Source organism: Cellulomonas sp. APG4 (assembly GCF_009996735.1).
In the GTDB taxonomy this organism is placed as follows: Bacteria; Actinomycetota; Actinomycetes; order Actinomycetales; family Cellulomonadaceae; genus Actinotalea.
In genome coordinates this window covers 164,961-220,354 of the sequence record NZ_JAACYI010000003.1, presented here as the reverse complement: position 1 = coordinate 220,354, position 55,394 = coordinate 164,961, and the positions used below count along the sequence as shown (strand labels likewise).

The window sequence follows — 55,394 nt, the reverse complement described above, 5'->3', positions numbered from 1 at the left end:
CCGCGGGTCCGGTCGCTCTCGGCCTCCTCGCGGAGCGCTCGGGCCGGTGGGCCTAGGGGCCGGGGCCCCTGGCACCTGCGTCAGGAGACGGTGAAGGTCACGGCGACGAGGTTCAGCCTGTCCTCGTCGGACCCCTCGCCCTCGCCCGCCATGTTCGGCTCCCACACCTCGACGCGGTACGTGCCGGGCTCGAGGTCCAGGTCGATGCTCCACGGTCCGACCTCGCCGTTGGCGCCCGCGGTCGTGTAGTCCACCGGCACGACAACGTCGCCGGTCGCCGCGTCCAGGACGTGGTAGTTGAGCGTGCCCTCGAAGGCCGTGGCTTCGCCGCTCACGGTGACGGCAGGCCCGTCGACGGTCGCACCCGACGCCGGCGCGGTGAGCGTCGTCGTCCCGTTCGACAGGACGTCGTCGGCGACCGTGCCGTCCTGCGACGCGTCGTCCTCGGCGCCGTCGGTGGCGTCGTCGTCACCGGCGTCCTCACCCGTGCCGGAGTCGTCCGGCGTCTGCGTCGCCTGCGTGGCGGGCTCGGGGGTCGGCTCCTCGTCGCTGCCCGTCTGGCACGCGGACAGGCCGACGACGAGGGCGAGCACGAGCAGGCCCCGCGGGGCGACGCGGTCGAGCGACATCTGACTCTCCGTCCGGTAGCTGGGTCGTCATCCTCCCAGGCCCGGGCGCGACCGGCGGTCTACGCTGACGGCATGTCGTCGTCGACCACTCCCACGGCCTCGCCCGACTGCCTGTTCTGCCGCATCGTCGCCGGCGAGGTGCCGGCGGAGGTCGTCGCGACCTCGGAGCGCGCGGTCGCGTTCCGCGACATCGCACCGCAGGCCCCCGTGCACGTGCTGGTGGTCCCACGGGACCACCACCCCGACGTCGCCGAGCTCGCCGCGGTGGACCCGGCCCTCCTGGCCGACGTCGTGGCACTCGCGCACGAGGTCGCGCAGGCGGAGTGCGACGGTGCGTTCCGCACGATCTTCAACACGGGCGCCTCGGCAGGCCAGTCGGTCTTCCACGTGCACGCCCACGTGCTCGGCGGTGCCGCGCTCGGCTGGACCCCGGCCTGACGGACGCCCTCGGTAGGATGGCGGGGGTGCCTGCGCGCGCGGGCACGACCGGCGGGAGCCGTCACCGACGGCACCAGCCGTAGCTGATCGCACGAGCGAGGAGATCCGCGGCCCGGCCGCACCCATGTCCCAGACACCTGACCGCACCGCATCCGACCACGAGCCGCGCGACACGGCGTCGCGACCGGGCGCGGACGTCGAGCACCGCATCGTCGTCCCCTCGCACCTGCCCGCCGTCGCGCTGCTGGGCCCGGGCGACGAGGTGCTCCGCGCCGTCGAGGCCGGCTTCCCGCGCGTCCGGATCCACGCCCGCGGGGACGAGATCACCCTCCTGGGTCCCCCTGCCGACGTCGCGCTCGTGTCACGCCTGCTCGACGAGCTGCTCGAGGTCGCGGCGAGCGGGACACCGCTCAACGCCGACGTCGTCTCACGCTCGGTCGCGATGCTGACGGCGGCCACGGCCAGCCGGCCGGCCGAGGTGCTGACCCAGAACATCCTCTCGAGCCGTGGCCGCACGATCCGGCCCAAGACCGTGGGGCAGAAGACGTACGTCGACGCGATCGACAGGCACACGATCACGTTCGGCATCGGGCCCGCCGGTACGGGCAAGACGTACCTCGCGATGGCCAAGGCGGTGCAGGCGCTGCAGGCCAAGCAGGTCAACCGGATCGTGCTGACCCGCCCCGCGGTCGAGGCGGGCGAGCGGCTCGGGTTCCTGCCCGGGAGCCTGAGCGAGAAGATCGACCCGTACCTGCGCCCGCTCTACGACGCGCTGCACGACATGGTCGACCCGGACTCGATCCCCCGGCTCATGGAGTCCGGCACCGTCGAGGTCGCACCGCTCGCGTACATGCGCGGCCGCACGCTCAACGACGCGTTCATCATCCTCGACGAGGCGCAGAACACCTCGACCGAGCAGATGAAGATGTTCCTGACCCGGCTCGGCTTCGGCGCCAAGATGGTCGTCACCGGCGACGTCACGCAGGTGGACCTCCCGGGTGGGACGACGTCGGGCCTGCGGGTGGTCGAGCAGATCCTGGGCGGTGTCGACGACGTCGAGTTCTGCCGCCTGACCTCGGCGGACGTGGTGCGGCACCGGCTGGTCGGGGACATCATCGACGCGTACGCGACGTGGGACCAGCGCGCGCCGGGCGGGTCCCGGACGGGAGGCCCGCGATGAGCGTGGAGGTCAACAACGAGTCCGGGCACGTGGTCGACGAGGCCGAGTTCGCCGCCCTCGCGCGTCACGTGCTCGACGCGATGCACGTGCACCCCCAGACCGAGCTCTCGATCCTCCTCGTCGGAACCGACGTGATGAGCGAGCTCCACGTGCAGTGGATGGACGAGCCCGGGCCCACGGACGTCCTGTCGTTCCCGATGGACGAGCTCCGACCGGGGACGGAAGGTGAGCCGACGCCGCCGGGGCTGCTGGGCGACGTCGTCCTGTGCCCCGAGGTGGCGGCGACCCAGGCACGGGCCGCGGGGCACTCGACCACGGAGGAGCTGTTGCTCCTGACGACGCACGGCATCCTGCACCTGCTGGGCTACGACCACGCCGAGCCGGAGGAGGAGAAGGAGATGTTCGCGCTCCAGCGGCGTCTGCTGCTCACCTTCCTCGCGGGCCGATGAGCGAGGCCCCCGTCGCCGCGCTCGCCGCGGCGGCCTCGGCCGCCGTGCTGCTCGCCGCGCTGCTGAGCGTGGGCGAGACCGCGGTGCTCAGGCTCGGGCGGTCCCATCTCGCCGAGCTCGGCGGGTCCCCGCGCCCCGCCGCACGCCGTGTCCGTGACCTGGCACGCGATCCCGCGACGACCTCGTCGGCGGCGGCCGGGCTGCGGGTCGCGCTCGAGTCCCTCGCCGCGGTGTCGGTGACGCTCGCCGTCGTCGCGAGCGGCCTGCGGTGGTGGCAGGCGCTGCTCGTCGCGTCCGCCGTGAGCGCGGCCGGTGCCCTCGTCGTGGTGCGCCTCGTGCCGCGCAGGCTCGGACGCCGCCACCCCCTCGGCGCCGCGATGCTCACGTCACCGGTGCTCGTGGTCGCGCATGCCGCGCTGGCCCCGTCACGGCTGCTGAGCCGCGCGACGAGCGGCGAGCACGACCTCACCGACGACGAGATCCGCGACATGGTCGACCGTGTCAGCGAGTCCGAGCACATCGAGGACGACGAGCGCGAGATGTTCCGTTCGGTCCTGGGTCTCGGGGACACCATCACCCGTGCGGTGATGGTCCCGCGCACCGAGATGATCACGCTCCCGAGCGGCACGCCCGAGCGCAAGGCCCTGTCGTTGTTCCTGCGCTCGGGGTTCTCCCGCGTGCCCGTGGTGGGCGAGTCGGTCGACGACCTGCTGGGCGTGCTCTACCTCAAGGACGTGGTGCGGCACCGTTTCGCCTCGGGCGGTGCGGACGACGCGCCGGTCGACGAGCTCGTCCGGCCGCCGGTGTTCGTCCCAGAGTCGAAGCCGGTGGACGACCTGCTGCGCGAGATGCAGCAGGGCGCGTTCCACATGGCCCTCGTCGTGGACGAGTTCGGCGGCATCGCCGGTTTGGTGACGATCGAGGACGCCCTCGAGGAGATCGTGGGCGAGCTGACGGACGAGCACGACCGGGCGGCCCCCGAGGTCGAGGAGCTGGGACCGGAGCTGTTCCGCGTACCCGCGCGGCTGCCGATCGACGAGCTGGGCGAGCTGTTCGACCTCGAGGTCGAGGACGACGAGGTCGACACCGCGGGTGGTCTGCTCGCCAAGGCCCTCGGGAAGGTCCCGCTCCCGGGCTCGAGCGCCGACGTCGCAGGTCTGCGACTGACGGCCGACCGCGCGGAGGGCCGCCGCCGTCAGCTCTCGACCATCCTCGTCGAGCGCTCGCCCGAGCCCGACGGCGTCGACGACGCACCCACCGCACGCGAAGGAGCACGACGATGACCACCCCTCACGCGACGTCCGAGGGGCGTACGGGGGACGAGTTCCGCTCGGGCTTCGTGTGCGTCGTGGGCCGCCCCAACGCGGGCAAGTCGACGCTGACGAACGCCGTCGTCGGGCAGAAGGTCGCGATCACGTCGGGCCGTCCCCAGACGACGCGCCACGTGGTGCGGGGGATCGTCCACCGTCCCGACGCCCAGCTCGTGCTCGTCGACACCCCGGGTCTGCACCGGCCGCGCACCCTGCTCGGCGAGCGCCTCAACGACCTCGTGCGGGACACGCTGAGCGAGGTCGACGTGGTGGTCTTCTGCCTCCCGGCGGACCAGCGGGTGGGCCCGGGCGACCGGTTCATCGCCCAGCAGCTCGCGGCCCTCGCGGAGGGGCCGGGGGCGACGCCCGTCGTCGCGGTCGCGACGAAGGCCGACCTGGTGCCCCGTGGTCGGCTCGCCGAGCACCTGCTCGCGATCGCCGAGCTCGGCGACTGGGCGGACGTGGTGCCGGTCAGCGCCGTGGACGGCTACCAGGTGGACACGCTCGTCGACGTGCTCGTGGGCCACCTGCCCCCCGGCCCGGCGCTCTACCCGGACGGCGAGCTCACGGACGAGCCCGAGGCCGTGATGGTCGCCGAGCTCGTGCGTGAGGCCGCGCTCGAGGGCGTCCGCGACGAGCTCCCGCACTCGCTCGCCGTGGTGGTCGACGAGATCGTCCCCCGTGAGGGGCGCGAGGGCCCCGACGGGAACCCCGGTCTGCTGGACGTGCGCGTGCACCTCTTCGTCGAGCGGGACAGCCAGAAGGCGATCGTGATCGGCCGTGGCGGATCGCGGCTGCGCGACGTGGGCAGCCGCGCGCGGCGGGGGATCGAGGCACTCCTCGGTACCAAGGTCTACCTCGACCTGCACGTGAAGGTCGCCAAGGACTGGCAGCGCGACCCCAAGCAGCTGCACCGCCTCGGGTTCTGAGCGTGCCCGGCGTCGTCGGGCCCGTCGTCGGCACTGACTAGACTCCCCGGGTGCGGTACCGGATCGCCCTCACCAGCGCCGTAGCCGCGCTGGCCCTCGGCGTGCTCGGTGTCGTCGCAGGTCCGGGCTGGGACCCGGTGCCGATGACCGAGACGATCGAGGTCGCGAGCCCCGACACGCGCGTGGGGGGTGCAGAGGGCACCGACCCGGTCGGGACGTACGAGGTGGTGCGATCGGTCGTGACGGTCGACCTGATCGGGCACGAGGTCGAGGCCCAGCTGTCCGAGCCCGTGGGGGCCGAGGGGCTGCGCCCGGCGGTGGTCTTCGTCCACGGCGCCGGCACCGGCCGGTTCGAGGAGGCCTTCCGCGCCCAGGCGGAGGCGCTCGCGTCGGCCGGTGTCGTCACGATGGTGCCGAACAAGCGTCTCGACACGTACTCGACACGGGACCGCGACTACACCGCGATGGCGAACGACTACCTGCGCAGCCTCGCGGTGCTGCGGGGGTTGCCGGGTGTCGACCCCGAGCGCGTGGGTGTCTACGGCGAGAGCGAGGGTTCGTGGATCGTCCCGGTGATGGCTGCGGACAACCCCGCCGTGGACTTCGTCGTGCTCGTGGCCGCGCCGGTGGTGCCACCGCGTCAGCAGGCGGCGTTCGCGGTGGACTCCTACCTGCGCAACACGGGGGTGCCCGAGGACCTGCTCCCGCTCATCCCACGCGTCGTCGGCATGGACTTCCCGGGCGGCGGGTTCGCGTACGCGAGCTTCGACGTCCAGGCGTTCCAGCAGCGCATGCGGCAGCCGACGTTCCTCGCGTACGGAACGGGAGACGCCGCGATGCCCACCGTCCAGGGCGCTCTGCAGCTCATGCGGGACCTCGAGGTCGCGGGCAACCCCGCGCTGACGGTCCGCTACTACGAGGGTGCCGACCACGGGATCAAGGTGGACCGCACGCTGGTCCCCGAGTTCGCGCGCGACCTCGCGGCGTGGATCCAGGGCCTGCCGGCGACCGCGACGGCTGATCCCCAGGTGGCCGGTGCGGAGCCGTACCAGCGCTTCTCGGCGGACCCGGTCGACCGTCCCCGGTGGTACGCCGAGGGGGACCTGCTGGTCGCCGGTCTCGCCGCCGCCCTGCTCGCGCTCCTCGTCGGGCCCGTCCTGTGGGTCGTCCGGCGCGCCCGCCACCGTCACGTACCGAGCCTCGCGGACGGCGTGCGCGCGCCGCTCGTGACGATGGCGGCGGGATGCGTCGCGACGCTCGTGCTGCTCGTGGTCTACCTGCTGGTCGTCGCGAACATGGCGCAGAACTATCGGACCAACGCCGTCGTGGTCCAGGGGGGTTGGTTCGCCGTGCGGCTGCTCGGGCTCGCGAGCGTGGTCGCCGGCGTGGTGCTGGTCTACCGGATGGTCGACGGCCGTCGCCGGGGAGTCCCGGCCGCCGCCCGGACGGTCGCGGGGGAGTGGACCCTCGCGTCGGCCGTGGGCGGCTCGAGCCTCCTGCTCCTGCTGCTCGCGTACTTCGGGGTCTTCCCCACCCTGTGGTGACCCGGTGTCGTGAGACGCCGCCGTGGCCTCCCTGGCACCACGCGCTACAGTGGCCGGGTGCGCGTGACCGTGCAGCACTCGCTGCTCCTTCGTCGCCGCGGCGGGGCCTGACGGACCGGTCCCTCGTCGCGGTGGTCGGTGTGCCGGTCGAGATCCCCGACGTCCCGCCCCGAAGGAACCCACGATGACCACGAGCCAGCACCCCGACGGCCCCACGTTCGCGAGCACGACGACGGCCGCGCAGGCGCCGCAGCGCGATCCGCGTCCCTACGACGAGCGCAACGCCCAGCAGCCGTCGCCCATGCCGGTGCACCGCTACCGGCCCTTCCACGAGCAGATCCGGGTCGAGCTCCCGGACCGCACGTGGCCCGACCGTCGGATCACCGCGGCCCCGCGCTGGTGCGCGGTCGACCTGCGCGACGGCAACCAGGCCCTGATCGAGCCCATGAACCCCGAGCGCAAGCTGCGGATGTTCGAGCTGCTCGTCGAGATGGGCTACAAGGAGATCGAGGTCGGCTTCCCGTCGGCGTCGCAGACCGACTTCGACTTCGTCCGGATGCTCATCGACGAGGAGCGCATCCCCGACGACGTCGTCATCCAGGTGCTCACGCAGTCCCGTGAGCACCTGATCGAGCGCACCTACGAGGCGATCGCAGGGGCCAAGCAGGCCATCGTCCACCTCTACAACTCGACCTCCGTGCTGCAGCGCGAGGTCGTGTTCCGCACGGACGTCGACGGGGTCGCGGACATCGCGACCACCGGTGCGCGGCTGTGCAAGAAGTACGAGGAGACGATCCCGGGCACCGAGGTGTTCTACGAGTACAGCCCGGAGTCGTTCACGGGCACCGAGCTCGAGGCGGCGCTGCGCGTGTGCAACGCGGTCATCGACGTGTTCGCACCCACGCCCGAGCGCAAGGTGATCATCAACCTGCCGGCGACCGTGGAGATGGCGACGCCCAACGTGTACGCCGACTCGATCGAGTGGATGAGCCGGCGTCTGCACCAGCGCGAGAACGTGGTGCTCTCGCTGCACCCGCACAACGACCGCGGCACGGGTGTGGCGGCGGCCGAGCTCGGCTACCTCGCGGGGGCCGACCGGATCGAGGGCTGCCTGTTCGGCAACGGCGAGCGGACCGGCAACGTGTGCCTGGTGACGCTCGGCATGAACCTGCTCTCGCAGGGCGTCGACCCGCAGATCGACTTCTCGGACATCGACCGCGTGCGCCGCACGGTCGAGTACTGCAACCAGCTCCCCGTGCCCGAGCGGCACCCCTACGGGGGCGACCTGGTCTTCACCGCGTTCTCGGGCTCGCACCAGGACGCGATCAAGAAGGGCTTCGACGCGATGGCCGCGCGGGCCGCGGCGCAGGGCACGGCCGTCGAGGACCTCGAGTGGGCGGTGCCCTACCTGCCGATCGACCCACGCGACGTAGGCCGCTCCTACGAGGCCGTGATCCGGGTCAACTCGCAGTCCGGCAAGGGCGGCATGGCCTACCTGATGAAGACCGAGCGGCACCTGGACCTGCCGCGTCGGCTGCAGATCGAGTTCTCGCGCGCGGTGCAGCGCTTCACCGACACGCAGGGCAGCGAGGTCACGGCAGACGACCTGTGGCGGATCTTCACCGACGAGTACCTTCCCGTGGAGCCCGGCAGCGACCTCGAGCCCTGGGGCCGGTTCTCGCTGCGGGGCAGTCGCTCCGACAGCAACGAGGGTGGCCGGGACTCGCTCGAGGTCGACCTCGTGGTGGACGGCGTCCCGCGCACCGTCGAGGGCCAGGGCAACGGTCCGATCGACGCCTTCGTCGTCGCGCTGCGCGGCCTGGGCGTCGAGGTGGAGGTGCTCGACTACGCCGAGCACGCGCTGTCGACCGGCGGCGACGCGACGGCGGCCGCGTACGTCGAGTGCCTCGTGGGCGACGACGTGCTGTGGGGCGTGGGGATCGACCCGTCGATCACGACGGCGTCGTTCAAGGCGATCATCTCCGCGGTCAACCGCGCGCACCGCGGCTGAGGGTCACCGGCGCTTGGGGCTGCGGCGCTGCTGCTGCGCGACGGCCTTCCACCGCGCGCGGTGCTCGGCGGCGAGCCGACGGTCGGTGCGCATCGCCTGGTAGGCCTGCTCGCGCCCGAGCTTGCGCCAGCTCTCGAGCCGACGCCCGGGCAGGTCGCCCGCCTCGACCGCTGCGAGCACCGCGCACCCGGGTTCCGTGCGGTGCTCGCAGTCGCCGAATCGGCAGCGGCGCGCGAGCTCGTCCACCTCGGGGAACACCGCTTCCAGACGTGTGCCGGCGTCGAGACCGATCGTGCGCAGGCCGGGGGTGTCGAGCACGGCACCCCCGGCCGGCCCGGGGTGCAGCTCGCGGGTCACGGTGGTGTGCCGGCCCTTGTTCTCCGCTCCCAGGGCTCGGGTGGCCATGGGCCCCCCGCCCCCGGGCGCGACGAGCGCGTTGAGCAGGGTCGACTTGCCCACCCCCGAGGCTCCGAGCAGCGCGATCGTGGCGCCGTCCGCGAGGTGCCCGCGCAGCGGGCCGAGGCCCTCGTCGCGCGTCGTCGCCACCGCGAGCACCTCGACGCCCGGGGCGAGGCCGCGGACCTCGCGGACGAGGGCCTCCGGGTGCGGTGCGAGGTCGGCCTTGGTGAGCACGACCACGGGCTGCGCGCCGCTCGACCAGGCGAGCGCGAGCAGGCGCTCGACGCGCGCCGGGTCGAGGTCGGGCACCATGCCCTCGACCACGGCCGCGACGTCGGCGTTGGCCGCGAGCACCTGCCCGTGGGACGTGCCACCCACCTGCGCCCGCACCACGGTGGTGCGTCGCGGCAGCACGACGTCGAGCTGGTGCTCGGTGCGTGCGCGCGTGCGTGCGCTCACCACGACCCAGTCGCCCGCCGCCGGCAGGGCCGTCGGGTCGTGCGTCGCCGCGGCGCGCAGCGAGGGCGCCCACTCGGTGCTGACGACCTCGAGGCCGTGGGCCGTCGGGAGCAGCACGTCGCTCGCGCGCAGGTCGGCGCGGCACACGCGGCCGACGGCAGGGCCACGGGCGAGGTGGGCGTCGTCGAGCGCGGCGAGGTGCCGGGCGAAGGCCGCGGACCAGGCGTCGTCCCAGCCGAGCCCGAGGAGAGCCTGGTGGGGTCCGCGGGCGCCGGCGGGCGAGGGTGCGGGGGAGACGTCGTGCATGTCGCGGGACCGTACGCCGCACGTCCCGCCGGGGCACGGGATTTGCGCCGCGTGCGGCGACGCCCCGCGTCACGCATCCCACCGGTCTGTCGGCGCGGCGTGCCGGGCCGGGTGGGGGATGATGGGCCGGTGAGCCTGTACCGCGACGAGGCGATCGTCCTGCGCACCCAGAAGCTGGGGGAGGCCGACCGCATCCTGACCCTCCTGACCCGGCACCACGGCAAGGTGCGCGCGGTCGGCAAGGGTGTGCGGCGCACGTCGTCGAGGTTCGGCTCGCGGCTCGAGCCCTTCATGGTGATCGACGTCCAGCTGTACACCGGTCGCAGCCTCGACGTGGTGACGCAGGTCGAGACGATCGCACCGTACGGGCGGCAGCTGGGCGCCGACTACGGCCTGTACACCACGGGGACGGCGATGCTCGAGACCGCCGACCGGCTGGTCGCGGACGAGCGCGAGCCCGCGACGCAGCAGTTCCTGCTGCTCGTGGGTGCGGTGCGGGCACTCGCCGAGCGCGCCCACGCTCCGGGCCTGGTGCTCGACTCGTACCTGCTCCGCGCGCTCGCGGTGGCCGGCTGGGCACCGTCGTTCACCGAGTGCGCCCGCTGCGGCACCGAGGGCCCGCACAGTGCGTTCGCCGTCGCGTCGGGTGGCGCGGTGTGCGCCCCGTGCCGGCCCCCGGGCGCCGCGTCGCCCGCCCCGGAGACCTTCGCACTGCTCGCGGCGCTGCTCACGGGCGACTGGCCCGTGGCCGACGCGAGCGCCGAGCGTCACCGCCGCGAGGCCAACGGGCTGGTCGCGGCATTCCTCCAGTTCCACCTCGAGCGCAGCCTGCGCTCCCTCCCGATGGTCGAGCGCGTCTGATGGCGCGCAGCCCGCGCGAGCGGTCCGGCGCACCGACGCGCGGGCCCGTCGTCCCGCCACCACCGCACCCCTCGGGCGCGCGGGCCCCCCAGATCCCGCGGGAGCTGGTCCCGAACCACGTCGCGATCGTCATGGACGGCAACGGCAGGTGGGCCAACGCGCGCGGCCTGCCGCGCACGGCCGGGCACCAGGCGGGCGAGGCCGCGCTGCTCGACGTCGTCGCAGGGGCGATCGAGGTGGGCGTGCGCCACGTGTCGGCCTACGCGTTCTCGACGGAGAACTGGAAGCGCTCACCCGAGGAGGTGCGCTTCCTCATGGGCTTCAACCGTGACGTGCTGCGACGCAGACGCGACGTCATGCACGACTGGGGCGTCCGGGTGCGCTGGGCGGGGCGCCGGCCGCGGCTGTGGCGGTCCGTGATCACCGAGCTCGAGACGGCCGAGGAGCTGACCCGCGAGAACGACGTCTGCACGCTCACGATGTGCGTGAACTACGGCGGACGGGCCGAGGTCGCCGACGCGGCACGCGCGATCGCCCTCGAGGCCGCAGCGGGGCGCCTCGACCCCTCGCGCGTCGACGAGCGGACGGTCGCGCGCCACCTCGACGAGCCCGACCTGCCCGACGTCGACCTCTTCCTGCGTACCTCGGGCGAGCAGCGCATCTCGAACTTCATGATCTGGCAGGCCGCGTACGCCGAGCTCGTGTTCCTCGACGAGTACTGGCCGGACGTCGACCGTCGTCACCTGTGGCGTGCGGTCGAGACGTTCGCGCGCCGCGACCGGCGCTACGGCGGTGCCGTCGACACGCCGACGGCCTGAGTCGCGGGTAACGTCGCGGCATGACGATGCGCGCTGCGATGGTGACCTTCGACTGCCGTGACGCCCGCTCGCTCGCCGACTGGTGGGCGCGGCAGACGGGCGGCGAGATCCAGGCCGATCACGACGGCTGGTTCGTCATGGTCGCGCCCGGGCCGGACGGCGGCCCGACGCTCGCGTTCCAGCAGGTCGCCGAGCCCACGCCCGGCAAGAACCGGGTGCACCTGGACCTGATCGCCCCGGACCGCGACCTCGAGGTGGACCGCCTGCTGGGCGAGGGCGCGCTCGAGGTCGCGCGGCACGAGACACCCGGCTTCACCTGGGTCGTGCTGAGCGACCCCGAGGGCAACCAGTTCTGCGTGTCGCAGGCCGGGTAGGGCTAGGGCTGGTCGACGGGCTCCTGACCGGCGTGCGCGAGCCTGTCGGCACCCGCGCGCTCCTCGCGTCGCCGTCGGGCGCGCAGCACCACCAGCACGACAAGTGCGGCGAGCGCGAGGCCGACGGTGCCCGCGAGCCACGGGTTCGTCGCGGCGAGGGCGAGCCCGCCGGCGACGGCGGCCAGTCCGCCCCCGCCCCAGATCGCCGCCCAGACGAGCGCGCCGGGCACCGACCAGAGGGTGAACCGCAGCCAGTGCACGCGCACCAGGCCCGCCGCGCTGAAGACGGCGGACTGGAAGCCGACGGTCAGGAAGGCGAGCGGCACCACGGGCATGCCCCAGCGCTCGATCGTCGCGACCGCGCGGTGGACCTGGGGCGCGTCGAGGCGGTCACCCCAGCGGGTGCGCAGCACGCCGGCCGCGACGCCGCGGCCGAGCCAGTAGAGCGCCTGCGAGCGCATGAAGGCGCCTGCGAGGAAGAAGAGGTAGACGGCGAGCCAGGGCCAGCCGTCCATCCACGAGGGCATCAGGGGTGGGCCGCGCGGGCCGCGCACCGCGCGCACGTGCCCCAGAGCTCGACCACGTGCTCGATGTCCTCGAAGCCGTGCGCCGCGCCCACCTGTGCCGCCCAGGCCTCGACGCCCGGGCCCTCGATCTCGACGGTCGCGCCGCATCCGCGGCAGATGAGGTGGTGGTGGTGCTCGCGTCGCGCGCAGCGGCGGTACACGGCCTCACCGTCCGTGGTGCGCAGCACGTCGACCTCGCCGCCGTCGGCGAGCGACTGCAGCGTGCGGTAGACGGTTGCCAGGCCGATCCCGTGGCCCCTCGAGCGCAGCGTCTCGTGGAGCTGCTGGGCGCTGCGGAAGTCGTCGGTGTCGGCGAGCACCTCCGTCACGGCGGAGCGCTGCCTCGTCATGCGCTGCATCAGGTCAGCCTACGGGCCAGCTCGACGTCGTCGGGCACCTGCGGGTGGGGGTCACGGTGCTCACGCCGCAGCCGGGTGCGCACGGCCGCTCCGAGCGAGACCACCGCGTAGAGCCCGATGGCGAGCACGACGATGGTCGCGCCGGGCGGGACGTCCTGCCAGTACGTGACGGACAGCCCGACGGTGCACACGACCACGCCGATCACCATCGCGGTGGCCATGGTGCGGCGGAAGGACGACGTGGTGAGCTGCGCGATCGCGACCGGCACGATCATCAGTGCGCTCACGAGCAGCAGCCCGACCACGCGCATCGCGACCGTCACCGTGAGCGCGGCGATCACCGCGATCGCGATGTTGAGCGCCCGCACGGGAAGGCCCGCGGCGCGCGCGAACTCCTCGTCGTGCGAGACCGCGAAGAGCGCCGTGCGCAGGCCCACGCCCACCACGAGCACGAGCACGGACAGCACCACGGTGAGCCCGAGGTCGGTCGAGGTCACGGTCGAGATCGAGCCGAAGAGGTAGCCCATGAGGTTGGCGTTGGTGCCGCCGGCGACGGAGATGAGCAGGACGCCACCCGCGATGCCGCCGTAGAAGAGCAGGGCGAGCGCGACGTCCCCGCTGGTGCGGCCGCGCTCGCGCACCAGCTCGATCGCCACAGCGCCCGCGAGGGCCGCGACCACGGCACCGGGGATCGCGAGGGCGTCGTCGGGCACCAGGCCCATGACGTTGCCGACGAGCCAGCCCAGCGCGACGCCCGTGAGGGCGACGTGGCCGATGCCGTCGCCGAGCAGCGACAGCTTGCGCTGCACCAGGTAGGTGCCGATGACCGGCGCCGCGAGGCCCACGAGCAGCGCCGCGACCAGCGCGCGCTGCATCAGCGGGTCCGTGAGCATGCCCAGCAGCTCCTCCCACGCACTCATCGCTCCCACCCCAGGGTGGTCGAGAGGCCGGGCGCCTCGGCCGGCCCGGCCTCGTCGCCGTCGTGCGGGTGCAGGTGCACGTGGTCGGGGCCGGCGTGCTCGGGTGCGGGGGCCGGGGGCGCGCCGTCGTGCACCACGCTGCCGTGGCGCAGGACGACGGCACGCTGGACGAGGGGAGCGAGCGCACCCAGCTCGTGCAGCACGACGAGCACCGTGGTGCCGTGGTCCACGAGGTCGGTCAGGACGTCCGCGAACGTGCGCTGCGAGGCCACGTCGACGCCCGCGACCGGCTCGTCGAGGAGCAGCAGGTCCGGGCGGCGCACGAGCGCGCGCGCGATCAGCACGCGCTGCTGCTGCCCGCCGGACATCTCGCGGACCGGCTGGTCGACGCGGTCGCCCAGACCGACCTGCTCGAGGGCCGCGCGGGCACGGGCCCGGGCACCGCGTGGCGGCAGCACACGCCTGCCGTGCAGCGTGCCGGACACGACGACCTCGCACGCGGTCGCAGGCACCCCGCCGCCCGCGCTCACGCGCTGCGGCACGTAGCCCACCCGCTCCCAGGGCACCTGCGGGCCCAGCGGCGAGCCGAACAGCTCGACGCGCCCCCGGTCGAGCGGGACGGCGCCGACGACGGCGCGCACGAGGGTCGACTTGCCCGAGCCGTTCGCGCCGAGGAGCGCGACCACCTCGCTCTGGCCGACCGTGAGGTCGACGTCCCAGAGGATGGTCGAGCCGCCGAGCGTCACCCGGACGCCCGACGCCGCGATCACCGGCGTCAGCGGCACCCGAGGCCCTCGCGCAGCGCCGCCAGGTTGTTCAGCATGGCTCCACGGTAGTCCGTGTCCTCGTCCACCTGGGTCTCGACCGGGTCGAGCAGCGCCGTGGTGATCCCGAGGTCCGCCGCGAGCGTCTCGGCCACCTTCGGGTCGACGAGGGTCTCGGTGAAGATGGTCGTCACGCCGTTGCTCTCGACGACCTCGCGGATCTCGCGGAGGCGCGCGGGGGAGGGCTCGGCCTCGGGGTCGAGCCCCGAGATCCCGACCTGCTCGAGGCCGTACCGCTCGGCGAGGAACCCGTAGGCCTCGTGGGCCGCGACGATCGTGGGGCGCTCGCAGTCGGCGAGACCCGCCTCGAGCTCGGCGTCGAGTTCGTCCATCTGGGCCGCGAACTCCTCGGCCCGCGTCAGGTAGTCCGCGGCGTGGTCGGGATCGGCCTCGCCCAGCTCGGCGGCGAGGTCGAGGCCCACGGCCGCGAGCAGCGTCGGGTCGAGCCAGAAGTGCGGGTCGCCGCCGTGGTCGTGGGCGTGCTCGTCGCCCTCCTCGGCGTGCGCGTCCTCGGCGTGCTCCTCCTCACCGGCGTGCTCGTCGCCGTCCGCGGCGTGCTCCTCCTCACCCGCGTGCTCGTCCTCGTCCGCGGGCTCGTCGCCCGCCATGTGCGCCGCGACGGCCTCGGTCTGCGCGGCGTCCACGACGTGCGCGGGTGAGCGGGCCTCGACGGCGTCGTCGACCGCGGGCTGGAAGCCCCCGAGCACGAGCACGAGATCCGCCTCGCCCACCTCGCGCACCTGGCGAGGTGAGAGCTCGACGTCGTGCGGTTCGCCGCCCGCGGGCGTGAGGGACGCGACCGTGACCGCGTCGCCGCCCACCTGCTCGGCGAGGTGGACGAGGGGGTAGAACGAGGCGAGCACCTCGACGGTGCCGTCGGCGCCGTCGTCCCCGCCCGAGCCCGTGCCCGCGCAACCGGCGAGCAGCAGGACGGACGTGACGGCGAGAGCGAGGGGGCGACGCTTCATGAGCATCATTCTCAAGTCGAGTGAGAACGGTTGTCAAACTGCAGGCCGGGGCGCGACGACGACGGCCCCGGGTAGCCTGGGCGGACCTGCGCGCCCACAGCGCCCGTCCCGTCCGCACGAGCCACGTGCGGACCCGCACCCACCCCAGGAGCACACCCGTGGCCCAGCCCTCCCGTCTCGACTCGGTCATCAACCTCGCCAAGCGCCGGGGGTTCGTCTTCCCGTCGGGTGAGATCTACGGTGGCACGCGGTCGGCCTGGGACTACGGGCCCCTGGGCGTCGAGCTCAAGGAGAACATCAAGCGCCAGTGGTGGCGCTCGACGGTCACGAGCCGCGACGACGTCGTCGGGCTGGACTCGTCGGTGATCCTGCCCCGGCAGGTGTGGGTCGCCTCGGGCCACGTGGGCGTGTTCACCGACCCCCTGACGGAGTGCCTCAGCTGCCACAAGCGGTTCCGCGAGGACCAGCTGGTCGAGGAGTACGAGGAGAAGAAGGGCCGCACGGCCGAGAACGGCCTGGGCGACGTGCCGTGCCCCAACTGCGGCACCCGGGGTCAGTGGACCGAGCCGCGCGACTTCAACATGATGCTCAAGACGTACCTCGGTCCGGTCGAGGACGAGTCCGGGCTGCACTACCTGCGCCCCGAGACCGCGCAGGGCATCTTCGTGAACTTCGCGCAGGTGATGACGACGGCGCGCAAGAAGCCCCCTTTCGGCATCGGGCAGATCGGCAAGTCGTTCCGCAACGAGATCACGCCCGGCAACTTCATCTTCCGCACGCGCGAGTTCGAGCAGATGGAGATGGAGTTCTTCGTCGAGCCCGGCACCGACGCCGAGTGGCACCAGTACTGGATCGACGCGCGGACCGACTGGTACGTGGACCTGGGCATCTCGCGCGAGAACCTGCGGCACTACGAGCACCCGGCCGAGAAGCTCTCGCACTACTCGACCCGCACCGTGGACATCGAGTACCGCTTCGGTTTCCAGGGCAGCGAGTGGGGCGAGCTCGAGGGCATCGCGAACCGCACGGACTTCGACCTCACGACGCACACCGAGCACTCGGGCCAGGACCTGTCGTACTTCGACCAGACGAAGAACGAGCGCTGGGTGCCGTACGTGATCGAGCCGGCCGCCGGCCTCACGCGCTCGCTCATGGCGTTCCTGGTCGAGGCGTACGCCGAGGACGAGGCGCCGAACGCCAAGGGCGGGGTCGACAAGCGCACCGTGCTGCGGCTCGACCCGCGCCTCGCCCCGGTCAAGGCCGCGGTGCTCCCGCTCTCGCGTCACGAGGACCTCTCACCGGTGGCCCGCGACCTCGCGGCCGAGCTGCGCCGCGCGTGGAACGTCGACTTCGACGACGCCGGCGCGATCGGCCGTCGCTACCGGCGTCAGGACGAGATCGGGACGCCGTTCTGCATCACCGTCGACTTCGACTCGCTCGAGGACCAGGCCGTGACCATCCGCTCACGCGACACCATGACGCAGGAGCGCGTCGCGCTCGACAAGGTCTCGGCGTACCTCGCCGCGGGGCTCGTCGGGGCCTGACGACAGGTGGGTCCTCGCACGGCCGGCGCCGTGCGGGGGCTCACACGCGCCGGTGGCGCAGCAGGCCGCCGAGCGTGACCTGGTGGTCGGCGCCGAGGGTCGCGACCTGCGCGAGGTACAGCTCGGCGCATGCGAGCGCGTCCGTGAGGGCCTCGTGCGAGCGGTACCGGGGCAGGCCGTGGCGTGCGCGCAGCACCTGGAGCCGCAGGCTGCCCTCCGGGGTCTCGTCGCCCCAGCCACGGCCCGCGAGGCGGTGGCCGAGGTCGAGCGTGTCGACCACGACCAGCGGGAGCGCGGCGCCGAGCACCGGGCGCACCGCGGCCTGCAGGAACCGCTGCTCGACGCGCGCGTGGTGGGCGAGCAGCACCCTGCCCGTGAGCGCGGTGAGCAGGGGGTCGAGCGCCTGCGACAGGGGCAGGCCCTGTGCCACCTCGTCGTCGGTCAGGCCGTGGACCACGGCGCTGTGGCCCACCGGCGTCCCGCGGACGACGGCGCGGAGCGCACCCGACAGGTCGATCCGGAGCCCGTCCACCGGTACGGCACCGATGCTGAGGATCGCGTCGCGTGCAGGGTCCAGCCCCGTCGTCTCGAGGTCCACGGCGAGCAGCGGGAGGTCCTCGAGACGCGTCGTGGGTGCCGGAGGTGGCGTGGCCAGGTAGGTCCGCAGAGGCCCCGCGGGTACGCGCTCGGCCAACCGCGCACGTGCGCGAGCCCGCGCGCCGGCACGCCACCCCGTCACGACATGTAGCGCAGCAGGTGCCGCCGCGCGAGGCCGGCCTGGGCGTGCTTGACGATGCCGAACGCATCGCGCAGGTTGCGCTGGTCGAACGAGCTCAGCTCGTCCGGCGCCACGTAGTTGTCGGGCTCCCGGTCGCTGCGGACCTGGCGCGCCTGGTGCTCGAGCCGCACGTGGCCGATGACGTCCATCGCCCCCGCGAGGTCGTCGGCGTCGTCGGCGCTGAGGCGCCCGGCGGCCACCACCGCACGCAGCCGTGCCCGAGTGCCCACCTCGGGCACCCCTGCCGCGAGGGCGTGCGCACGCGCGACGGCGACGATCGCACCGAGGCCGCGGTGCTTGAGGTCGAGCGTCGCGACGTGCTCACCCTCGCGCTCGAGCACGAACCCGCGGAAGAAGCCGAGCGGCGGGGGAGTGCCGACGGCGTTCTGCGCGAGGTAGCCCAGGAAGATCTGCTGGTGCGGGCTGCGGTGCAGCACCCACGCCTGGAGCCGGTCGAACAGCCCGGCGTCACCGTGCAGCGGGCGCATGTCGAAGAAGATCGTGCCCTGCATCACCGCCATCGGCTCCGGGGCGTCGAGCCACCGGCCGAACGTCTGCTGCCACGCGGCCACGGCCTGGCGCCACCGGGGGTTGGTCGCCATCACGTCGCCCCGGCACCGCGGCCACCCGCACGCCTCGAGGCCCGCGGTCACGCGCTCGGCGAGGGTCGCGAACCACGCGTCGTGCTCCGGGCCGGCCTCGTCGCCGAGGAGCAGCGCGTGGTCCTGGTCCCCGCCCAGGGCCTGCTCGCCGCGCGCGCGCGACCCGAGCACCACCCAGCACCACGGCACGGGTGCGGGCCCCAGCTCGGCGAGCGCGAGGTCGATCAGGCGGCGCTCGACGGCGTCGCCCACCGCGGTGGTCACCCGGCCGACGTCCTCGTCCGACGTGCCCGAGGTGACCAGGCGCTGCACGGTCTCGGGGATGCGTCGCGCGGCGGCCACCACCTCCTCGACCGTGCGCGCCTTGCGCACGTCGCCCACCAGGTACACCGGGTCGGCGTGCTCGAGGCGCATGAGGTCGGTGCTCGTGACCACGCCCACCACCCGCCCCTGCTCGACGAGGGGCAGGTGGTGGATGTTGCGCGCGACCATCTCCATCAGCAGCTCGAACGCGAGGGCGTCGGCCGACCCGGTCACGGGCTGGTCGCTCATCACGGTCGACACGGGGTGGTCGGGGTCGAGGCCCGGCGCGAGCACACGGTTGCGCAGGTCACGGTCCGTCACGATGCCCGCAAGCTGGTCTCCCGCCATGAGCAGCAGCGACGAGACACCGGCGTCCCGCATGCGCGTCGCCGCCTCGCGGATGGTGACCGTGGACGGCGCCGTCTGCGGGGGCCTGCGCACGAGGTCGCGTGCCCGGGTGCGCAGGCCCGCCTCGGACCGGTCACCGACCTGCACGGTCACGGCGCGGCCGAGCCGGCGGCGGTGCTCGCGTTCCAGGTGGTCGGCGACGCGGGGCTCGACGCCGCACAGCTCGACGACCACGGGCTGCGGGACCTCGAGCACCAGCGAGTCCTCGATCGCGGTGAAGGCGTACGCAGAGCCCGTGCCCTCGAGCAGCGTGGACATGCCGAAGAGCCCGCCCGCCTCGATCCGGTCGACCAGCTCGCCGGAGCCGTCGCGCGCCTCGACGGCGCCCGAGCGCAGCACCCGCACCACGTCGGTCACCTCGTCGAGAGCGAGCACCATCGTGCCGCGGCGGAAGTACCGCACCCCGAGGCGGGCGGGCAGCCGGTCGAGCACCTCGGCACGCAGCACGTCGAACGGCGCGTGCTGCGCCAGGAAGTCGCGCACCTCGGCGAGCTCGGCGTCCATGGTGCCCGCATCATCGCAGGCGCGGCGTGCCTGGGTCAGGGGGTCGGGTGCGGTTCCCCAGCGGCAGGATCCCGGAGCACCGCGGCGTCGCGATCGCCGTCGGCCACGTGCGCCCCCGCGTGGCCGTGGCCCGCACCCTCGCGTGCGACGGCCGCGGTGGTCACGACGAGTGCCGCGATCGCCGTGGTCAGCGGGATCGCGAGGACCAGCCCGATCGAGCCGACGAGCGTGCGGGCGACCTCCTCGGCGAACTCGCCGCTCGCGAACGTCTGGCCCAGCGGGATCCGGTACACCTGCAGCAGCAGGAGCACGGGCAGGGCGGCCCCGGTGTACGCGAACGCGATCGTGTAGACGGTCGAGGCGATGTGGTCGCGTCCGATCCGCATGCCGCGACGGAACAGGTCACCGCGCGAGGCGTGCGGGTCTGCCGCGCGCAGCTCCCAGACCGACGAGGCCTGGGTGATGGTCACGTCGTTGAGCACACCCAGCCCCGCGAGCACCACGCCGCACAGGAACACGCCACGCAGAGCCGTGCCCTCGAGCTGTCCCGTGAGCATCGCCAGGCGGTAGCCCTCCTCGGTCGAGATACCCGTGAGGTGGGTCGCGCGCGCCGCGACCAGGCCCAGCACCGCGGTGACGCCGAGGCCCGCGAGGGTCCCGAGCAGGGCCGTCGTCGTGCGCAGGCTGAAGCCGTGCGCGAGGTAGAGGACCACGAACATGATCGCCGTGGAGCCCACGAGGCCCACGGTCAGCGGGTCGCGACCCTCGAGCAGGGCGGGCAGCACGAACGCACCGATCACGGCGAACGCGACCCCCAGACCCACGAGCGCGCGCAACCCGCGCATGCCCGCGACCGCCACGACCACGACGGCGAACGCCGCGGCGAGCACCCCGAGCGGCGCCGAGCGTGCGAAGTCGTACCACGCGAACACGTCGGGCTCGCCGTCGGTGCCCACGTACTTGGTCAGGACCACCTCGGTGCCCGTCGGCAGCGCCGGGGCGCGTACCGTCGCCGGCGCCCAGACCTCGACGCGCTCACCCTCGTCGGGCCCCGAGGTGACCTCGACCGTCGCGACGGTGCACGGGACGGACTCGGGGATCGTGCCGTCCTGGCGACGGTCCTCGTTGGTGCCGGCGCAGCTCTCCTCGACGGCCGAGACCACGCGCCCGTGCGGGTACTCGGCCTCGAGCGCGACGATGCCGGTGCGGGGCGGCTCGCCCTCGGGCCACAGCGCGGCGAGGCCCACGAGGGTCAGCAGCGCGACCGGCACGAGCAGTGCGACCAGGGTCGCCGTGGTGCGGTTCACGCGCCGATGATCCCCGTGCGGGCCCGACGGCGTCCAGGCGGCACGGGTGCGGGCGGGTGCGACCCCTGCGGGCCGGATGGGAGAATCGCCCGATGACCACGACGACCTCGGCGACGGGCACCCCGCGCGGCGCAGCCGCCGGTGCAGTGCCCGAGCGCACGTCGGTGCTGCCCCCGCTGCGCATCGGACCGCTGACGATCGACACGCCCGTGGTGCTCGCGCCGATGGCGGGGGTCACGAACCGTGCGTTCCGGCGTCTGTGCCGCGAGCACGGTGCAGGGCTCTACGTCGCGGAGATGGTGACCTCGCGAGCGCTCGTCGAGCGCACCCCCGAGTCGCTGCGCATCATCCGGCACGACGAGGACGAGCGACCCAGGTCCGTCCAGGTCTACGGCGTCGACCCGGCGACCGTGGGCGCCGCCGTCCGGATGCTCGCCGAGGAGGACCGCGCCGACCACGTCGACCTGAACTTCGGCTGCCCCGTGCCCAAGGTCACGCGCAAGGGCGGGGGAGCGGTGCTGCCGTGGAAGCGGGACCTGTTCACCGCCATCGTCCGCGCGGCCGTCGCCGCGGCCGCGCCGCACGGGGTGCCCGTGACCGTGAAGATGCGCAAGGGCATCGACGAGGACCACCTGACGTACCTCGAGGCCGGCCTCATCGCGCAGGACGCCGGGGTGGCGAGCGTCGCGCTGCACGCGCGCACCGCGGCCGACCACTACTCGGGAACGGCCGACTGGGAGGCGATCGCGCGCCTCAAGCAGACCGTGACGGACGTGCCCGTGCTGGGCAACGGCGACATCTGGTCGGCCGAGGACGCGCTCGCGATGGTCGCGCAGACGGGCTGCGACGGCGTGGTGGTGGGCCGTGGGTGCCAGGGAAGGCCATGGCTCTTCGCTGACCTCGCGGCGGCCTTCCACGGCTCGGACGTGCGGATCCGGCCGGGCCTGGGTGAGGTCGCGTCCGTGGTGCGCCGGCACGCCGAGCTGATGGTCGAGGAGTTCGGGGAGGAGGGGCGGGCGCTGCGCGAGATGCGCAAGCACATGGCCTGGTACTTCAAGGGCTACGCCGTCGGCGGCGAGCTGCGGGCCCAGCTGGCCCTCGTGGGTTCGCTCGACGAGCTCGACGACCTGCTGGGCAGGCTCGACCACGAGCAGCCGTACCCGGGCGAGGCAGCTGAGGGGCAGCGCGGGCGTGCGGGATCGCCCAAGCGACCGCACCTGCCCGAGGGCTGGCTCGACTCGCGCGAGCTCGACGACGCGTTCCGTCAGGCGTTGCGCGAGGCCGAGCTGAGCGTCTCGGGCGGCTGACACGCGCGGACGAGCACCGGACGGGTGACGCCGCGGCCCCATCATCGCCATCAACGGGCCTACCCTCGACCCGTGCGACGCCACCGCGATGCGGACGAGCTGGTCGAGGTCGAGCTGCTCGACGCCGAACCGTCTGCGCCCTCGATGTCGACGACGCCTCCTGCGGGTGGCGCGCCCGGCACGCCCCTGCCGCATGCGGACGGGGCCGAGCCGGACGAGCGGGCCGGACGTCCGGGGCCGTCCCGTGCCCGGCGCGTCGCGTGGGGTGTGGGCGCGGCCGCGCTCGCGTGCGTGGTGGTGGTCAACGTGGTCGAGCACCGAGCCGCGGTCGCGGAGGACGCGCGCCTGGCGCAGGTGGACGGGATCGTCCCGAGCCTGGCCGAGCCCGTGACCGAGGTGTGGCGGCACCCCGGGTGGTACCCGGTGACCGTGACCGACGGCGTCGTGGTGGCCGAGGGCGACGGTTCCGCGCTCGAGGGCCTCGACTCCCGCACGGGCGAGGTGGTCTGGAGAGTCGAGCGCCCGACCGGCGGCCACGGCTGGTGCAGCCCGGCGGGGACGGAGGCGTTCGCCTTCCGCGAGATCCCCCCGGCGGAGCGACTCATCTGCACCGTCACCACCGATGCGTTCCCGGGGGCCCAGCACCGCATCGAGGTCGTCGACCCACGGACGGGCGAGGTGCTCGGCGGGACCGAGCTCACGGGCACCCTCGTGAGCACGTCGCCCGTGGGCGAGACGGACCTGCTCGTGGCGGTCGTGGACGGCTCGCGTCGGCTCGTGCTGGCGAGGATCGACGGGCTGACGGGCGCCCGGGTGTGGCAGGTCACCGGACCGGCGCTCCCGGAGGACGTGGACCAGAACTCGCTGTCCGTGTGGGAGCACGGCGGCGTGGTCGTCGCCGAGGTGCCCGGGTGGACGCTTCCCGGCGGGGACATGGACGACGACGCGCTGCCCCTGTTCTCGGTGTCGACCGAGACCGGGGAGCCGGCGGACGCCACCACGGACGGGCCCTCTGGGCAGGTGTGGTTCGAGCGGTCGCTCCGCGACGGCCGCACCATGCGGGTCGCGTCGTCGGACGAGGGCGTGATGACCACGCAGCTCGAGGACGCAGCGGGTCAGGTCGTGCTCGAGCGCGAGGGCTGGCCCTGGATGCCGGGGATGGATGACGGCTCGCTCGACGACACGCTGCTGCTGTACCGGAGCGACGGCGATCTCGAGCTCGTCGACCTGCGCTCGGGCGAGACGCGTTGGACGATCACGAAGGCGCCCGACGCCTCTCCGGCACTGGCGGTGGGCGGGCGACTCCTGGTCTTCGAGCACAACTGGGCTCGGGCCCTCGACCTCGACACGGGTGAGGTCATCTGGGAGCTGCAGGGCGTGACCGGCTACAGCGCGGTCACCGACGGTCGGCGCGTGCTCTTCGTGCGGTCGGACGCCGAGGGTGGTCTGAGCGCGCACGACCTGCGCGACGGCACCGAGCTCTGGCGCACCGAGCAGCCGGGGGTCCAGCGCCTGCTGGCCGTGCCCGGCGCGACGATCGCACTCACCGAGAGCGCCCTCGTCGCCCTCGGCTGAGACGCGCGTCAGCGGCCGACGCGGGCCCAGACGGTCGTATCCGTGGGCACGAGCACCGCACCGTCGTCGGCCACCGGGAGGTCCTGCGAGGCGTGCACCAGCTCGAGGTCCGCCGGGAGTCGCAGGGCCGCCGCGCCGATGTTCGTCAGCACGAGGATCTCGCGGTTGACGAAGGCCACCACCGTGTCGGCCGCGCAGTTCGGCAGGCCGTCGACCCACGCGAGCGAGCCCGAGCCCAGGCGGAACTCGCGGCGCAGGCGCAGGGCCGAGCGGTAGACCTCGTACGTGGACCCGGCGACCCCACGCTGCGCGTCCAGCGCGTAGCGGCCGAAGGCCTCGGGCTGGCTGAGCCAGGACTCGCCCGTGGGGGAGAAGCCGTAGGCGGGCGCCTGCGCCTCCCACGGCAGCGGCACGCGGCAGCCGTCGCGGCCGCGCTCGGTGTGCTCCGAACGCCACCACGTCGGGTCCTGCCGCTCGTCGTCGGGCAAGCTCGTGTGCTCGGGGAGCCCGAGCTCCTCGCCCTGGTACAGGTAGGCCGAGCCGGGCAGCGCGAGCATCATGAGCGACGCCGCACGCGCGCGACGCAGGCCCACCTCCTCGTCGGGCTGGGGGTCGCCCGCGCCGATGCCGTTGGGCTTGGAGCCGGGGACCTCGAGCCCGAGGCGGGACGCGTGCCGCACGACGTCGTGGTTGGACAGCACCCACGTGGTGGGTGCACCCACCACGTCGTTGGCGACCAGCGACTCGGTCACGACGGTGCGCAGCTCGTCGGCGCGCCACAGCGTCGTCAGGAAGGAGAAGTTGAAGGCCTGGTGCATCTCGTCGGGACGCACGTAGCGGGCGAGCCGCGAGAGCGGCTCGACCCACGCCTCGGCGACCAGGCAGCGGTCGCCGTCGTACTCGGCGAGCACGCGGTGCCACGAGCGGTAGATCTCGTGCACGCCGTCCTGGTCCCACATGGGGCCGCGGTTGCCCGCACCGGTCGAGCCGTCCTCGGAGCCCAGCTCGCCCTCGTGGGCGCCGTCGATCATGGCCGACGTGCCGGACCAGTCGGGCAGGCCCTCGGCCTTGACCATGCCGTGCGCGACGTCCACACGGAAGCCGTCGACCCCGCGGTCGAGCCAGAACCGCAGCACCTGCTCGAACTCGTCGCGCACCTCGGGGTTGGTCCAGTCGAGGTCCGGCTGCGTGGTGTCGAACAGGTGCAGGTACCACTGGCCGGGCGTGCCGTCGGGCTCGGTGACCCGCGTCCACGCGGCGCCGCCGAACACCGAGGTCCAGTTGTTGGGGGGCTCCTCGCCGCCCGGGCCGCGCCCGTCGCGGAAGACGTAGCGCGCACGCTCGGGGCTGCCGGGGGCGGCCGCGAGCGCGGCACGGAACCACGCGTGCTCGCTCGAGGTGTGGTTGGGGACCAGGTCGACGATCACGCGGATCCGCAGGCGGTGCGCGCGCTCGAGCATCGCGTCGAAGTCGTCGAGCGTGCCGAACAGCGGGTCGACGTCGCGGTAGTCGGCCACGTCGTAGCCCGCGTCGTTCTGCGGGGAGCGGTAGAACGGCGAGAGCCAGACGGCGTCGACGCCGAGCCGCGCGAGGTGGCCCAGCCGTGCGGTGATCCCGGGAAGGTCCCCGATGCCGTCGCCCGAGCCGTCGGCGAACGAGCGCGGGTAGATCTGGTAGATCACCGCGTCACGCCACCACTCGCCGGCGCCGCCGCCGGGGCGGTGGACGAGGGTCGTGGTGGTCGAGGGCTCGCCGACGGGCGTGGCGGTGGTCATGGCCTCGGGTGCGGACGTGGGGGTCGAGGGCGTCACAGTGGTCCCGTCTGTGGGTCGGACGGCGGTCGGGTGGTCACGGGCGGGCGCGCGGACGGCGCCGCCTCGTCAGGTTACGGCGGGTGTGGGGGCGGTCGCCGCCGGGGAGGGCACGGGGCCGGTCGAGCCGCGCACGATCAGCTCCGGGTGGAACAGCAGCTCGGTCCTGGGCACCTTGGCCCCCGAGATCTCCTGGACCAGCGCGCTCACGGCCGCGCGCCCCATCGGCGCGACCGGCTGGCGCACCGTGGTCAGGGGCGGGTCGGTGAAGGCGATGAGGGGTGAGTCGTCGAAGCCCACGACCGAGACGTCCTCGGGCACCCGCAGGCCGCGCGAGCGTGCCGCCCGGATCGCCCCGAGGGCCATGAGGTCGGAGCCCGCGATGATGGCGGTGTGGCCCGAGTCGAGCAGCTCGTTCGCGGCCGCCTGGCCTCCCTCGACGGTGAACAGCGTCGAGACCACGTGCTCGTCCACGGCGACACCCGGGTGGGTCGCCTCGAGCAGGCGGGTGAAGGTCGCGAGCTTGCGCCGCGCGGGGATGTAGCGGTCCGGCCCGATCGCCAGACCGATGCGCGTGTGGCCGAGCGAGACGAGGTGGCGGTAGGCGAGATCGGTCGCGACGGCGTCGTCGGTCGACACGCTGGGCGCGTCGACGCCGTCGGCGTGACCGTTCACGAGCACGATCGGGACGTCCTGGCTGCGCAGGCGGTGGTACCGGTCGTGGCTCGCCGTGGTGTCGGCGTGCCGGCCGGAGACGAAGACGATGCCGTCGACGCCGTGCTCGATCAGCATCTCGACGTACTCGTCCTCCGTGGTGCCGCCGGGGGACTGCGTGCACAGCAGGGGCGTGTAGCCGCGCTCGGAGAGCGTGCTCTCGATCGCCTGGGCGAGGGCGGGGAACACGGGGTTGTCGAGCTCGGGGACCACGAGGCCCACGAGGCCCTCGGACCGGGTGCGCAGCTTCTCGGGCCGGTCGTAGCCCAGGACGTCCAGCGCGGCCAGCACCGCGGTGCGCGTGTGCGACGCCACGCCGGGCTTGCCGTTGAGCACGCGCGAGACGGTCGCGGTGCTGACCCCGGCCTGCTCGGCGAGGTCCTTCAGACGGGTGCGCACCTGCGGCAGCGTAGAGGACATCACACCTCCTCGTGTGGCACGTCGCGCACGACGCGCACGTGGTCGGTCACGTCTGACGCAACCGTTGCCTGAAAGTTACCGCAACGAGTTGCATGCGCACGAATCGGCGGGTTACCTTGCCGATATCAGGGCCACGGTCGGTCCTGGAGGACGCCTCCGGACGACTGCGGCCGCTCGCCCCATCTCGTTTGGAGACACCCCGATGCGACGAAGCATCCCGTTCGTTGCGGTCGCCCTCGGCGCCGCACTGACCCTCACCGCGTGCGCCGGCGACGCCGAGCCCGAGGAGCCGGCCGAGCCGACGACCGAGGAGTCGGCCGAGCCCGCCGCGGGCGGCGACCTCACGATCTGGGTCGACGAGACCCGCCAGGCCGCGGTCGAGGAGGCCGCCGCGACGTACGAGGCCGAGACCGGCGGCACCGTCGAGACGGTGCTCAAGAACTTCGACGACATCCGGGCCGACTTCAACGCCCAGGTCCCGACCGGCGAGGGCCCCGACATCACCGTCGGCGCCCACGACTGGCTCGGCGAGCTGACGGCCAACGGCGTCGTCGCGCCGATCGAGCTCGGTGACAAGGCGAGCGAGTTCGAGCAGGTCGCGGTCGAGGCGTTCACCTACGACGGCGCCGTCTACGGCCTGCCGTACGCGATCGAGAACATCGGCCTCATCCGCAACACGGCGCTCGCCCCCGAGGCGCCGGCCACCTGGGACGACGCCGTCGCCGCGGGCCAGGCCGCCGGCACCGACTACCCGATCCTCGTCCAGATGGGCGAGACGGGCGACCCGTACACGATGTACCCGCTGCAGACGTCGTTCGGCGCCCCCGTGTTCGAGCAGAACGAGGACGGCTCCTACGCGGCCGAGCTCGCGCTGGGTGGCGAGGGCGGCCTCGCGTTCGCCGACTGGCTGGCCGCGCAGGGTGAGGCGGGCGTGCTCGACACGGCCATCACCTACGACATCGCGGTCGAGGCGTTCGCCGCGGGGCAGTCGCCGTTCATCATCGGCGGCCCGTGGATGCTGGGCTCGTTCGAGGGCCTCGAGCTCGCGATCGACCCGATCCCGGCCGCGGGCGACCAGCCGGCGCAGCCGTTCGTGGGCGTCGCGGGCTTCTACGTCAACGGCCAGAGCGAGAACACCATCGCCGCCGTCGACTTCCTCGTGAACTACATGGCGACCGAGGAGGCCCAGCTCGCGCTCTACGAGGCCGGGCAGCGCCCGCCGGCCCTGACCGCCGCCGCCGACACCGCGTCGTCCGACCCGATCACCGCGGGCTTCCGTGAGGTCGGTGCCGAGGCCGTCCCGATGCCGTCGATCCCCGAGATGGGCTCCGTGTGGGAGTTCTGGGGCGTGACCGAGGCCGGCATCGTGTCCGGCTCCCTCGAGCCCACCGCGGGCTGGGAGAAGATGGTCGCGGACATCCAGGGCGCGCTCGACGCCGCCTGATCGACACCCCCGCGCGTGGCGCACCGCCCTGCACCGGGCGGTGCGCCACGCGCACCGATCGCACGAGGCCGCGACGACGCCGCCTCGACCAGCGGAGGTTCCCTTGAGCTCGCCCCAGGCGCCCGTCGCGCACGCCGACGCCCCCACCGCACCACCCTCGGAGCCCACCGGGCGCCGCGGCCGTCGGCTCTCCGGCGACTCCCACGCGCGCAACGTGACGCGCGGCTTCGTCCTCAAGCTCGCGCTCATGGCGCTCGTCAACGCCCTGGGCGTCTACGTGGTGCTCGCGGCCTGGGCCGAGGACTCCTACGGGATCCTCTGGGCCATGGTGGCCCTGCTCTTCGCCGCCAACTACGTGTACTTCTCGCGGCGCGCGATCGCCATGAAATACATCCTCCCGGGCCTCGCGTTCCTGCTGGTCTTCCAGATCTTCGTCGTCGGCTACACCGCGTGGGTCGCCTTCACCAACTACGGCGACGGCCACAACTCGACCAAGCAGGACGCGATCGAGGCCCTGCTGGTCCAGAACGAGCGGCGGGTCGAGGGCTCGGACGCCTACCCCCTGACCGTGGTCCAGCAGGGTGACGCGCTCGGCTTCGCGGTGCTCGACGGCGACGTGGTGCGGGCGGGGACCGCCGAGGAGCCGCTCGCCCCCGTGGACGACGCCGTCGTCGAGGGCAGCCAGATCCTCGAGGTCCCGGGCTTCGAGGTGCTCGGCCGCGACGCCGTGCTGGCGCAGCAGGCCGAGGTGACGGCCCTGCGCGTGCCCGTCTCGGACGACCCCGAGGACGGCTCGATCCGCACCCAGGACGCGCGCAACGGCTTCGCCTACACGTCGGTGCTCGAGTACGACGAGGCCGCCGACACGATGGTCGACACGACCGACGGCACCGTCTACCGCTCGACGTCGGACGGCACGTTCCGCTCGGACGACGGCCGCACGCTCAACGTCGGCTGGCGCGTCGTCGTCGGCGCCGAGAACTTCGTCACGGCCTTCAGCGACGCGCGCTACGCGCTGCCGTTCGTGAAGATCCTCGCCTGGACCATCGCGTTCGCGGCGCTGTCGGTCGTCACGACGTTCCTGCTCGGGCTGTTCCTCGCGATGGTCTTCAACGACCCGCGCGTGCGCGGTCGCAAGATCTACCGCTCGCTGCTCATCCTCCCGTACGCGATCCCGGGGTTCCTGAGCGCGCTGCTGTGGTCGGGCCTGCTCAACCGGCGCTTCGGGTTCATCAACGACGTGCTGCTGGGTGGGGCGGAGATCGGCTGGCTCACCGACCCGTGGCTCGCGAAGCTCTCGCTGCTGGGCGTGAACCTCTGGCTCGGGTTCCCGTACATGTTCCTCATCGCGACGGGAGCGCTCCAGGCGATCCCGGGAGACCTGCTCGAGGCCGCGAAGATCGACGGCGCCGGGCGGTTCCGCACGTGGCGCTCGGTGGTCCTGCCGCTCCTGCTGGTCGCGACCGGGCCGCTGCTCATCGCGTCGTTCGCCTTCAACTTCAACAACTTCACGCTCGTCTACATGCTCACGCAGGGCGGTCCGCGCTTCGCCGACGCGTCGGTACCCCTGGGGCACACCGACATCCTGATCTCGATGGTCTACTCCGTCTCGGGTGTCGACGGCTCGGCGCCCAAGAACTACGGCCTCGCGAGCGCGCTGTCCATCGTCATCTTCCTGATCGTCGGCACCATCTCGGCGATCGCCTTCCGGCAGACCCGCAAGCTCGAGGAGATCTGACATGGCCACCCAGACCGCTGCGGGCACGGGCCGGGCGATGGACGCCTCGGGACACCGCAGGCTGACCGGACGGAAGTTCTTCCTCGAGGTCGGCTGGCGGCACGTCGTGGGCGTGCTCGCCGTCGTCTACGCGGCCTTCCCGATCGTGTACGTCTTCTCGGCCGCGCTGAGCAGCCGGGGCACGCTCACGGGCTCCAACCGGCTCTTCGCCGACGTCGGGCTCGAGAACTTCGCCGCGCTCCAGGACACGTACTTCTGGCACTGGACCGCGAACACCCTGGTCATCGCGACGATCACGGGCATCGGCACGGTGATCATGGGCGCGGCCGCGGCGTACGCGTTCTCGCGCTTCCGCTTCTCGGGACGACGGGTGGGCCTCACGGCGCTGCTCGTCATCCAGATGTTCCCGCAGATGCTCGCGTTCGTCGCGATCTTCCTGCTGCTCCTGGGCCTCGGGAACGTGGTGCCGGCCCTCGGCCTCAACAGCAAGCTCGCGCTCATCCTCGTGTACCTCGGTGGCGCGCTCGGCGTGAACACGTTCCTGATGTACGGGTTCTTCAACACCGTGCCGCGCGAGATCGACGAGGCCGCCAAGATCGACGGCGCGTCGCACTCCCAGATCTTCTGGACGATCATCCTGCGCCTGGTCGCGCCGATCCTCGCCGTCGTGGGCCTGCTGTCGTTCATCAGCACGTTCGGCGAGTTCATCATCGCGCGCGTGATCCTCCAGTCGGAGCGCAACTGGACGCTCGCGGTGGGTCTCTACGGCTGGGTGTCCGACCTGCTCGAGGCGCGGTGGGGTCTGTTCGCCGCGGGCGCGGTGATCGCCGCGGTGCCCGTGGTGCTGCTGTTCCTCTTCCTGCAGAAGTACATCGTGGGCGGCCTCACGGCGGGAGCCGTCAAGGGATGACGGAGGAGCACCTGCTGCGCGAGCCGCACCATGACGGCAGCGCGCTGTTCGTCGACGCGCCGGCGTCCCTGGGTGACCGCGTGCCCGTGCGCGTGCGCGTTCCTGCGGGGAGGGCCGAGCGCGGCGTGCACCTGCGTCAGGTGCGCGACGGCGAGCCGCACGTGGTCGAGGCCCGCCTCGACCGGGCGGACGAGCACGAGCGCTGGTACGTGGCCGAGCTCGACGTGCACAACCCGGTCACGTCGTACCGGTTCCTGCTCGACGAGCCCGACGGCTACCGCTGGCTCAACGGCACGGGCCTGCACGCGCGGGACGTCCCGGACGCCGCCGACTTCCGTGTCACGGTGCACGGGTCCCCGCCTGCCTGGGCGCGCGACGCCGTCGTCTACCAGGTGTTCCCGGACAGGTTCGCCCGCTCGGGCGGTGAGCGACCGGTCCCGGACTGGGCCGAGCCGGCCGCCTGGGACGACGAGCCCGTGCACGTGGGCCCCAGCACGCCGCGACAGCTCTACGGCGGTGACCTCGCCGGGATCGAGCAGCGCCTCGACCACCTCGAGCGGCTGGGCGTCGACGTGCTCTACCTGACGCCCGTGTTCCCGGCGCGCTCGAACCACCGCTACGACGCGTCGACGTTCGAGCACGTGGACCCCGTGCTGGGCGGTGACGAGGCACTGGCGTCGCTCGCACGTGCGGTGCACGCACGTGGCATGCGGATCATGGGCGACCTCACGACCAACCACACCGGCGACGCCCACGAGTGGTTCGCGCGCGCGACGAGCGACCCGACCAGCGAGGAGGCCGGGTACTACCTGTACGAGCACGGGGCGCACGTGGGGTGGCTCGGGCACGCGTCGCTGCCCAAGCTCGACCATCGCGCACCCGGGCTCGCCCGACGCCTCGTCGACGGCCCCGACTCCGTGGTCGCGCGCTGGCTGCGTGAACCGTTCGCCCTCGACGGCTGGCGGATCGACGTGGCGAACATGACCGGCCGGTACCGCGACACCGATCTCACGCACGAGGTCGCGCGACGTGTGCGTCGCACGCTCGAGGCGACGAACCCCGACGCGCTGCTGGTGGGCGAGCACTTCCACGACGCGACCGACGACCTGCTCGGCGACGGCTGGCACGCGAACATGAACTACTCGGGCTTCAGCCGTCCCGTGTGGTCGTGGCTCGCGCCGCCCGACGGCGGACGGCGGGCGCTCGGCCTCCCGGTGCCCCAGCCGCGGCGTCCCGGCTCGGCCATGGCCGCCACGATGCGCGAGTTCGCGGCCGCCGTGCCGTGGACGGTCACGGCGCACCAGTGGAACATGCTCGGCTCGCACGACACCGCGCGGATCCGCACCGTGCTCGGCTCGCGCGAGGCCGTCGACGTGGCCGTGGGCCTGCTCATGACCTACCCGGGCACGCCGCTCGTCTTCGCGGGCGACGAGGTGGGGGCCACGGGGGAGGACGGCGAGCACGCGCGCGTCACGATGCCCTGGGACCGCCCCGACCGTCGGGACGACGCGACCTTCCGCACCTACCGCGACCTGGTGGCGGTCCGTCGTGCGTCGACGGCGCTGCGCCGCGGCGGGATGCGTTGGGTGGCGGTTGGCGACGACGCCGTCGTCTTCCTGCGCGAGACGCCCGACGAGCGCGTGCTGGTCGCGGTCGCACGTGCCCCGTGGGACGGCGTCGACCTGCCGGGTCACCTCGCGGCCGACGTGAGCACGCTCCACGGTCCGGACGTCGAGCGCCGTGGCGGCGCGCTGCGTGTGCCCGGCACGGGACCTTCCGTGGGCATCTGGCGCCTGCGGTAGCGGTGCGCGGCCGCGCTCGGGTGCGGCCAGCGGCCCCAGGTCCCGCGTGCTCCCCGGCTCGCTGGCTAGGGTGCGGGTGTGCACGCTGACCAGGGTGGCTACACCGACGCCGATCGCGAACGCTGGGTCGACGAGGCACCCAAGAGCAAGCAGCGCACGCCGTTCGAGCGCGACCGCGCTCGGCTCGTGCACTCCTCGGCGCTGCGCCGACTGGGCGCCAAGACCCAGGTGCTGGGCCCGGCGACCGACGACTTCGTGCGCACGCGGCTCACGCACACGCTCGAGGTCGCCCAGGTGGGGCGCGAGCTCGGCAAGGCGCTGGGCTGCGACCCCGACGTGGTCGACACGGCCTGCCTCGCGCACGACCTCGGCCACCCGCCGTTCGGGCACAACGGTGAGCGCGCCCTGGCCGAGGTGAGCGCCGCCGTCGGCGGCTTCGAGGGCAACGCGCAGACGCTGCGCCTGCTCACGCGTCTCGAGCCCAAGGTCACGGGCCCCGGCGGGCGCGGCGTGGGCCTCAACCTCACCCGCGCGAGCCTCGACGCGTCGGTCAAGTACCCGTGGCCCGCGCACGAGGCCCCGGCGCGCCACGGTGGGCGCATCTCGCCCAAGTTCGGGGTCTACGCGGACGACGTCGCCGTCTTCACCTGGCTGCGTTCGGGGGCGCCCGCGGCCGTGCGGTGCCTCGAGGCGCAGGTGATGGACCTCGCCGACGACATCTCCTACTCGGTGCACGACGTCGAGGACGCGGTGGTGGGCGGCCGCCTCGACCTCGCGGTGCTCGACCACGGCGACGAGCGCGCCCGCGTGCTCGCGGAGGTGCGTGCCTGGTACGGCGGTGCGGTGCCCGACGGCGAGCTCGAGGCAGCGATGGAGCGGCTGCCGGGCCTGGACCCCTGGGTGCGGGGCCACGACGGGTCGCGGCGCGCGCTCGCGGCGCTCAAGGACATGACGAGCCAGCTCATCGGACGGTTCGCCGGTGCCGCGATCGACGCGACCCGTGAGCGGTACGGGCCCGGGCCGCTCACGCGCTACGCGGCCGAGCTCGTGGTGCCGTCGTCGACGCTCGCCGAGATCCTCGTGCTCAAGGGCCTCGCGGTGACCTACGTCATGGCACCGCGGGAGGCCGAGCCGCTCTACCGACGTCAGCGTGAGCTGGTCGCGGACCTCGTCGCAGAGCTCACGGCGCGCGGCCCGGACGCCCTCGAGCCACCCTTCGCGGCCGACTGGGCGCAGGCGCCCGACGACGCGGCGCGGCTGCGCGTGGTCGTGGACCAGGTCGCCTCGCTCACGGACGTGAGCGCGGCCGAGTGGCACGCACGCCTGGCGCGCCCGTCCCTCGGACGAACCACCTGAGCGCGGCCGGTCGCCCTAGGGTTCCGCCGTGGACCCCCTCGAGATCCTCGGATTCGTCACCGGTGCGGTGTGCGTGTGGCTCGCAGCGCGCGAGAACGTGTGGACCTTCCCCGTCGGCATCGCCAACAACGTCGTCTTCGCCGTGCTGTTCGTCGGCAGCGGCCTGTACGCGGGCGCCGCGCTCCAGGTGGTGTACCTCGTGCTCGGGGTGCTCGGCTGGTGGTGGTGGGTGCGCGGCGGAGAGGACCGCGGGCCGCTGACGGTCCGCACGGCGCCGCGCTGGGCCTGGCCCGTGGCCGTCGTGGCCGCCCTCACCGCGACCGCCGTCCTGACCTGGGTGCTCGGGACGTGGACCGACTCGACCGTCCCGTTCTGGGACGGCCTGACCACCGGGCTCAGCCTGGTGGCCCAGCTGATGCTGAACCGGAAGTGGATCGGCACGTGGTACGTGTGGATCCTCACCGACGTGCTCCTGGTCGGCCTGTACGTCGGCCTGGGGCTCTACGTCACCGCGGCCCTCTACCTCCTCTTCATCGGGTTGTGCGTGCACGGCCTGCGGACGTGGCGACGGGCCGCCGCCGTGGGTGCCGCGGCGGACGCGACCCCCGCCGGTACGCCGCCGTCGGCCCACGCGGACGCCGGCGTCGGGCCCGCATGACCGCCCGCCACGCCCACGGCCTCGTGATCGGGAAGTTCTACCCGTTGCACGCGGGGCACCTGAACCTCGTCCGCACGGCCTTGTCGCGCTGCGCACGCGTGACCGTCCAGGTGCTCGGGTCCACGGCCGAGTCCGTACCCGTCGGCACGCGGGCGGACTGGCTGCGCAGCGAGGTGCCCGGCGCACGGGTCGTGACGGCCGTCGACGACACGCCCGTCGACTACGCCGACCCGCACCTGTGGGACCTGCACGTCGCGCTCATGCGCTCGCTGCTGGACGCCCCGGTCGACGCGGTGCTGACGTCGGACGCCTACGGCCGCGAGCTCGCGCGCCGCCTCGACGCCCGCTGGGTGCAGGTGGACCCCGGCCGCGTCGCCGTCCCGGTCTCCGGCTCGGCGGTGCGGGCCGACCCGGCGGGCCACTGGTGGGCGCTGCCCGCGGCCGTCCGCGCGTGGTTCGCCCGGCGGGTCGTGGTGCTGGGGGCCGAGTCGACGGGGACCACGACCCTCGCCACCGACCTCGCGCGCCACCACGGGATCGCACCGGTGCTCGAGTTCGGCCGCGAGTGGAGCGTCGACCGTCCCGGCGGCCTCGCAGCGCCCTGGCACAGCGCCGAGTTCGACCTCGTCGCGCGCGAGCAGGCGCGACGGGAGGACGCCGCGGCGGCGACCACCCCGCTGCCGCTCGTCGTGTGCGACACGGACGTGCTCGCGACCACCGTCTGGCACGAGCGCTACGTGGGCACCCGGTCGCCGTCGGTCGAGGCGCTCGCGGCCCGGCGCGTCCCCGACCTCTACCTCCTCACGGGTGACGAGATCGACTTCGTCCAGGACGGGCTGCGCGACGGCGAGCACGTGCGTCACGCGATGCAGCAGAGGTTCCGCGAGGTCCTCGCGACCCAGGCGGCGGCCGGCGGGGCCCCGTGGCACGAGCTGCGCGGCTCGCGCGCCGCGCGGCTCGAGGCGGCCCTCGCGCTGGTCGAGCCGCTCGTGGCCACGCCCCGGCACATGTCCGAGCCGCTGCCGCAGCGTGGCGCCGAGGTGCACGAGGTGCACGAGGTGCACTGAACCCCGGCTCGCAGCGTGGTCCGCAACGTCGCGACGACGACCCGCCGTGCCAGACTCGCCCCGTGCCGCAGCCCGACCCGCCCACGCCCGCGCCCGCGGGCACCCGCGAGATGGACCAGGTGTCGCGCGCACCGACCCGGCCGTCGAGCCACCCCGCCGCACGGCCCGGAGCGCAGCTCGACGTGGACAGGCTGTTCGCCGCGGGTCCCGCCGCGAGCGCGGACGCCGGCTCCGGTGCCGGCCCCGCCCTCGACGAGAAGCTGCGCCAGGCGTACTTCTGGATGGTCAACCACGCGATCATCAGCCCCCACTACGACGTCGAGTTCTCCGACCCGTCGGTCGCCCGCACCGCCTACCGGCTCGGGGACACCCGTGCGGTCGTCGAGCTGCCCACCGACCAGTCGTACTCGAGCTTCGTCCTGCTCCCGCTGCTCACGTTCGCTGTGCGAGGCCGCTGCCTGCTCGTCGGGGGCCCAGGCCGGGGCAAGACGGCCAGTGCGGTTCTCATGGGTGTGCTCGCCGGCTACCCGGTGCGGGACGTGCGTCGGGCCATGCAGCACGGCCACCCGCAGCTGACGGTGAGCGACCTCTTCGGCACCCCGCTGCCGCGCGACCTCGTCGCCGCCGAGCGGCTCTCGGACATCGACGTCGCGTGGCGCACCTGGCTCGGCATGCGGGTCAAGATCGTCGACGAGTACAACCGGATCCCGACCAAGACGCAGTCGGCGCTGCTCACGGTGCTCGCCGACGGGTACGTCGAGGTGTTCGACCAGATCTACGAGACGGGCGCCTCGGCCTGGTACCTCACGGCCAACGACGACGCCGGCGGCGGCACGTTCCAGGTGGTCGACGCCCTGCGTGACCGGATCGACGTCGTCGTGAAGGCGCTCGCCTTCAACAGCCGGTTCCTCGGCGACCTCGTCACGCGTGCCGAGCGCGGGCTGCGGCCCGAGGAGAACGTCCCGCCCGAGATCGTCTTCTCGGCCGAGGAGCACGACCGTGTGCACGCGGAGGTGCTCGCGGTCGCGCTGCCGGCCCCGGTGCGCCGTCGGCTCGAGTACTTCAGCTCCCAGCTCGAGGTGCTCGAGCGCGCGGCCTGGCAGCTCGAGTACCGGACCAAGGACACGGCCCGGCTGGCCGGGGTGGACCCGCACCTGCTGACCGCGGCCGACACGGGCAAGGACCGCCTCGCCGATGTGGGCGCACAGACGCTCAACGGCCTGTCCGTCCGTGCCCTGCAGTCGCTCATCCTCTACGCCAAGGCGATGGCCTACTTCCGGGGCAACGCAGAGGTGACTCTCGAGGACCTGCGGGCGGTGCTGCCCTTCGTGCTGCACGACAAGCTCCAGCCCGACCTGCAGGCGCCGAGCTTCGAGCAGGCGGACCGGGAGGCCTTGCGCAGCGACCGGGTGTCGTGGATCCGCGACCTCTTCGACACGACGTGCCGCCAGTACGACGCCGAGGGCCTCGACTCGCAGGACCCGGTGGGCGAGATCCTCGCCGAGCTCGATCGCGGGACGCACGGCCTCACCGAGCAGGAGGTGCTGCGCCGTACCGCCCGGATCGAGGAGCTCCTCGCCCTCTGGCAGGACGCGATCAAGCTCTACGGGAGCGTCTACGACGACGCGCTCGCGCTCAAGTACGCCCACCAGCGCTACTCGAGCTACCTGGCCTGGTTGCGCTGGAGCGGCGGATGACGTCGGACCCGCAGGTGCAGGTGCAGGTGCCGCTGCTCGACCCCGCCTCGCCCGCGGGGGCGGCGGTGCGACGGCGTCGGGCCGCGCTCAACGAGGTGCTGCGTCGCGCTGCCGCCCAGGGCGCGGCACCCGAGGACCTGCTGCGCACCACGGCCGAGGTGGCCGGGCTCGTGCGGGGGCTCGAGGTCGCACTGCCGGAGGACCGGTTCGACGCGACGCTCGAGGCGCTCGTCGGGTCCGCGGCCGCCCTGTGCGCCCAGGGGCGCGCGGGCGCGCACGGACCCGAGCACCGGGCCCTCGCAGTCGCGGCGACGGCGGTCCCGTGGCTCGCGGTCGACCCACGCCCCGTGGTCGGGGCGATGGTCGCGGCGGCACCGACGGTCGCGCGCCAGGGAGACCTGGACGCCTGGCTGAGGCGCGTCGCAGCGGCGGCCACGGCCGAGCAGGGCGTGACGGCCGGTGCCGACCTCGCCGCTCGGGTGCGGTCGGTCGTCGTCGTGGCCGCCTGGCGCAGCGGCCTCGCGCGCTTCCGTGACGCCGCGCTGGCCGCCGTCGACGAGCTGCCCCGGGCGGTCGCGGTCGCCGCGCTCGACCTGCCCGCCGAGCTCGCCGCCGATCCGTCCCGTCTCGGGGAGGCCGTGCTCACGCCGCACCGGGCCGACCGTTGGTGGTGGCCCGGGAGCCGCACCGCTCCGGGGGTGCTCGCACGCCACGGGGGGTTCCGTGGCCTCGGCGGCCCGTGGCTGAGGCGGCCGGTCGTGCTGGGCTGGGTCGGCCCCGCCGAGGGTGGACCGGGGTGGCTCGTCGAGGCCGACGACGTCGCGTGGCTGGTCGTGGCCGACGTCCACGGAAGTGCGATCACGCGGTTCGGTGACGCGGCCGCCGACGGCGTCACCGGGCGGCCCCGCCCGCCCGCGCACGGCGCGCCCCACGTGGGCGTCGTCCCCTGGACCGACGAGGTCACGGGGCTCGTCGCCGTCGACGCCCCGGCGTGGCCGGGCCCCGTGGCCCTCGTGAGCCGCGCCCACTCGTACTGCGTCGACGTCGTGCGGCTTCCGCGACGGGTCGCGGCATGAACGCCCTCGCCGAGCAGTGGCTCGAGGTGTGGCCCCGCGCCCTCGCGGCGTGGGGGCGGCCCACCCGCATGCACCGACCGACCCTGCACGAGGAACCGGTGCCGGACGCCGGCTCGTTCGCCTGGTTCTCGTGCACCGACGTCGAGGTGCACATCGACCTCGCGCAGGTGCGTGCCCGGCGGATCGAGGGGCACGCGCTCGCGGCGCTCGCCCACGAGGTGGGCCACCACGTGCTCGCACCTGGCGACCTGCTCACCGCCGCCCGCACCGCCGCCCGCGTGCGCACGGGCCTCGTCGATGCCGACCGGCTCGTGGGCACGGTCGCGAACCTGTGGGCCGACCTGCTGATCAACGACAGGCTCCAGCGCGCCGCGGACGTGCCCGTGCTCGAGCTGTACGCCGCGCTCGGGCGCCCCCGACCGGACGACCGGTTGTTCCAGCTGGTGGCCCGCACCTACGAGCTGCTCTGGGAGACGTCGCGTGGGACGCTCACCAACCCCGACGGCGCGGTGCCCGAGGACGCGGCTCACCTGTGCGCGCGGCTGGTGCGGGTGTACGCGCGCGACCCCGTCGCGGGGGCGGGCGGCTTCGCGGCCCTCGTGCGCACCACGCTCGCCGAGGAGCTCGAGAGCTGGGAGCCCGACCGCCGCCTGGCGACCTGCCGCCACCGGGAGGGCGGCGACCAGGTCCCGGCGGGCCTCGCGGGGGACCCGTCCCTCGGCGAGCCGGTGGTGCACCCGGCCCTCGATCCCGCCGTCGTCGGCGACGCGGCCACGTCCGACGGGGCCGCGGGGGACGCCGACGGCACGGGCGGGGAAGCCTTCGGTCCCGACCCGGGCGGGGGTGGGGCCGGCTCGGGGCACGGCCAGGGCTTCGCGCCGGCCGACGCCCTCGCGGCCGTGCGGGCGCTCGGGCTCACGGTCGACTCGGCGCAGGTCGCGGCCGCCTGGTACCGCGAGCACGCGACCCCGCACCTGGTCCCCTTCCCGCCGGTCCCGGTGCCTCAGCCGCGTGAGGAGCTGCTCGGCGGCCTCGAGGCGTGGGAGCTCGGCGACGACCTGGCCGACGTCGACTGGACGGCCACGGTGAGCGCGTCACCCGTCGTCGTGCCCGGCCTGACGACGGTGCGCCGGGACGTGCACCGCGAGGACCCGAGCCGCCCCGAGTCGCGTCCGGTCGACCTGGACCTGTACCTCGACTCGTCCGGCTCGATGCCCGACCCGAAGGTCGCGCGTGCGCCGATCGCGCTCGCCGGCGCCGTCCTCGCGCTGTCCGCCCTGCGGGCCGGCGCCCGCGTGCAGGCCACCACCTGGAGCGGTCGGGGGCAGGTGGCGGGGACCGACGGGTTCACCCGTGATGCCGACGCCGTCCTCGCCGCCGTCGTCGCGCACTTCGGTGGTGGCACGTCCTTCCCGCTCCCGCTGCTCGAACGCACCCACCTGACGCCGCGGCCGGCGCTCCGGACGGGGGAGCGCGCGACGCACGTCGCCGTGATCTCCGACGCCGGGGTGATCTCGATGTTCGAGGACGTCGTCGACCCGTTCAGCCTCTACCGTCGGGCCGAGGACGCCGACAAGGACCGGCGCGGGGACCCGAGCACCGGGATCGCGGCGCGTGCGGTCGACGCGGCCGGCGGGGGCGGCACCCTCGTGCTGCGGGGCGCGGCTGCGTACGCCGACCGCATCGCGGCGGTCGCCCTCGGTTACGACGTGCACCTGGTCGACGGCGACGAGGACCTCGTCCGGTTCGCGCGCGCCTTCGCGCGCCGCCTGTGGGCCCGGTCCGCCGGGGAGGCGGCCCGTGGCTGAGGAGCTCCGCCCGGGCCCGGCGCTGGCCAGCCTGCGGCAACGCCTCGCGCGGACCCCGCCCGACCTGCTCGACCGCGCGGCGGACATCCCGGCACTCGTCTGCGACGTGCTCGTCGTGCTCGACGGCACCGTCCTCGACGCACGGGCGCTCACGCGCCTCGACACGTCGCTGGGGGTCGACGCCCCGCGCGTGGTGCGCGCGGGCGCCGGCGTCGCGTGCTGGCTCGTGCTGGACCCGGCGCTGCACGTCCACGCGGGCGTCCGGGAGGCGGTGCAGGAGACGGGTGACCTCGCGCGCTGGGCCCTGCGCGTGATCGAGAGGCTCGCGCACGGTCTCGCGCCGGTGCGCGACCCGCGCACGTGGGTGCACGAGCCGTCGGGTCGCGAGGAGGCTGCGCGTGCGGCGCTCGCCGCGGGTGGGCTCCTGCCCGCGGGCGAGTCCGCCGAGCACGCGGCCGACAGGTGGCTCGCGGTGAGCACCGAGCACCGTGAGGCCGCCTCACGTGCGATGGCTCTCGAGGTGCGTCGCGCCGAGGAGCTCGCGCGCGCCCTCGCCGAGAAGAAGGCGAAGGAGGCGGCGGCCCAGTACGCCAACTACTGATGACCGAGCCCACCCACGCCCGCGGGGCGAGCGAGCAGCCGCCGGCCGACCAGGCGCCACCCGAGCGCGCGCCCGTCGAGCACGTGCTCGACGAGTACCAGCCGATGTCCGCGCTCGCCCTCGACGATGTCGCCCGGTGGCCGACCCTCGACACCGCCGGAGCCCGCGTGCTGACCGCCGTGACGTCGGACCCGTCGGCCCCCACCTGGGTGCACCGCACCGGGGACCGGCTCACGTCGGACGATCTCGCGGCCCTGCGCGGCGCACCCCGTCGACACGCGGCGGCCCCCGGCCCCGACGCTGGCGCACCCCCGGCGTGGGTGGACGCGCTCGTCGCGCGCGCCCACGAGCAGGTGCCGCGCTACCGCCGCCGCGCACGTGAGGGACGGTCGTCGGGCACGACCCCGCTCACGGCGCTCCCCACGCTCGACCGGGACGACCTTCGCGGCGGCGTCGCCGACCTGGTCCCGCTCGACGTCGCTCTCGACCGCGTGCTCGAGGGAACGAGCTCGGGGTCCACCGGCGCGGCGCTGCGCATCCCGCTGCACCCCGTGACGGTCGCGGCCGACCTGCTGCTGCTGCACCGCCTGATGGGCGACGCGGGCGTCGCGTGGCACGCCGAGCCCGACCGCCTCGGCCTGGTCAACCTCGTGGACCAGCGGGCCGCCTTCACCTACGCCTCGGCGATGACGGCGTTCCCGCGACCGGACGAGGTTGCGGCACCGGTGATGGCCCGGGTCAACCTGGACGACGCCGCGTGGAACGCTCCGGGTGACCGTGAGCGCTTCCTCGCCGCCTGGGACCCCCAGGTGGTCAGCACCTCGCCGCTGCCGCTGGTCCGCCTGGTCGAGCTGGTGCGAGCAGGGCTCGTGCTGCACCCCCTCGCCCTCGTCAGCGGTGCCGCGCACCTGACCCCCGCGGTCCGGGCCCTGGTCGGGGAGACGTGGGACGTCCCGCTGCTGGACCTGTACGGGCTGCGCGAGACGGGTCCGGTGGCGGCGCGCTGGGACGACGGTCCGCACGTGGTCCTGCCGCGCCGGGTGTGGGTCGAGGTGCTCGACGCCGACGGCGTGCCCTGCCCCGACGGCGTGCGCGGGGAGATCGCCGTGACCACCGACGAGAACCCCTACCTGCCGCTGCTGCGCTACCGGACCGGCGACCACGGGTCGCTGCGGCGTCGGGCCGACGGCACGGTCGAGGTGCACGGCCTCGAGGGACGGGCACCGGTCCGCTATCAGCACGCCGACGGGAGCTGGCGTCCCTCGGTCGACGCGACGCAGGTGCTCCAGGGGCACGGGCTCGCGGCCTGGGAGCTGCACCAGGACGCGGCTGGCGCCGTCCACCTCACGGCGCTGCCCGCCTCGCCCGGTACACCTGCAGGCCTCACCGCCGCCCGGCAGGCGGGCCAGGCGCTCGAACGCCTCCTCGGGAGACCTGTGGGGCTCGACGTCCTCGCGGACAGCGCGCGGTTCGGGGGACTGAAGCCGCGGCGGTTCTCGAGCGCGCTCGACCCGCTCTCGCGCGACGCCCCGACCTGACCGCGTGCCGCGGTCCGCGGACGTCGCCGCGGTGGAGCGGCGACGTCGGGGCGCCGGCCAGCACCTAGACTCACGCCGTGGCCGGCCGGATCAGACGCGAGGACGTGGCGGCCGTCCGCGAGCGCGCCCGGATCGAGGAGGTCGTGGGCGAGCACGTGACGCTCAAGCCCGCCGGCGTGGGCTCGATGAAGGGGCTGTGCCCCTTCCACGACGAGCGCTCGCCGTCGTTCCACGTGCGTCCTCAGGTGGGCCTGTGGCACTGCTTCGGCTGCGGCGAGGGCGGGGACGTCATCTCGTTCCTGCAGAAGATCGACGGGCTGCCGTTCACCGAGGCGGTCGAGCACCTCGCGGGCCGCGTGGGCATCCAGCTGCGCTACGAGGACGGCGGCGCGGTGCGGCCTGGCGAGGAGCCCGGGCGGCGCCAGCGTCTGCTCGAGGCGCACCGCTACGCCGCCGCGTTCTACGCCGAGCAGCTCCTGACCCCCGGGGCCGCCGCCGGCCGCACCTTCCTCGCCGAGCGCGGCTTCGACCGCTCGGCAGCCGAGCACTTCGGCGTCGGCTTCGCCCCGCAGGGCTGGGACCACCTGCTGCGGCACCTGCGCGGCAAGGGGTTCACCGAGGCCGAGCTCACGGCGAGCGGGCTCATGAGCCAGGGCAACCGGGGCCTGTACGACCGGTTCCGCGGACGCCTCGTGTGGCCCATCCGCGACGTGACGGGAGACGTCGTCGGCTTCGGCGCACGCAAGATCTTCGACGACGACCAGGGCCCCAAGTACCTCAACAGCCCCGAGACGGCGCTCTACAAGAAGGCCCAGGTGCTCTACGGCATCGACCTGGCCAAGCGCGAGATCGCGAAGGCCAAGCAGGTGGTGGTGGTCGAGGGGTACACCGACGTGATGGCCGCTCACCTGTCCGGGGTGCCGACGGCGGTCGCGACGTGCGGCACGGCGTTCGGCCCCGACCACGCACGGGTGGTCCGCCGTCTGGTGGGCGACACCTCGGCGGGCGCGGGCGTGCAGCTGTCCTCGGGCACCTCGGTGGGCGGCGAGATCATCTTCACGTTCGACGGCGACGCGGCCGGGCAGAAGGCCGCGCTGCGCGCGTTCGGCGAGGACCAGCGCTTCTACGCGCAGACGTTCGTCGCGGTCGAGCAGAGCGGGATGGACCCGTGCGAGCTGCGACAGGCACGCGGGCCGGAGGCCGTGCGGGCCCTCGTCGCCGCACGCCAGCCGCTGTTCGAGTTCGTCCTCCGCTCGACCCTGCGCGCGCATGACCTCGAGACCGCCGAGGGGCGGGTTGCCGCGCTGCGCGCGACCGCGCCCGTGGTGGCGGGCATCCGGGACGCGGCGCTGCAGCCCGAGTACGCGCGCATGCTCGCGGGGTGGCTCGGGATGGAGCTCGACTCGGTGCGTTCCGCGGTCACCACGGCAGGGCGGCAGCGCAACGCGCCGGTGGCACAGCGGGACACCGCGCGCCGGGACGATCCGACGATGCCGGGCGCGCGAGGCCCTGGCCCGGGCGGTCGCGAGGCCCCCACGCGCCCTGCTGCCCCCGACCGCACGGACCCCGTCGCGCGCCTCGAGCGCAACGCGCTCGAGGCGGTGCTGCAGCACCCCGGGACGGTCGACCCGGCGGAGTTCGACGCGCTGCCCGGTGACGCCTTCACAGTGCCCGCGCTGCGCGCGGTCCACGAGGCGATCCGCGCGGCCGGTGGGCTCGCCGCGGCCGCAGCGCAGCCCTCCGGCTGGGTCGAGCGCGTCCGCGACGAGGCCGCGAGCCCCGTCGCCGGGCTGGTGACCGAGCTCGCGGTCGCACCCCTGCCCGAGGACCGGCCCGACGTGATCGACGACTACGTGCGCGGCGTCGTCGACGCGCTCGTCGACCTCGGCCTCACGCGGCAGATCGCCGAGGCGCGGGGACGGCTGCAGCGCATGGACGCGACGGCCGAGCCCGACGCGTACCAGGCCGCGTTCGCTGACCTCGTGGGGCTCGAGGGACGCCGTCGGGCGCTGCGCGAGCGAGACTGAACTGCGGGCCGTCGGCGCCGATCTCAGCGACCGAGGTGGATCGCGCGGTGCTCGATCTCGGAGATGTCGTCGGACGTCGCCTTGAGCAGGCGGTCGGCAAGGTCACGCAGCGCGCGAGCCGCAGCGAGCTCCTCGCCCACCTCAGGCACGTCGACGTCGCCGGGGTTGCGGCGCGCGTAGCCGTACCCGTGCAGCGTGGTGTCGCGCGTCGTCAGCACCACGTGCGCCGTGGTCATCGCCGTGTCCGCCCTCGGGTCGTCGGCGTCCGACAGGTGGAGGGTTGCATGCCAGTCGTGAGCCATCTCGTCCTCCTCGCCACCGCGCGGGACGCCGTCGCTCCACGTTCTTGTGCAGGGACCGGCGGTACCCGCCCTTCCTCCCGTCGTACGCCGGGCGACGGACACTCACCAGGGTCTGAGGTCCTGGCCCTCAGCCGGTCGGGCGGTCGCCGTCGCGTCCGGCGCCGAGAGCCGAGCCGATCGCGACGCCCAGCGCCACACCGATGGGCAGCCAGAGGCCGACGTTGTCGGTCGCGACGCCGATCGCCGTCCCGACGGCGACGCCGAGGGCGATGCCGACACCGAGCATCTGCGGCCGTCCCTGGGACGCTTCGGGCGCGGGGCCGGTCTCGTCGTTCTCCATGAGGACGACGTTAGGTGCGCCGGCGTCGGCGGGCCTCGGCCGCACGGTGGAGCCGTGGACGGCCACCTCCCGCTCGCGACGGAGGCGAACCCCAGGATGACGAAGGGCCCCACCACGGGTGGGGCCCTCGGGTGCTCCCGCGACTGGACTCGAACCAGTAACACCGGCCCATCGTCGTGACTGGACCGACCTGCGGATACGGGCCTCTCACCTGCGAATACGGCTCACAGTAACGAGTGTCGGACGTGGACACAAGAGGACACGGGGGTACTCTGTTAGTGCACGCAGGGTGCACGAGAGGTGGTCACGGGTGGCAGCGCGACGAGGATTCGGCAAGCTCCGCAGGCTGCCGAGCAAGCGATGGCAGGCGTCCTACATCGGCCCGGACCTCGCCCGGCACACGGCCACCTCGACCTTCGACACGCAGCTCGACGGAGAGGCGTGGCTGGCTCTCGAGCGGCGCATGATCTCTGAGGGCACGTGGGTCGCGCCTGCCGAGCGCCGCCGCGCCAAGGCGGTCACGACGTTCGGGGAGTACGCGGCCGGGTGGTTGCGCAGGCGCCAGCACGCAGAGAAGCCGCTCAAGCCCCGCACCCTCGAGCACTACGAGCGTCTCCTCGAGCGCTTCATCCTCCCGACGTTCGGCACGCGACCGCTGACCGCTGTCACGCTCGACGACGTCGAGGACTGGCACGACGCGCTGCACGAGCAGACCGGGCCCACCTACCGTGCCCACGCCTACGCCCTGCTGCGGACGATCTACCGTGACGCCGAGCGCCGCGACAAGGTCGTCAAGAGCCCGTGCCGGGTCAAGGGCGCCGGCGCGACCAAGCGGGCGAAGAAGATCGAGCCAGCATCCCTCGAGGATCTGACCGCGCTGGCCGCGGAGATGCCCGAGCGTCTGCGCGCGATGGTCGTCCTCATGGCGTGGTGTGCGCTGCGGTTCGGTGAGGCGGCCGAGCTGCGACGCAAGGACGTCGACCTCAAGAACGGCGTGCTCAAGGTGCGACGTGCGGTCGTGCGCACCAACGGGGCGCTCGTGGTGGGGGAAACCAAGTCCGACGCCGGACGCCGTGACATCGCGATCCCGCCGCACGTGGTGCCTCTGCTGCGCGACCACATCGCGACGCACGCCGCCTGGGGGAGGGACGGCCTGCTGTTCCCAGCCGCTGACGGCGACCACCTGGCCCACTCGTCCTTCCTGTGGCACTTCAACCGCGCTCGGGCCTCGATCGGGCGCCCAGACCTCACCCCGCACGTCCTGCGGCACACAGGTGCCGTCCTCGCCGCTCACACGGGCGCGACGCTGGCCGAGCTCATGGCCCGGCTCGGCCACTCGACTCCGTCGGCGGCGATGCGCTACCAGCACGCCGCGAAGGGCAGGGACGCGCAGATCGCCGAAGCCCTATCCGCGATGGTCGGGGGTGGACAGTGAACGATCCAGTGGTCGACTTCACGCTCGAGGTCGAGTGTCACCACCGAGGCAAGGACGTGGCCGCGCCGCCGGAGATGGTCGCGCGGCTGGCGCATCGTGCCCGGCCGAATGGCGAGCCAGGGTCGACCCGACATGGATTCTTGGCATGGATCGACGCTGCGGGCTCGCAGGCCTTGCAGACCTACTTCGGCGAAGCCCGCAGGCTGGGACGCTCGGGCCTAACTCACGCCCCAGTAGACCTAGTGCCCGGCATGGACTACGGCCATCGCTACCGCTTCGAGTGCCAGACCTGCGGGGAGACCGTGCCCGTCAATGCGCGGAAGCTTGACCCAATCCTGGAAACCCTGAGGGTGCACGGCGTGGCGCGTGTGACTCTCGCGGGGATCGCTGACAGACTCTAGTTGACATCCGGGCAGCCCCGGGCATTTTCGAATGCCCCGGGAGGCTCCCCGTGAACCGATCGACGCTCGCCTTGGTCAGCGTCTCCGCCGCAGCCAAGCGCTACGACGTCCACCCCCGCACGATCCGTCGACGTATCGCTGACGGCACCCTCAGGGCCTACCGCGTCGGCCGCCTGGTCAAGGTCGACCTCAACGAGGCTGACGAGGCCCTGCTGCGCCCCATCCCGGCGGGTGCGGCATGACGGACCCCAGACAGCGAGAAAGCGGCCCGCGGGCAACGGACCGCCTCTCAGATGCTCAGGTGGGCGCCTCAGCTGGAACCAGTCTCCCACGGCGGGTGCCAGCACTCCACGAGATGACACCCCGGGGCCGCGAGGTCGCCACGGCCTACTACGAGGCTGGGTGCATCGCAGGGGCCGAGATGGAGCGGCGCCGCTACGACGCCGAGCTCGCGGCCGAGTGGGCTGCGATTAGGGCGGCCGTGATGCCTTCGGCCCTCGCAGACGACGTCGCCGTGATGGCGGAGCGACGGGGCCAGCCAGAGCGCGCGGCCGCGGCTCGGCGGCTTTGGCGGAAGCGAGGTGTCGCATGAGTGGCGAGATCCTCAACCGCATTCGTACCGGCGACTGGCTCGACGCGCAGAGCTTCCCGCCGCTGTCCTGGGCCGTCCCGGGCATCGTGCCCGAGGGCTTCGGCCTGTTCACCGGCCCTCCGAAGGCAGGCAAGTCCTGGGCCACCCTCGGCATCGTCCTGGCCGTCGCAGCCGGCGGGCGCGCGTTCGGCAAGGTTCCAGTGGGCGAGGCGCGGCCCGTGCTGCTGCTAGCGCTCGAGGACGGCGACCGCCGTTTGCAGGACCGGTGCCGTCGGCTGCTCGGCGAGGAGCCGATCCCTACCGGGCTCCACTACACGACCAGGGCTACCCCGGCCGACGTGCTCGACCTGACTCGGGCGTGGCTCGAGCAGCACGGCGACCGCCGTCCGCTCGTGGTGCTCGACACCCTCGGCAAGGTCACCCCGCCGTCGTTGCCCGGCGAGTCTGCCTACGCACGTGACTACCGCATCGGCGGCCATCTCAAGGCGCTGTCCGACGATCACCCGGGGACGACGCTGCTGGTGGTGCACCACGTCCGCAAGGCCGCGTCCGAGGACTGGATGGACAGCACCAGTGGCACCAACGGCCTCAACGGAGCCGCTGACTTCACCGTGTCCCTGTCTCGGCCCCGCAACGAGGCTGACGGCGTTCTGAGGGTCACCGGCCGTGATGTTCCTGAGTGCGAGTACGCGATCACAGTGGCGGACGGTGCGTGGACGCTGCGCGGGTCCTCACTCGCCGACGCGGCGCGGGCAGCACAGCAGACGAAGGTGACCGAAGGGCTGGGCGACACGTCGGCTCGCGTCGTTGCACACGTCACGGAGCGGCCGGAGGGCGTCAGGGCCAAGGAGGTGGCCGACACCCTGAGCCTCACCGAGAAGGATGCGGGGACTTACCTGCTCCGAGCTGAGCGAGCCGGGCGGATTGTCAGGCTCGGCCGGGGGCTCTACGGGCCTCTCAGCACCCCTGTAGGAACCGTAGGAAGCGTAGGAACCTCCTACACATCCGACGCTTCCTACACCACCTGTAGGGGCTGCGGTGAACAGCTCGATCCGTGGCTGGTCGACAGCGGCGAGACCGCGCACGTCGGCTGCGAGGTGGCCGCATGACCGCCCGCGCCGAGTTCCTGGCCCACCTGGACGTGCTGACCGAGGCGGGCAGCCCGCCGACGTGCTGGACCCTCCCCATGCCCGACCGGGGCTTGTGGACCTCGGAGAGCACTGCTGAGCAGCGTGTCGCGGCCCGCCTGTGCTGGGGCTGCCCGGCGCTGGGCGCCTGCCGCGAGTACGGGACCACCACCGACCCGAGAGAGGTCGCTGGTGTCCTCGGCGGCCTGACAGAGACCCAGCGCCGCAGCGGCGCGTGAGAGGAGACGGCATGAGCAGCAGTGAGTGGCGGCGCCAGGAGACCGACCCGTTCGCGCGGGTGTGGTCCGAGGTCAAGAAGGTGCGTGAGGAGACCCGGCAGCGGGTGAACTACCTGCTGAAGAACGCGGGCCTGAGCGTCGCTGAGGGCGTCCTACGGGTCACGTCGGGTCGCCTGGCGTCCGAGGCCGACACGTGGGAGCTCGACGGCGAAGGCAACGCCCGGTTCGACGGGGCGATGAACGTCGGAGGTGACGCGGTGTTCTCCGGCGATCTCGCCGTACCGAACGGGTCGATCAGCAACGACGCGCTCGCCAACCCCGTCACGTTCGCGGGCAACACCGGCTCGATCAGCGCAGCGTCCCCGCCGGCAACGTTCGGTGTCGCCGTCAGCGCGAACCTCACGATCCCGGCGTGGGCGAGCACGGGCGTCGTCATGGCCTCGGGCTTCGTCGCAGGCGCCGCGGGCCTCTCGGGCGGGTCGATCTCCGGGCGCATCAACATCGCAGGTGAGATGGGGCCGGCCTCGACGGAGAACATTGAGCCCTCGACGAATGAGGCCCGGCCCGTGCTGCACCAGCGCACTCTCGCCCCGTCGGGCACGACGGTCCCAGTGAGCCTCCAGTGGCAGGGCACCGTTCCGACGGGGTCGGCTCAGCTCGTCGTGATCGGAGTGTTCGGGCGATGACCGAGAGAACTCCGATGCATCAGCCCGACTGCGACCAGCCCGGGTGGGACCTCGACCCGGCCGGCTCCGCCCACGGCGTCACGACTGCGCGCTGTCGCGGGTGTGGCGCCACCGTCGAGATCCGACAGGAGCGCCCTCGTGGCTGAGATGCACGCCGGCACTCCGATCACTGCGGCGACAACGACCACACACCGGTCGCGCTGCGAGCGGCCCGGGTGGGACGTCACGCCCTCACGAAGCGTCCGCGGCGTGACCGTGGCCCGGTGCCGTGGCTGCGGCGCCGTCGAACTACGACAGGAGAACCAGGGTGGCTGAGATCCACGTCCGCATCGCCCGACTGTTCACCCCCGACCACCACCACGGCGACACCACGGGACTGATCGACCGCGACCAGCTGCGCCCACCGCGCAGCCGGACCAGCGGCCTCGCCGGTAGCCCCGGTGCGGCGGCAACCCTCGGCCGCTTCGCGACCAACATCCGCGACCGGCACCACGCCGAAGCCGAACGGCAGCAAGCCCAGGCCCGCGACGTCGAGACCATCCGCACCCGACGCGGCGCACTGCTCAACGCGCTGCGCACCCCCGACCGACTCGACGGCGCAACCGGCGTCGTCAACCTCACCAATAAGGAGCAGTGACCCATGAACACCTACCACCGCGCCAACGCCCACAACACCGTCCGCGCCACCCTGGCCCTGCTCACCAGCACCGGCTACGAGCTGCCCGACACCGTCACCGCAGCACTCGACCGCCTCAACCGGCTCGAGAGCCTCAAGCCCCGCGAGGCCACCACCCAGACCCTGCGCGCGGCCTACGCCTCCGGCACCGCCGACCAGGCCGAGCTCGAGGCCCACGCCGCCCGAGTCGCGGCCGAACGCATCGCCATCGACGCCTGGTCCAAGGCCCGCACGGACCTCGCCATCGCTCTCAACCGCGAGATCGAGATGCACGTGGCCGACGTCATCGAGCATCTGCGGCCTGAAGCCGAGAAGGCCCTGGCGGAGCTCGCCTGGTACGCCGACGCGGGAGCGCCCGACACCACCACGCTGCTGCGCGACGGCAAGACCAAGGACGCCCAGCGCGCGGCAGCAATCGAGCTCCACCACGCCCAGCTGCTCCACCTGCGCAAGGTCCGCCGCGAGATCAGCCCCCGCCAGTTCCCGTGGGAGCGACTGTCCTGGGCACACCCCGACAAGGTCCCCGCGACCAAGGCCACAGGCCTGGCCCTGCACATCGAAGCCGCCCAGGCCGGCGCCGAACCGTGGTGGCCCACCTGGGACCAGGCCCTCCGCATGGTCGACCAGCTCGAGCGGCAGGACACCGAAGCCGCCCAGGCCACGCGCCAGCGCGAGCAGGCCGTCCGGCAGATGGCGCTCTGATGACCAGGGGTCGGGGCGTGAACGTCACCGGGCAGACGTGTGAGCGCGCGCCAACCGGAGCGATGCCGAGCGAGGTCGAGTCCTCCTTTCCTCCCGTAGACCTCGGCAGCGCCCCGACCCCGCCTGACAGCAACCGAGGGGGTGGGGGGTGGCCCTCGTCCCCTCGGTCGCCCGCCCCCGGAGGCATAGCGAGATACCTCCGCTGCACCCAAACGATCGGCCCCCTGAGGAGGAGCCATGACCACCGAGAACCGTCCCAAGCGCCCGTCTGGCCTGCGCGCACCGGGCCGCGCCCTGTGGGATGCGATCACCGCCGACTTCGACATGGCCGCTGCGGAGGCTGCCCAGCTCGAGGAGGCGTGCCGCACGCGCGACCGGATCAAGCAGCTCGACGCCGCCGTGGCCAAGGACGGCCTGATGATCCCGAGCTCACAGGGCGCGCGCCTGCACCCTGGCGTCGCGGAGGCCCGAGCGCAGCGCCTGGCCCTGGCGCGCATCCTGGCGACGCTGGGCGTGCCAGGGCTCGACGAGGACCTGCCGCCGGCACGCCCCGCTCGGGGTGTCTACACCGGCAGGGGGCGACGGTGAGGCGCCGGCGCGAGGCTCTGGCGGACGTCCCACGGCACCTGCTCACATTTCACGCGGAGGACTGGCAGGGGTCGACCGCGGAACGGTGGCGCGCCTGGCACGATGCCCGCAAGGACCACTTCGCCGCCTCGCCGGGCGCCTGGTCGGACCTCGTCGCTCTCATGGTGGAGTCCTACGCGGTACGTCGGTCACTGTTGCCTGACGTGTACCGGAGGCAGCGGTGAGGCGCCGCCGGGTCGATGAGCGGAGCGCGATCCCGTTGCGCTTGCAGACGTTCCGGGCCGAGGAGTGGCCGGAGGGCATGACGCACAACGAGTGGTGGGACGAGCGCCGGAAGTGGGCGAGCGAGCGCGGCGTCGAGCTCCCCTCCCGCGTCGGCTCGGACGACGCGGATCTTGCCGAGGAGTGGAGCTGGCACCCGGAGCGCTGGGCGACCCCGGACGAGTGGCGGGCCGCCCTGTTCGCCTGGGAGGACGAGCACGGGCGCCTCCGCCACCTGCCGAGCGTCCCGTTCGAGCCTGCCGGGCGCGGGACGTACGACCTCAGCACCGGACGATGGGAGCCGCTGTGATCGACGTGATTGCGCTTGCGATGGCGATTCTCGCGCTGGTCGTGGCCGCCGAGAGTGTGCGGAACGCTCAGCGGGCGCGACTGGCTCTCATCAAACTCAGCGTTTTGCGGGCAGAGGCGCCGTCCAGTCGTGACGCTCGTCGCTATCGGACTGGCGAGACCATGACACGGTGACATTGCGGTGCGGTGTCGCCGAACTCATGGCCGCTAGGAACGTGTGTGTCGATCCGGCCGACAGGCGGTCGACCGAGTCGACATCGCCGCGGGTGAAGGTGTGGGGTGGGAACTCGATCGTCACGTCGTACACGGTCTCGTCACCACCGTTGACGAGACCGTACGTGTCCCCCTTGACCCACACGAGGTTCCAAGGCGCCGGGTATCGAGCCGCTTCCTGCCGAGCGAGTGCCAGCGCTTCCTCAGCAGCATCCGCCTGCCGCTTCGTGTATACGGCTGAGAGCGCTGCCGTCAGGAGGGCGAGCCCGGCGATGATCAGCGCCGCAAGATCCATGTCCTAGACCTGAAACTCGTGGCCACGGGCGCACTTAGCACTCGTGTAGTCCACGGCGAGATCGCCAGCGGCGTTCTTCTGGTAGATGCGCGTGAAGTGGACGGTCACTTCCTCGTCGCACGCTGCGCAGTAGCGCTCCTCGCGCCACCCTTCGGTGGGAGCCATGACAGCAAGGTACCGATCCTGCGTGCGGCCTGGCGAGGTGCGGTGACCTACCTCCTACCGAACCGCTTCAGCGAACGCTCGAGGTCGTCCATCGCGCTCTGTGCACGGCGTGCGTCGCCGCCCTTGTCCACGAGCTTGATGGAGTGACCGTTGGGGCAGCGCTTGGTGGCCTGCCGCCCGACCTCGGCGACCGTCGCCTTCACCGAGCGCCCGCACTCAGGGCAGTCGAACTTGAAGTCAAGGTCCATAAGCGCCACGGTACGCCGGGGCTCCGACATTCCGATTGAAGCTGGGCATGAGTCCCGGCATAACGCGCAGAGCGCCGCCCCCCATCGTGAGGCAGGGGGCGACAGGCGGCGCCAGTGTGAGCCCTCTTGCTTGTCCTCAAGCGGACGCCTCGCACGTCCGGATCAGTAGGTAGTCCTGCGCCCACGAGAGGGTGTGGTCGTCTAGGGAGTCGTCAACGAGCGCCATCCCGTACTCCGGCAGGTACAGGACCGGTCTCGGCAGGTCTGAGACCCGCACAACCCGGGTGCCCATCGCCTCAACCACGACGAAGTCCTCGTCCATCACGCACCTGCCGTGACGGCCGTCGCAGAGCGGTACTCCGCTGCCCGCGCTGTCAGCCACGCTGCCAGGGCCTCGATCTGGTCGATCGGCACACCCTGGCTCGAAAGGTTGAGCGTGAGCCAGGGAAGCGGGCTCGTGTCGTCCTCGGACTGGGACAGCTCGAGGGTGACGCTGCCCTCCCCGATCTTGTACTCGCTCGCGGGGCCCCAGTGGACCCCTCCGTCGAGGTAGTCGCAGTCCGCTGCGTCGCATCAGGTGGGGTGTGACGCGGTCGTCTCCGTGGTGACGGTCATCGTCCGGCCTCCTCGTCCAGGATCGACAGGACACGGTCCATGAGGTCGGGCGCGCGGACACCGAGCGCAGACGCGATGTCGACGAACTCGGCGAGGCTGAACGAGCGCTTGCCCGTCATGCGCTGCGAGAGCTCGTCAGGGCCGAAGCCCGCGGCGATCGCGCACTCGTTCTGACGCACGCCGAGCTCACGGAGCACGTCTCGGATGGCGCGTGCGGCCGCGGCGTTGACCGCCGCGTCGGCGAGTGCCTCGACAGTGGCTGTGGTGGTGCTCATGGTGGTTCCTCCCGGTGCGGGAGGCCCGTCGTGGTGCACGTGTAGTGCACGCTGGGAACGACTCGGGCCCCTCAGTTAGCGTTTCCGCTGGTGAGGGGCCCGACTCGCTTGCTCCCGCGACTGGACTCGAACCAGTAACCGTCCGATTAACAGTCGGATGCTCTGCCAATTGAGCTACGCGGGATCGCGGGTCGCAATGCTACCCGATGCACGGGGGTGCCTCGCACACCGTCGCGGGCGGTCCGTCACCCACCGGTCAGGGCCGTCCCGGAGCCCGTCAGCGCAGGCCGGCCGCCTCTCGGACGCGTGCCTCGGCGGCGTCGACCGCGGCCGAGGTCGCCGGGTCGGCGAGGTCGACGTCGCCCGTGCCGATCACCTGCGTGAGGAGCTCACCTGCGGGCGTGCGGCGCAGGGCCACCCGCACCGTGCGGCCACCGGGGAGGGCGACGTTCTCCCGGTGCACGACGGACGCCTGCACCTGACCGTGCAGCACGCGCGCGAGCCGCACGTCGCGATCGTCGGCGAGGGGCAGCTCTGTGGCGTGGTGACCGTCGACCCATGTGACGGTGAGTGTCGCCGACTCGGCGTCCAGGCGCGCGCCGTCCACCAGGTGCCAGGGGCGGGCCACCACGGCACCGTCCCGCAGCACGAGGAGCTGCTGCGAGGTGGCCGCCGCCCAGCCGTCGGTCAGCCGCGCGGCCGCGAGCACCCGGCTGCGTGTGTCCAGGCCGAGCTCGGTCCGGGCGTCGTCGGGCAGGCGGGTACGTCGCAGGGGCATGCCTCGAACGTAGCCGGTCGGCGGCGGCCGGGCGGCGTCGCGGCCACGGGATCGGGGCGCGCGGAGCTGCCGGTAGCCTGACGCCCGCGGGCCAGTAGCTCAGCCGGTCAGAGCAGCGGACTCATAATCCGTCGGTCGTGGGTTCAAGCCCCACCTGGCCCACCGTAAAGCCGCAGGTCAGCGCCCGATTCTGCCCGCTAGTGCGTCGGGGCGCACCCTCCGGGACCGCTCGGGGACCGCTTGGCAGGTGTTAGCAGCCCGTAGCAGTGCTGAGCATCGAAGCTGCGCCGACGCCTCGCGCCGCCCTCTGCCTCCCGTGCGCGGCAGGCGTCCCGTTCTGTGTGCTGGTGCCTAGCCCCGCGCGGGAGTGAGCGGGGGAACCGAAAGGCAGCACCATGGACGTCGGCACGCTTGGCACCTACACGATGACCGCCGCAGACGCGGATCTGGTCTACCGCAAGTGGCTCATCACCGGACCCGGCACCGGCACGAACCCGAAGCCCGGCGACGTTCTGCCGGTGCTCGTCGTGGCCGACAACGGGGCGACGGTGAACCTCAAGGTCTTCCTCAACGGCAACGCGGACTTCTGGCTCCCCGGCGTCGACCCGGCCGACGTGACGCCTGCGGCCTGACATGCCGTCGAAGAGCGCCGCGACCACGCCGTTCGTCGCGACGACGTGGCAGCTTCGAGCAGCCTGCCGCGACGCAGACGGTGACTGGGACATCGAACCCAAGGGGCACCCGTCGCCGGCGAACGTCCTCGCGCTGGCGGTGTGCGAGAGCTGCCCCGTGCGGGAGGCGTGCCTCG

Annotated in this window: 58 protein-coding genes and 2 tRNA genes (2 of these 60 cut by a window edge); 39 read left to right on the top strand and 21 right to left on the bottom strand. The window is 73.3% G+C overall.

The genetic code is table 11. From position 1 onward, the window contains the following. Window positions 1-56: the 3' portion of a 16S rRNA (uracil(1498)-N(3))-methyltransferase gene (locus tag GXB85_RS04405; protein WP_161916425.1), read on the top strand. 724 nt of this gene lie to the left of the window's left edge; the window shows 56 of its 780 coding nt (coding positions 725-780); the start codon falls outside the window, past its left edge; the stop codon is at window positions 54-56. Window positions 57-80: 24 nt separating this feature from the next. On the opposite strand, the gene GXB85_RS04400 is transcribed toward GXB85_RS04405, so the two are convergent. Next, window positions 81-629, bottom strand: coding sequence for a Gmad2 immunoglobulin-like domain-containing protein (locus GXB85_RS04400; protein ID WP_161916424.1), 549 nt, complete (start codon window positions 627-629; stop codon window positions 81-83). A gap of 72 nt (window positions 630-701) precedes the next feature. Here GXB85_RS04400 and GXB85_RS04395 point away from each other — a divergent pair, with 72 nt between their 5' ends. The 7 genes from GXB85_RS04395 (at window position 702) to leuA (ending at window position 8,490) form a co-directional block, all read left to right on the top strand. Beyond that, a complete protein-coding gene (locus GXB85_RS04395) occupies window positions 702-1,067 on the top strand; it encodes a histidine triad nucleotide-binding protein (RefSeq protein ID WP_161916423.1) in 366 nt (121 codons plus the stop codon). Between the two features lie 124 nt (window positions 1,068-1,191). Further along, complete coding sequence (locus tag GXB85_RS04390; protein ID WP_161916422.1) at window positions 1,192-2,247, top strand: PhoH family protein; 1,056 nt, start codon at window positions 1,192-1,194, stop codon at window positions 2,245-2,247. Then, window positions 2,244-2,696, top strand: a complete 453-nt coding sequence (gene ybeY / locus GXB85_RS04385) for an rRNA maturation RNase YbeY (protein WP_161916421.1) — start codon at window positions 2,244-2,246, stop codon at window positions 2,694-2,696. Before GXB85_RS04390 ends, ybeY begins: the two co-directional genes overlap by 4 nt. Then, window positions 2,693-3,979, top strand: a complete 1,287-nt coding sequence (locus tag GXB85_RS04380) for a hemolysin family protein (RefSeq protein ID WP_161916420.1) — start codon at window positions 2,693-2,695, stop codon at window positions 3,977-3,979. Before ybeY ends, GXB85_RS04380 begins: the two co-directional genes overlap by 4 nt. After that, window positions 3,976-4,935: a GTPase Era gene (gene era / locus GXB85_RS04375; RefSeq protein ID WP_161916419.1), complete on the top strand. Its 960-nt coding sequence runs from the start codon at window positions 3,976-3,978 to the stop codon at window positions 4,933-4,935. Before GXB85_RS04380 ends, era begins: the two co-directional genes overlap by 4 nt. A gap of 50 nt (window positions 4,936-4,985) precedes the next feature. Beyond that, entirely contained in the window at window positions 4,986-6,479 is a 1,494-nt protein-coding gene (locus GXB85_RS04370) for an alpha/beta hydrolase (RefSeq protein WP_161916418.1), read from the top strand. A gap of 301 nt (window positions 6,480-6,780) precedes the next feature. After that, window positions 6,781-8,490, top strand: a complete 1,710-nt coding sequence (leuA, locus tag GXB85_RS04365; RefSeq protein ID WP_237727982.1) for a 2-isopropylmalate synthase — start codon at window positions 6,781-6,783, stop codon at window positions 8,488-8,490. Window positions 8,491-8,493: 3 nt separating this feature from the next. Here the strand turns inward: leuA and rsgA are convergent, their stop codons facing one another. Next, the gene (gene rsgA / locus GXB85_RS04360) at window positions 8,494-9,654 is read right to left on the bottom strand and encodes a ribosome small subunit-dependent GTPase A (RefSeq protein WP_161916416.1); all 1,161 of its coding nucleotides are present in this window, start codon (window positions 9,652-9,654) and stop codon (window positions 8,494-8,496) included. Between the two features lie 129 nt (window positions 9,655-9,783). Between rsgA and recO the strand changes: the two genes are divergently transcribed. Genes recO through GXB85_RS04345 form a run of 3 tightly spaced genes read left to right on the top strand, consistent with a single transcriptional unit; the run spans window position 9,784 to window position 11,707 of the window. Further along, window positions 9,784-10,515 (top strand): DNA repair protein RecO, encoded by a 732-nt coding sequence (gene recO / locus GXB85_RS04355; RefSeq protein WP_161916415.1) that lies wholly within the window; start codon window positions 9,784-9,786, stop codon window positions 10,513-10,515. After that, window positions 10,515-11,333, top strand: coding sequence for an isoprenyl transferase (locus tag GXB85_RS04350; protein ID WP_161916414.1), 819 nt, complete (start codon window positions 10,515-10,517; stop codon window positions 11,331-11,333). Before recO ends, GXB85_RS04350 begins: the two co-directional genes overlap by 1 nt. A gap of 20 nt (window positions 11,334-11,353) precedes the next feature. Further along, a complete protein-coding gene (locus tag GXB85_RS04345; RefSeq protein ID WP_161916413.1) occupies window positions 11,354-11,707 on the top strand; it encodes a VOC family protein in 354 nt (117 codons plus the stop codon). 2 nt (window positions 11,708-11,709) lie between these two features. On the opposite strand, the gene GXB85_RS04340 is transcribed toward GXB85_RS04345, so the two are convergent. Genes GXB85_RS04340 through GXB85_RS04320 form a run of 5 tightly spaced genes read right to left on the bottom strand, consistent with a single transcriptional unit; the run spans window position 11,710 to window position 15,344 of the window. Next, window positions 11,710-12,222, bottom strand: coding sequence for a DedA family protein (locus tag GXB85_RS04340; RefSeq protein ID WP_161916412.1), 513 nt, complete (start codon window positions 12,220-12,222; stop codon window positions 11,710-11,712). A gap of 11 nt (window positions 12,223-12,233) precedes the next feature. Then, window positions 12,234-12,632 (bottom strand): Fur family transcriptional regulator, encoded by a 399-nt coding sequence (locus GXB85_RS04335; protein WP_202627545.1) that lies wholly within the window; start codon window positions 12,630-12,632, stop codon window positions 12,234-12,236. Then, entirely contained in the window at window positions 12,632-13,552 is a 921-nt protein-coding gene (locus GXB85_RS04330; protein WP_161916411.1) for a metal ABC transporter permease, read from the bottom strand. Before GXB85_RS04330 ends, GXB85_RS04335 begins: the two co-directional genes overlap by 1 nt. Further along, on the bottom strand, window positions 13,549-14,337 hold the full coding sequence (locus GXB85_RS04325) for a metal ABC transporter ATP-binding protein (RefSeq protein WP_161916410.1): 789 nt from the start codon (window positions 14,335-14,337) through the stop codon (window positions 13,549-13,551). The genes GXB85_RS04330 and GXB85_RS04325 overlap by 4 nt, the downstream gene beginning before the upstream one ends. Then, window positions 14,328-15,344: a metal ABC transporter substrate-binding protein gene (locus GXB85_RS04320; RefSeq protein WP_237727958.1), complete on the bottom strand. Its 1,017-nt coding sequence runs from the start codon at window positions 15,342-15,344 to the stop codon at window positions 14,328-14,330. The genes GXB85_RS04325 and GXB85_RS04320 overlap by 10 nt, the downstream gene beginning before the upstream one ends. Window positions 15,345-15,502: 158 nt before the next feature. Between GXB85_RS04320 and GXB85_RS04315 the strand changes: the two genes are divergently transcribed. Beyond that, the gene (locus GXB85_RS04315; protein WP_161916408.1) at window positions 15,503-16,888 is read left to right on the top strand and encodes a glycine--tRNA ligase; all 1,386 of its coding nucleotides are present in this window, start codon (window positions 15,503-15,505) and stop codon (window positions 16,886-16,888) included. A 40-nt stretch (window positions 16,889-16,928) separates the two neighbouring features. On the opposite strand, the gene GXB85_RS04310 is transcribed toward GXB85_RS04315, so the two are convergent. From GXB85_RS04310 to GXB85_RS04300, 3 genes are read right to left on the bottom strand one after another with little or no spacing between them, the layout of a single operon-like run. Then, on the bottom strand, window positions 16,929-17,582 hold the full coding sequence (locus tag GXB85_RS04310; protein ID WP_202627544.1) for an exonuclease domain-containing protein: 654 nt from the start codon (window positions 17,580-17,582) through the stop codon (window positions 16,929-16,931). Window positions 17,583-17,623: 41 nt separating this feature from the next. Continuing rightward, window positions 17,624-19,483, bottom strand: a complete 1,860-nt coding sequence (locus GXB85_RS04305; RefSeq protein ID WP_161916406.1) for a DUF294 nucleotidyltransferase-like domain-containing protein — start codon at window positions 19,481-19,483, stop codon at window positions 17,624-17,626. A 35-nt stretch (window positions 19,484-19,518) separates the two neighbouring features. Further along, a complete protein-coding gene (locus GXB85_RS04300) occupies window positions 19,519-20,790 on the bottom strand; it encodes a YibE/F family protein (protein WP_161916405.1) in 1,272 nt (423 codons plus the stop codon). A 92-nt stretch (window positions 20,791-20,882) separates the two neighbouring features. Between GXB85_RS04300 and dusB the strand changes: the two genes are divergently transcribed. Further along, window positions 20,883-22,097, top strand: coding sequence for a tRNA dihydrouridine synthase DusB (gene dusB / locus GXB85_RS04295; protein WP_161916404.1), 1,215 nt, complete (start codon window positions 20,883-20,885; stop codon window positions 22,095-22,097). Between the two features lie 72 nt (window positions 22,098-22,169). Continuing rightward, entirely contained in the window at window positions 22,170-23,672 is a 1,503-nt protein-coding gene (locus GXB85_RS04290; protein ID WP_161916403.1) for a PQQ-binding-like beta-propeller repeat protein, read from the top strand. An 8-nt stretch (window positions 23,673-23,680) separates the two neighbouring features. On the opposite strand, the gene GXB85_RS04285 is transcribed toward GXB85_RS04290, so the two are convergent. Next, window positions 23,681-25,447, bottom strand: a complete 1,767-nt coding sequence (locus tag GXB85_RS04285; protein ID WP_161916456.1) for a glycoside hydrolase family 13 protein — start codon at window positions 25,445-25,447, stop codon at window positions 23,681-23,683. 105 nt (window positions 25,448-25,552) lie between these two features. Then, window positions 25,553-26,617: a LacI family DNA-binding transcriptional regulator gene (locus tag GXB85_RS04280; protein WP_161916402.1), complete on the bottom strand. Its 1,065-nt coding sequence runs from the start codon at window positions 26,615-26,617 to the stop codon at window positions 25,553-25,555. Between the two features lie 202 nt (window positions 26,618-26,819). Between GXB85_RS04280 and GXB85_RS04275 the strand changes: the two genes are divergently transcribed. From GXB85_RS04275 to dnaG, 13 genes are all read left to right on the top strand, one after another. After that, entirely contained in the window at window positions 26,820-28,061 is a 1,242-nt protein-coding gene (locus GXB85_RS04275) for an extracellular solute-binding protein (protein ID WP_161916401.1), read from the top strand. Between the two features lie 103 nt (window positions 28,062-28,164). Then, window positions 28,165-29,799 carry an ABC transporter permease subunit gene (locus tag GXB85_RS04270; protein ID WP_237727957.1) on the top strand — a complete coding sequence of 545 codons (1,635 nt, stop codon included), beginning with the start codon at window positions 28,165-28,167 and terminating at the stop codon, window positions 29,797-29,799. Window position 29,800: 1 nt separating this feature from the next. Beyond that, window positions 29,801-30,709 (top strand): sugar ABC transporter permease, encoded by a 909-nt coding sequence (locus tag GXB85_RS04265; protein ID WP_161916400.1) that lies wholly within the window; start codon window positions 29,801-29,803, stop codon window positions 30,707-30,709. Beyond that, window positions 30,706-32,511, top strand: coding sequence for a glycoside hydrolase family 13 protein (locus GXB85_RS04260; RefSeq protein WP_161916399.1), 1,806 nt, complete (start codon window positions 30,706-30,708; stop codon window positions 32,509-32,511). Before GXB85_RS04265 ends, GXB85_RS04260 begins: the two co-directional genes overlap by 4 nt. Window positions 32,512-32,589: 78 nt before the next feature. Then, window positions 32,590-33,867, top strand: a complete 1,278-nt coding sequence (locus GXB85_RS04255; protein WP_161916398.1) for a deoxyguanosinetriphosphate triphosphohydrolase — start codon at window positions 32,590-32,592, stop codon at window positions 33,865-33,867. Between the two features lie 28 nt (window positions 33,868-33,895). Next, entirely contained in the window at window positions 33,896-34,525 is a 630-nt protein-coding gene (gene pnuC, locus GXB85_RS04250; protein WP_161916397.1) for a nicotinamide riboside transporter PnuC, read from the top strand. Next, complete coding sequence (locus tag GXB85_RS04245; protein WP_161916396.1) at window positions 34,522-35,592, top strand: AAA family ATPase; 1,071 nt, start codon at window positions 34,522-34,524, stop codon at window positions 35,590-35,592. The genes pnuC and GXB85_RS04245 overlap by 4 nt, the downstream gene beginning before the upstream one ends. Window positions 35,593-35,654: 62 nt before the next feature. Beyond that, complete coding sequence (locus tag GXB85_RS04240) at window positions 35,655-37,289, top strand: ATPase (RefSeq protein ID WP_370523999.1); 1,635 nt, start codon at window positions 35,655-35,657, stop codon at window positions 37,287-37,289. Further along, on the top strand, window positions 37,286-38,365 hold the full coding sequence (locus GXB85_RS04235) for a hypothetical protein (protein WP_161916395.1): 1,080 nt from the start codon (window positions 37,286-37,288) through the stop codon (window positions 38,363-38,365). The genes GXB85_RS04240 and GXB85_RS04235 overlap by 4 nt, the downstream gene beginning before the upstream one ends. Beyond that, complete coding sequence (locus GXB85_RS04230; protein WP_161916394.1) at window positions 38,362-40,173, top strand: hypothetical protein; 1,812 nt, start codon at window positions 38,362-38,364, stop codon at window positions 40,171-40,173. The genes GXB85_RS04235 and GXB85_RS04230 overlap by 4 nt, the downstream gene beginning before the upstream one ends. Next, window positions 40,166-40,774, top strand: coding sequence for a hypothetical protein (locus GXB85_RS04225; protein WP_161916393.1), 609 nt, complete (start codon window positions 40,166-40,168; stop codon window positions 40,772-40,774). The genes GXB85_RS04230 and GXB85_RS04225 overlap by 8 nt, the downstream gene beginning before the upstream one ends. Next, a complete protein-coding gene (locus GXB85_RS04220) occupies window positions 40,774-42,312 on the top strand; it encodes an AMP-dependent synthetase (protein WP_161916392.1) in 1,539 nt (512 codons plus the stop codon). Before GXB85_RS04225 ends, GXB85_RS04220 begins: the two co-directional genes overlap by 1 nt. 77 nt (window positions 42,313-42,389) lie before the next feature. Next, window positions 42,390-44,339 (top strand): DNA primase, encoded by a 1,950-nt coding sequence (gene dnaG / locus GXB85_RS04215; RefSeq protein WP_161916391.1) that lies wholly within the window; start codon window positions 42,390-42,392, stop codon window positions 44,337-44,339. A 23-nt stretch (window positions 44,340-44,362) separates the two neighbouring features. Here dnaG and GXB85_RS04210 read toward each other — a convergent pair whose 3' ends face one another. Both GXB85_RS04210 and GXB85_RS17775 read right to left on the bottom strand, forming a co-directional pair. Continuing rightward, the gene (locus tag GXB85_RS04210) at window positions 44,363-44,641 is read right to left on the bottom strand and encodes a dsRBD fold-containing protein (RefSeq protein ID WP_161916390.1); all 279 of its coding nucleotides are present in this window, start codon (window positions 44,639-44,641) and stop codon (window positions 44,363-44,365) included. A 127-nt stretch (window positions 44,642-44,768) separates the two neighbouring features. Then, a complete protein-coding gene (locus GXB85_RS17775; RefSeq protein ID WP_202627594.1) occupies window positions 44,769-44,981 on the bottom strand; it encodes an HPP family protein in 213 nt (70 codons plus the stop codon). Window positions 44,982-45,291: 310 nt separating this feature from the next. Here GXB85_RS17775 and GXB85_RS04205 point away from each other — a divergent pair, with 310 nt between their 5' ends. The 9 genes from GXB85_RS04205 (at window position 45,292) to GXB85_RS04165 (ending at window position 51,998) form a co-directional block, all read left to right on the top strand. Further along, entirely contained in the window at window positions 45,292-46,416 is a 1,125-nt protein-coding gene (locus tag GXB85_RS04205; protein ID WP_161916389.1) for a site-specific integrase, read from the top strand. A gap of 451 nt (window positions 46,417-46,867) precedes the next feature. Next, window positions 46,868-47,059 (top strand): excisionase family DNA-binding protein, encoded by a 192-nt coding sequence (locus tag GXB85_RS04200; protein ID WP_161916388.1) that lies wholly within the window; start codon window positions 46,868-46,870, stop codon window positions 47,057-47,059. Between the two features lie 346 nt (window positions 47,060-47,405). Then, window positions 47,406-48,518: an AAA family ATPase gene (locus GXB85_RS04195; RefSeq protein ID WP_161916387.1), complete on the top strand. Its 1,113-nt coding sequence runs from the start codon at window positions 47,406-47,408 to the stop codon at window positions 48,516-48,518. Further along, window positions 48,515-48,775, top strand: a complete 261-nt coding sequence (locus GXB85_RS04190) for a WhiB family transcriptional regulator (RefSeq protein WP_161916386.1) — start codon at window positions 48,515-48,517, stop codon at window positions 48,773-48,775. Before GXB85_RS04195 ends, GXB85_RS04190 begins: the two co-directional genes overlap by 4 nt. Window positions 48,776-48,786: 11 nt before the next feature. Next, window positions 48,787-49,461: a hypothetical protein gene (locus GXB85_RS04185; protein WP_161916385.1), complete on the top strand. Its 675-nt coding sequence runs from the start codon at window positions 48,787-48,789 to the stop codon at window positions 49,459-49,461. 307 nt (window positions 49,462-49,768) lie between these two features. Next, on the top strand, window positions 49,769-50,098 hold the full coding sequence (locus GXB85_RS04180; protein WP_161916384.1) for a hypothetical protein: 330 nt from the start codon (window positions 49,769-49,771) through the stop codon (window positions 50,096-50,098). Between the two features lie 3 nt (window positions 50,099-50,101). Further along, a complete protein-coding gene (locus GXB85_RS04175; protein WP_161916383.1) occupies window positions 50,102-50,839 on the top strand; it encodes a hypothetical protein in 738 nt (245 codons plus the stop codon). Between the two features lie 237 nt (window positions 50,840-51,076). Next, a complete protein-coding gene (locus GXB85_RS04170) occupies window positions 51,077-51,427 on the top strand; it encodes a hypothetical protein (protein ID WP_161916382.1) in 351 nt (116 codons plus the stop codon). 301 nt (window positions 51,428-51,728) lie between these two features. Then, window positions 51,729-51,998, top strand: coding sequence for a hypothetical protein (locus tag GXB85_RS04165; protein WP_161916381.1), 270 nt, complete (start codon window positions 51,729-51,731; stop codon window positions 51,996-51,998). A gap of 96 nt (window positions 51,999-52,094) precedes the next feature. On the opposite strand, the gene GXB85_RS04160 is transcribed toward GXB85_RS04165, so the two are convergent. The 7 genes from GXB85_RS04160 to GXB85_RS04130 form a co-directional block, all read right to left on the bottom strand. Continuing rightward, window positions 52,095-52,505 (bottom strand): hypothetical protein, encoded by a 411-nt coding sequence (locus GXB85_RS04160; protein ID WP_161916380.1) that lies wholly within the window; start codon window positions 52,503-52,505, stop codon window positions 52,095-52,097. A 3-nt stretch (window positions 52,506-52,508) separates the two neighbouring features. Continuing rightward, window positions 52,509-52,670, bottom strand: coding sequence for a hypothetical protein (locus GXB85_RS04155; RefSeq protein ID WP_161916379.1), 162 nt, complete (start codon window positions 52,668-52,670; stop codon window positions 52,509-52,511). A gap of 47 nt (window positions 52,671-52,717) precedes the next feature. Then, window positions 52,718-52,918 carry a hypothetical protein gene (locus GXB85_RS04150; protein ID WP_161916378.1) on the bottom strand — a complete coding sequence of 67 codons (201 nt, stop codon included), beginning with the start codon at window positions 52,916-52,918 and terminating at the stop codon, window positions 52,718-52,720. Between the two features lie 136 nt (window positions 52,919-53,054). After that, entirely contained in the window at window positions 53,055-53,240 is a 186-nt protein-coding gene (locus GXB85_RS04145) for a hypothetical protein (RefSeq protein ID WP_161916377.1), read from the bottom strand. A 289-nt stretch (window positions 53,241-53,529) separates the two neighbouring features. After that, complete coding sequence (locus GXB85_RS04140) at window positions 53,530-53,808, bottom strand: helix-turn-helix transcriptional regulator (RefSeq protein WP_161916376.1); 279 nt, start codon at window positions 53,806-53,808, stop codon at window positions 53,530-53,532. 111 nt (window positions 53,809-53,919) lie between these two features. Continuing rightward, window positions 53,920-53,992, bottom strand: a tRNA-Asn gene (locus GXB85_RS04135). 93 nt (window positions 53,993-54,085) lie between these two features. Then, a complete protein-coding gene (locus tag GXB85_RS04130; RefSeq protein WP_161916375.1) occupies window positions 54,086-54,586 on the bottom strand; it encodes a hypothetical protein in 501 nt (166 codons plus the stop codon). A gap of 88 nt (window positions 54,587-54,674) precedes the next feature. Here GXB85_RS04130 and GXB85_RS04125 point away from each other — a divergent pair. The 3 genes from GXB85_RS04125 to GXB85_RS04115 all read left to right on the top strand — a co-directional run. Beyond that, window positions 54,675-54,748, top strand: a tRNA-Ile gene (locus GXB85_RS04125). A 233-nt stretch (window positions 54,749-54,981) separates the two neighbouring features. Further along, window positions 54,982-55,218, top strand: coding sequence for a hypothetical protein (locus GXB85_RS04120; protein WP_161916374.1), 237 nt, complete (start codon window positions 54,982-54,984; stop codon window positions 55,216-55,218). Window position 55,219: 1 nt separating this feature from the next. Next, window positions 55,220-55,394, top strand: the 5' portion of a protein-coding gene (locus GXB85_RS04115; RefSeq protein ID WP_161916373.1) for a WhiB family transcriptional regulator. The gene runs 110 nt beyond the window's last position; the window shows 175 of its 285 coding nt (coding positions 1-175); its start codon is at window positions 55,220-55,222; its stop codon lies beyond the right edge, outside the window.

Coding starts and splice junctions, on each gene's coding strand:
- GXB85_RS04400 (WP_161916424.1), bottom strand. CDS start 629: ATGTCGCTCGACCGCGTCGCCCCGCGGGGCCTGCTCGTGCTCGCCCTC.
- GXB85_RS04395 (WP_161916423.1), top strand. CDS start 702: ATGTCGTCGTCGACCACTCCCACGGCCTCGCCCGACTGCCTGTTCTGC.
- GXB85_RS04390 (WP_161916422.1), top strand. CDS start 1,192: ATGTCCCAGACACCTGACCGCACCGCATCCGACCACGAGCCGCGCGAC.
- ybeY (WP_161916421.1), top strand. CDS start 2,244: ATGAGCGTGGAGGTCAACAACGAGTCCGGGCACGTGGTCGACGAGGCC.
- GXB85_RS04380 (WP_161916420.1), top strand. CDS start 2,693: ATGAGCGAGGCCCCCGTCGCCGCGCTCGCCGCGGCGGCCTCGGCCGCC.
- era (WP_161916419.1), top strand. CDS start 3,976: ATGACCACCCCTCACGCGACGTCCGAGGGGCGTACGGGGGACGAGTTC.
- leuA (WP_237727982.1), top strand. CDS start 6,781: ATGCCGGTGCACCGCTACCGGCCCTTCCACGAGCAGATCCGGGTCGAG.
- rsgA (WP_161916416.1), bottom strand. CDS start 9,654: ATGCACGACGTCTCCCCCGCACCCTCGCCCGCCGGCGCCCGCGGACCC.
- GXB85_RS04350 (WP_161916414.1), top strand. CDS start 10,515: ATGGCGCGCAGCCCGCGCGAGCGGTCCGGCGCACCGACGCGCGGGCCC.
- GXB85_RS04345 (WP_161916413.1), top strand. CDS start 11,354: ATGACGATGCGCGCTGCGATGGTGACCTTCGACTGCCGTGACGCCCGC.
- GXB85_RS04340 (WP_161916412.1), bottom strand. CDS start 12,222: ATGGACGGCTGGCCCTGGCTCGCCGTCTACCTCTTCTTCCTCGCAGGC.
- GXB85_RS04335 (WP_202627545.1), bottom strand. CDS start 12,632: ATGCAGCGCATGACGAGGCAGCGCTCCGCCGTGACGGAGGTGCTCGCC.
- GXB85_RS04330 (WP_161916411.1), bottom strand. CDS start 13,552: ATGAGTGCGTGGGAGGAGCTGCTGGGCATGCTCACGGACCCGCTGATG.
- GXB85_RS04320 (WP_237727958.1), bottom strand. CDS start 15,344: ATGAAGCGTCGCCCCCTCGCTCTCGCCGTCACGTCCGTCCTGCTGCTC.
- GXB85_RS04305 (WP_161916406.1), bottom strand. CDS start 19,483: ATGGACGCCGAGCTCGCCGAGGTGCGCGACTTCCTGGCGCAGCACGCG.
- dusB (WP_161916404.1), top strand. CDS start 20,883: ATGACCACGACGACCTCGGCGACGGGCACCCCGCGCGGCGCAGCCGCC.
- GXB85_RS04285 (WP_161916456.1), bottom strand. CDS start 25,447: ATGACCACCGCCACGCCCGTCGGCGAGCCCTCGACCACCACGACCCTC.
- GXB85_RS04280 (WP_161916402.1), bottom strand. CDS start 26,617: ATGTCCTCTACGCTGCCGCAGGTGCGCACCCGTCTGAAGGACCTCGCC.
- GXB85_RS04275 (WP_161916401.1), top strand. CDS start 26,820: ATGCGACGAAGCATCCCGTTCGTTGCGGTCGCCCTCGGCGCCGCACTG.
- GXB85_RS04265 (WP_161916400.1), top strand. CDS start 29,801: ATGGCCACCCAGACCGCTGCGGGCACGGGCCGGGCGATGGACGCCTCG.
- GXB85_RS04260 (WP_161916399.1), top strand. CDS start 30,706: ATGACGGAGGAGCACCTGCTGCGCGAGCCGCACCATGACGGCAGCGCG.
- GXB85_RS04245 (WP_161916396.1), top strand. CDS start 34,522: ATGACCGCCCGCCACGCCCACGGCCTCGTGATCGGGAAGTTCTACCCG.
- GXB85_RS04235 (WP_161916395.1), top strand. CDS start 37,286: ATGACGTCGGACCCGCAGGTGCAGGTGCAGGTGCCGCTGCTCGACCCC.
- GXB85_RS04230 (WP_161916394.1), top strand. CDS start 38,362: ATGAACGCCCTCGCCGAGCAGTGGCTCGAGGTGTGGCCCCGCGCCCTC.
- GXB85_RS04220 (WP_161916392.1), top strand. CDS start 40,774: ATGACCGAGCCCACCCACGCCCGCGGGGCGAGCGAGCAGCCGCCGGCC.
- GXB85_RS04210 (WP_161916390.1), bottom strand. CDS start 44,641: ATGGCTCACGACTGGCATGCAACCCTCCACCTGTCGGACGCCGACGAC.
- GXB85_RS17775 (WP_202627594.1), bottom strand. CDS start 44,981: ATGGAGAACGACGAGACCGGCCCCGCGCCCGAAGCGTCCCAGGGACGG.
- GXB85_RS04195 (WP_161916387.1), top strand. CDS start 47,406: ATGAGTGGCGAGATCCTCAACCGCATTCGTACCGGCGACTGGCTCGAC.
- GXB85_RS04190 (WP_161916386.1), top strand. CDS start 48,515: ATGACCGCCCGCGCCGAGTTCCTGGCCCACCTGGACGTGCTGACCGAG.
- GXB85_RS04185 (WP_161916385.1), top strand. CDS start 48,787: ATGAGCAGCAGTGAGTGGCGGCGCCAGGAGACCGACCCGTTCGCGCGG.
- GXB85_RS04175 (WP_161916383.1), top strand. CDS start 50,102: ATGAACACCTACCACCGCGCCAACGCCCACAACACCGTCCGCGCCACC.
- GXB85_RS04170 (WP_161916382.1), top strand. CDS start 51,077: ATGACCACCGAGAACCGTCCCAAGCGCCCGTCTGGCCTGCGCGCACCG.
- GXB85_RS04165 (WP_161916381.1), top strand. CDS start 51,729: ATGACGCACAACGAGTGGTGGGACGAGCGCCGGAAGTGGGCGAGCGAG.
- GXB85_RS04160 (WP_161916380.1), bottom strand. CDS start 52,505: ATGGATCTTGCGGCGCTGATCATCGCCGGGCTCGCCCTCCTGACGGCA.
- GXB85_RS04155 (WP_161916379.1), bottom strand. CDS start 52,670: ATGGCTCCCACCGAAGGGTGGCGCGAGGAGCGCTACTGCGCAGCGTGC.
- GXB85_RS04150 (WP_161916378.1), bottom strand. CDS start 52,918: ATGGACCTTGACTTCAAGTTCGACTGCCCTGAGTGCGGGCGCTCGGTG.
- GXB85_RS04145 (WP_161916377.1), bottom strand. CDS start 53,240: ATGGACGAGGACTTCGTCGTGGTTGAGGCGATGGGCACCCGGGTTGTG.
- GXB85_RS04140 (WP_161916376.1), bottom strand. CDS start 53,808: ATGAGCACCACCACAGCCACTGTCGAGGCACTCGCCGACGCGGCGGTC.
- GXB85_RS04130 (WP_161916375.1), bottom strand. CDS start 54,586: ATGCCCCTGCGACGTACCCGCCTGCCCGACGACGCCCGGACCGAGCTC.
- GXB85_RS04120 (WP_161916374.1), top strand. CDS start 54,982: ATGGACGTCGGCACGCTTGGCACCTACACGATGACCGCCGCAGACGCG.